The sequence below is a fragment of the Variovorax endophyticus genome, from assembly GCF_025376855.1.
In the GTDB taxonomy this organism is placed as follows: Bacteria; Pseudomonadota; Gammaproteobacteria; order Burkholderiales; family Burkholderiaceae_C; genus Variovorax.
In genome coordinates this window covers 332512-387284 of the sequence record NZ_JAHUTH010000002.1, presented here as the reverse complement: position 1 = coordinate 387284, position 54773 = coordinate 332512, and the positions used below count along the sequence as shown (strand labels likewise).

Here is a 54773-nt window from a genome sequence, read left to right as displayed (position 1 = left end):
CGTCAAAACGTCAAAACGTCAGCGAAGCCTTGCCCGACCGTCCAGAGCCCCGAACCACGATTGCTTCAAGGGTACAGCCGGTACATGCTCCGACAGTCCTCGGTCGCGGCCTCGTTGGAAGATCTCATGTAGTCGCTCCGCCGGTAGACCGGGCCCAGGCACCTTGCGTTCGACGGTGTCCCAGCCGATAAAAGGTACCGCGCAGGCTGTCGATCTTTAAATAGCTCAAGCTCAGCAACTGCAACTGCAACTGCAACTGCAACTGCAACTGCAACTGCAACTGCAACTGCCAACAGCAGGCGGGTTCTTGCTTCTCCCTTTTGAGGCGCCGACATGTGGGTTGGCTAGTTTGCGCCTGCGCTGGGCGTGTGTGTCGCGATGTCGTGTGTGCCATGTTGTGCCGGCGTTCGGCGGACAAAGCGCTCGCGGGTTGCTGGCGCCGGATGCGATCGGTATTGCAGCGAGAACGCCGGCGCCATGGGTGAAGTCATGCAGGGCGCCCCAGCGGCTTCGCTGCTGTCGGGCTGCTCCAGGTTCGCGCCTTTGCGCTCATCCCCTGCGGGGACGGCTTGCAGCCGCCTTGCGCATCCCTGGCGCGGGGCCTGCGGCCCCTGACATCCTCGATCAGACCTGTCTGCGGCAGGTGGGGGCGCTCGCCGCGCGGCGGTTCCGGTGCGCCTCGGCCCGGCGTCTGGGGGCTGCCGTCTTCCTGAGTGCTTCACCTTCTCGGCGACCGTGCACCCGCGCGACCGGGCGACCGGCTGCGCCTGCAAGGGGGTGTTCATAACGCTGCGCGTTACGAATGCTTCCCCCTTGCTCTCCCGTCCGAGCGTGCGCGCTGTGTCACCGGGCGAAGAACTCAGGAAGACGGCGGCCAGGCTCGGCAGCTCGGCCGATGCGATGCGGAACCCTTTCACGAGGGGCTCTGAATCTAGGAATCCGGCAGGGCTTCGTCCATGCACCCATCCATCCATTCATTCACTGATTCGCGCACTGAAGCGATCGAAAGGAAACGCACATGACTGCCAGAGCGACTGCACGGACCCCTGCGGATACCACTGCGAGCACAGCCACCGTCCGGGCCAAGGTGGCGCCCGCCGCTGCCAGCGATGGTGCCGCCACGAAGACGCCGCGGGTCGAAAGGCCCAAGCACGCCGGCGACACGACCCAGGCGCAGCCTTCGAAGGCTGCCCCGCCGCAAAATCCCACCCACGAGAAACCGGTTGCGAACGAGTCCGGTGCCATTGCCGCCGCGCCGGCGCGCGACATCGACGTGCCGCTGCATCAACTCGTGCTCGACGACGCCAATGTCCGCAAGGTCCGCAGCGCGGGTGGCGTGGAGGAACTCGCCGCGCTCATCGATGCGCAGGGCCTGTTGCATCGCCTTGCCGTGGTCGCCCTGGCCGATGGTCGGTTCGGCGTCATCGCCGGGGGGCGGCGTCTGCTGGCACTGCGCAAGCTCGCCAACGACGGGCGATGGTCGGCCGCCCGGCCCGTCGAGTGCCGGCTGTACGACAGCGCGCAAGCGGTGGAGATTTCGCTGGCGGAGAACTCGGGGCGCGAAGCGATGCACCCAGCCGACGAGGCCGAGGCCTTTCTGGCGCGGGTCGAAGCGGGCCAGAGCGTGGCTCAGATCGCTGTGCGCTTCGGCGTGGCACCGCTGACCGTCGAGCGCCGTCTCAAGCTCGCCCGGCTTTCGCCACGCTTCCTCGCGATGTACCGGGAAGGGAGCATCGAGTCGGACATCCTGCATGCGCTGGCACTGACTGACAACCACAAGGCCCAGGAGGCCGTGTGGGACGGCCTGCCCACGTATCGCCGGGACGCCTGGACCATCCGACGCCTCCTGACCGAAGGCGCGGCCACCGCGGAAAGCCATCTCGCGCGCTTCGTGGGTGTCGAGACCTATGAGGCACGCGGTGGCAAGGTCCGGCGCGACCTGTTCGCCGACGACGATGCCGGCCGCTCGGGCATCTATCTGGAGGCACCGGGGCTGCTGCGTCAGCTCGCCATGGAGAAGCTGCAGGCGGCCGCCGAAGAGGTGCGCGCCGAGGGCTGGGCATGGGTCGAAGGCTTGATCGATGCAGATCGGCTGGCTTTGCGCGCCTATGGGCAGCAGGCGCCGTCCGAACGTGCGCCCAGCGACGCGGAGGCTGCCATGTTGGCCGCGCTGGAGACCGAGCGCGAGCGGCTCAGCGCGGCCTACGATCAGAACGAGGCGAAAGCACTGCAGTTCGAGGACGACGGCGATGGGATCGACGCCTACGAGGCCGAGGAAGTGCGGTTGTCGGGCCTGTTGAGCGACCTCGACGACCGGATCGACGCGGCGCGCGCTGCGCTACGGGTCTGGACGTCCGAGCAGATGGGGCGGTGTGGTGCGATGCTGCGCATCGACAGCGACGGAACGCTCGTCGTGCATCGTGGGCTGCTTCGGCGCGAGCCCGCCCATGATGGAGCCTGCGGCGCTGGCACCGAAGACGGCGAAGGGTTGGTCAGCAGGGCAGGGCGGGGCAGCGAGAGCGATGAGGCGGCCGAGGCCGGCAAACGCCGCGCCGTTTTCAGCGAGAAGCTGATGCGCGACCTCACGGCCCATCGCACCGCCGCCTTGCAGGCCGCGCTCACGCAGGACGTCGACGCGGCACTCGCGACGCTGGTGCACCGCATGGTGGAGACGGTGTTCGATCTCTATGACCGGGGCAACGACATCGTGAGGGTGACGGTGCGCCCAACAGGAGATCTCGCACTCGCCGAGCATGCGAGCGACTACATCCATACACCCGCCGCCAGCGCTGCTGGAGCGCGCCGCGAGCGATTGGGGCGAGCGCCTGCCCCGTGATCCGGCCGCGACCTTCCGTTGGCTGCTTGCGCAGGAGCGTCAGACCTTGCTGCAGCTGCTGGCCTATTGCACGGCGCGCAGCATCGACGCGATCCAGGGCCGTGAACGCCGGCGTAACCAGAGCGATGCAATCGCCGAGGCGCTCAGCCTGGACATGGCCGACTGGTGGACGCCAAGTGCCGCGAACTACCTGCACAGCGTGAGCAAGGCCAAGGCGATAGAGGCGGTCCGGGAAGCCAGTGGCATCGATTGCACCAAGGAAGTCTCTGCCATGAAGAAGTCCGAGGTCGTGGCCTATTGCGCAGCCAAGCTCGAAGGCACGCGTTGGCTGCCTGTTCCGTTGCGGCCGCTGGTTGCCGGTATCTCGTGCGCCTGCGAGGACGCCCAAGCCGAGCGGGAGAAGAACGATGGGGCAGAAGAAGCCCTGAACCGGGCTGGGCCGGATGGCGATCCGGTCTCGGACGCTGGTCGTGACCAACCGGACCATGAGGCCTAGCCGGCTGGATTGATACCGAGCATCCAGCCTGCGCAGAGCAGGCCTGAGCCTGTCGCCCGCGAATGTGCGGGCGGCAGGCTATTTTTTGCCTGCGCTCGTGCTTTGATGCATGACGGACCGCGCGGATGCATGACCGCACGAACAACGAGCGATGGCATGTCGCTGCAGCAATCCGCTTCCACTGGCATCGCGCGCAGGGGCGGTGGCTGGTTTTTTTTAGGGGGTGGCCAGCGCGCTGTGCGCGGGTTACTGGTCAGCGCGGGCTCTGGGCCCGCGGGTCTTGTTGTGTGGAGCGCACGGCTCGCTGCGCCTCGTGCTGGCAGGGCACGAAATGGCGTGGGGGAGGGCGTATCGCGGTGGCGCGTTTTTTTTGGGCGGTGGCCAGCGCGCTGTGCGCGGGTTGCTGGTCAGCGCGGGCTTCGGGCCCGCGGGCCGTGTTGTGTGGATCGCACGACTCGCTTCGCCTCGTGCTGGCAGGGGCGGGTGGCGTGGGGGAGGGCGTGTCGCGGTGGCCGGGTCTTTTTTTGGGGGGCGGTGGCCAGCGCGCTGTGCGCGGGTTGCTGGCCAGCGCGGGCTTGGGCCCGCGGGTCGTGTTGTGTGGAGCGCACAACTCGCTTCGCCTCGTGCTGGCAGGGGCGTGGTGACGTGGCGGGGTTGGCTCGCGTGACCGTGAGCGTGCCACGCCGTTCTCGCTGTCAAGGCCTGCGCGCGCTCTGCGCGCTGGCGGCCTGCGGCCGTCTTCGAGCCTTGACCGCTGCGCTTCGGCGTGACCGTGACGGTCCTGGGCAATCCCGCCCTTTTCTTGGAGCGTCACATGACTTTCTCGTACTTCTTTTTGAGCGACGAACAGGTTCAGCGACTTGTCGCGAATGGCCGCGCATCGCGCGAATTTGATGCGCGCGACGAACTCTTCGATCCGTCACCGGTGGTCAAGCTCTTCACGCCGGATGCCGGCGCGACGTGGTTGCTGAGCGAGATCGATCCCGACGATCCGACGATCGCCTTCGGTCTGTGCGATTTGGGGCAGGGCTATCCCGAGTTGGGATGCGTGAGTCTTGACACGCTGGCTTGCCTGAGGGGGCCGTTGCGCTTGCCGATCGAGCAGGACGTGGGATTCCAGGCGACGCGACCGCTCAGTGCCTATGCAGTCGCTGCGCGCCTGGCGGGCCGGATCGAGGCCTGAGCGGTCGGCCTGTGCCGGCAGCTGCGCTGCCGGCATTTGTTTGTGCTTCTTTCCTTCTTTTGTTCTTTTTCCTTCTCTCGTTGTGAGGGGCGCTGCCTCTTGCGTCTTTGGAAGGACGGTCTGGGGTGTGCTCACAGGGGTGTCCGGCGTCGCCTTCGGGTCGCTGCCTTGTGGTCAGGCCGTTCCCGGGACCGCCTCTTTCCGACGCCTGGCTGCGGGCCTTGCGGCCGCCAGGGTGCGGCTGCGCCCCCGGCCTCACCCGGTCCCTGCGCTTTGCTGCGGGCTGCGGCTTGCGGGCGGGCCCTGGCGCCCGCGCGGTCCTCGCCGTCATGGCGTCGAGGCGGCTCCGCGGGAGCCGGCCCGTCACCTCACAGAAAGGCAGACTCCCCATGGACAGCTCCGATCCTCGTACGCCATTCTTCCCACCCCCCGCCGTCGCAGGCGGCGCGCCTGGTGCCTGCGGTCCGCGCGAACCACAGGCTTCGATCGTGTGGCGCTATGCCCTCAGCGTTGATCGTCGCTGGGCCCTGGTTTTCGATGCGCAGGGGCGCAATCTTGGGGAAGTTCACCGTCCCGCCCTGGCCGCGGGGCCTGATGGCCGGCTTCTCACCTTCGAGCAAGTCGTGCGTCTGATGTGTGCGGCGCCGCGCATGCGCACGCTGTTGCAGGAGATCGTCGCATCTGGTGGCGCCGACGTGCCCGCGTCCCGTGCGCAAGATGGGTGCTTGGCGCGTGCCCGCGCGCTCCTGGCGGAGCTGGGGTAGCTGTCTCGCCGACGCGGCCGCCCTTGTCATTGGCTGGCGGCGGCGGCGGGGCCATGCGATCGTATGCGGTCTCTTTTTGCTCAGGGAATCACGATCGATGTGTCGGTCTTCACGCGATCGAGTGCCACGAGCGAGCGAAAACTCTTGACGGCCTCGTTCTGCGCAAACAAGCGCCGCGTGAGACCTTCGTAACTGCGCATGTTGGGCGCGACGATGATGAGCACGCAACTGACGCCACCCGTCACGTAAAAGCATTGTTGGACTTCGGGCGTGTCCCGAAAAAGCGCTTTGGCGCGATCCACCGTCGACGCTCGCTCGTCGACGAGTTGTACCTCGACGATGGAGGTGATGGTGGCCGACACCGCCTCCGGGTCGACGATCGCCACGTTTTTCATGATCACGCCCGCCGCCTCCATGGCCGCGATGCGCCGTTGAACGGCTGCCGCGGACAGATGGACCTCCTCGGCGATCACCCGCTGTGGTGTCTTGTTGTCACGTTGCAGGATGCGAAGGATCTCGCGGTCCTGGCGATCGAGCGCGAATTCGGTGGCCGAGGGCTTGGGTGCCATGTCGAGTGAAAAGTGCGTCCGGGTGGCGATTTTCGGGTGATTTAATCAAGGCGGCGAATATAAAGTGCGCGGATGACCTCAGTTTCCAACACACGGCCTGTCGGCGCGGTCCCCTCCCACCCCCTCCTGGGGGTGGCCTGCGGCGCGGGTGCCGGGGCCCTTTGGGGGCTGGTTTTTCTGGCGCCGGCGCTGGTCAAGGACTTCGACCCGTTGCAACTGAGCATCGGTCGATACCTGTGCTACGGCCTCCTTGCCGCGCTGATGCTTGCGCCGCGCTGGCGGCAGGTGGCGACGAGCTTGTCGCGATCGCACTGGTTCACCTTGTCCTGGCTCGCCCTGACTGGGAACATCGTTTACTACATCTTGTTGTCGAGTGCGGTGCAGTTGGGAGGCATCGCCATGACCTCACTGGTGATCGGGTTCCTTCCGGTGGCTGTGACCGTCATCGGCAGTCGCGACACCGGCGCGGCGCCCTTCAAGGCGCTTGTGCCGTCGCTCCTGCTGAGTGGCGCCGGCGCGCTTTGCATTGGGTGGGAGGCCTTGGCCGCTTCGAATGCGGCGGCGCCGGGGTCGAGCGGGCTCGGGCTTGTGTGTGCCGTTGGCGCGCTGGCGTCCTGGACAGCGTTTGCGGTGGGCAATGCGCGTGCCCTGAAGCGGATGCACGTCGTCTCTGGACACGACTGGAGCCTGTTGACGGGGATCGTCACGGGCGCGCAGAGTCTGCTCTTGCTGCCGCTGGCCCTGCTCCTGGCGACGACGCAGCACGACGCGCATCAGTGGGTGCGATTCGCCTCGGTGTCGCTGGCCCTGGCTCTGGTGGCTTCCATCGCAGGCAATGCGTTGTGGAACCGGATGAGTCGCCTGCTTCCCCTCACGGTGGTCGGACAGATGATTCTTTTTGAGACCGTTTTCGCGCTCGTCTATGGCCTTGCATGGGAGCGCAGGCTGCCGAGCGTGTTCGAGACGCTCGCGCTCGTCTTCGTGGTCTCGAGCGTGCTGGCTTGCCTCGCCGCGCATCGCAGCTTGCCCGAGAAAGGGAAGTTCGCTTGAGCGAACGCTCGGACAGGGCGGGTGCGCGTCGCTGACTGGCGCCTTCACCCCCGATCAACCTGATCGCGGGTGTTCGGCATGCCGAACACCTGTCGAGGAGGGGGCGAGGGATTCGCCGCTGGCGAAGTCGGGCGCTCACATGAGCGTGGAAACCTGGTTTCCAGCGGAGGGCGCCTCGCTTTTACCGGGCCGCGGGCGCGTTCGCCACCGCGGCCACGCCGGGCGCGCGCATGGCCGCCTCGTAGCGCGCATCGGTCAGCGTGCCGAGAAACGCGCTGATCGCGTCGATCTCCTCGTCGCTGAGCCCTGGCGTGCTGCCCGGGCGGCGGTTCATCGGCGTCGAGTTCACGTTGATGTTCGCGCGATGCGCGGCGGGCACGTCGTCGAAGGTGGCGTGGCCGTGGTACCACTTGGCCGGATCGGTCGAACGCGTGGCATAGAAGGCCACCGCCTCGCGCAGCGTGGCGAAGGTGCCGTTGTGCATGAAGCTCTGGCGCACCGCGACGTTGCGCAGGCCCGGGGTGCGGAAGTAGCCGCACCACTGGCCGGGATCGGGCCAGCGCAGCTGCGAGGCCGTGCGGCACAGGCCGTTGTCGAAGTGGCGCGCGTCGCGGTTCGCGGGCAGCGCGAGGTTGCGCGGCACGGCGATCGCGTCGTAGCCGAAATCGGTGAACAGCGAGCGCTCGGGCCGGCTCGCGGTGTCCGAGAGCGTGTGGCAGGACATGCAGTTGCCCTTGTCCGGATTCTTGAACAGCGCCAGGCCGCGCATCTCCTGCGGGCTCAGCGGCGTGCGCTGGCGCAGGTAGTCGTCGAAGCGCGAGCTGAAGGGCGCCATCTCGTCGCTCTGCAGATAGGCCTCCAGCGCCAGGCCGATGCCCTGGACCATGCGCTGCGGATCGCGCAGCACCTCGGGCCCCAGCGCCTGCGACAGCGCCGGTGCGAGTTCGGTGGCGCGTACCTTGCGCAACAGGCTGCGCGGCGAGGCGTTGTTCATCTCGTCGGGATCGAACAGCGGGCCGCGGACCTGTTCGGCCAGCGTGTCGGCGCGACCGTCGGCGAACAGGCCGCCGAACGGCGAGGCATAGGGCGCGTCGTCGTCCTGGTAGAAGTGGCGCCGCGGCACGTAGCGCACGTACAGCAGCGAGGGCGCGGTGCGCGCGCTGAAGCGGCCCGCGCGGCTGCCCTGCGGCGTGCGCGGCCCCGCGAGCGAGGGCGCATTCAGCGTCGAGGTGAAGGCGCGCAGCGGGTCGTGGCAACCGGCGCACGACAGGCCTTGCGGCTGCGACAGCCGGGTGTCGAAGAAGAGGCGCTTGCCCAGCGCCGCCAGCGCGGGATCGGGCCGGAACACGGCCGCCGTGGGATCGACGCGCGCGGCCAGCTTCGGCGTGGCGCCGATGTGCTCGATCACCTGGCTCGCCGGGCCGCCCGGGCCGATGACCTGCATCGATCCCGGGGCGGCGCCCGCGGCACCCACGATCCATCCGAGGCAGGCCGCGCCCAGGGCGAGCGCGGCGCCCGCGAGCGGGGGGAAGCGCGTCGAGCGCCGCGTCACGGCGTCAGGAAGCCGGTCTTGTCGCAGCTCAGCGCCCGGCCGGTCTGCCCGCAGGTGGCGAGCAGCTTGCCGGCCACGGTGTAGGCCTTGAAGGTCCAGCCCACGTCGGGCGACTTCTTGCGCTCCATCAGCATGAAGCCGAAGGTGTTGTGGTGCGTGATGCGGTCGATGGTCACGCCCGGCGCGGGCGTGGTGCCGGCGGGCAGCGGGTCGGGCAGCGCCACGTCGAGGTTGTCGCCGCCGTTGCCCGACACCACGGTGGCCGGATGGTCGGTGGCGAAGTTCAGCGCCTGGAAGTCATGCACGTGGCCATGCAGCGCGATGTGCACGCCGCTCGGGTAGTAGGCCTTCGCATAGAGGTTGTTCATCACCGACTGCAGCGCGAGGTTGCCCGGCGCGGGCGTCGCGCCCGCCACCGGTGCGAAGGCCAGGATCGGGTGATGGTTGGTGAAGATGGTGGTGCTCATGCCCGGCTTCGCCGCCAGCGTCGCCACGGTCTGGAACTGCTTCTGGTAGGCGATGAACTGCGGATCGTCGGTCTTCAGCGCCGCCTTGCCGGCCTTGGCCGAGTCGAACACGATGACCTGCGAGCCGCCACCCAGCGACACGGCATAGGGCTCGGCATAGTTGCCCGTGCTGTCGTTGGCCGGGTCGTTGCACGAGCGCTTGTCGGCATAGGCGCGCGTGTCGAGGAAGCGGTACCAGCCCTGGCCGCCGCGCGCGCACTCCTCGTGGTTGCCGCGCACCAGCACCCAGGGGGCTTTCGCGAGCAGCGGCGCGGCGGGCCTGAAGAAGTCGGCCTGCCAGGTGTCCCAGCCATAGCCCCAGGGGCTGTCCTTGCAACCGGCCACGTCGGCCGGGCAGGCGTTCTCGCGGTAGTGGTAGTCGCCGATGTGCAGCACCAGGTCGGGATCGAAGCCGGCGGCGGTGGCGGCCAGCGGCGCGAACGGCCACACGCTGCTGTCGTTGCAGGGCTGGTAGGCGTTGTCGGCCTTCTTCAGGCGGCAGCCGGTGTCGGCCAGCACCAGGATGCGCTGCGGCTCGGCCTTGGGCAGCGGCAGCGAGCGGCTGCCGACGGCGACCTGCTTCGCGCCCGAGGGAAGGGTGGCCTCGCAGGTCGACACCGGGAACTCGGACGGCTTCGAATCGGCGGGATCGCTGGCCGTGGTGCGCAGCGGCATCGAGCCCGCGCCGATGCGCAGGCTCATGCGGCTGGCCTTGCCGTCGACCGTGATCTGCGGGCAGGTGGCGTTCGCATCGGCCGCCGTGTCGGCGGCCGGCGCGGCGTAGCTGGTGATGACGCGCGCGAAGGCCGCGTTGCCCTCGCCGACCTCGACCCAGGCGGCCTGCAGGTTGGCGTCGGCCGTGGCCGCGTCGGGCGCCGGGGCGGGCGGCGGCGCCGAAGCCGGCGGCGCGGCGGGCGCGCCGGGCACCGGCACGAAGCTGCTCGAGGAGCCGCCGCCGTTGCAGGCTTGCAGGGCGGCGATGGAAGCGAGCGCGGCGAAGGCGGCGAGCCAGCGCAAGCGGCGTGCGTCGAGCCGCGCGCGCGGCGTCGTGGGAGTGGCGTGCATGGGGATCCCTCTGTTGTGGGTTGTTGTCGTGGGCCCCCGGACGATACGAAGCGAACATGCAAGCCGTGTTACAGCGCCGTGTCAGTGGCGCGCGCCAGTTCCTTTCGCACCCGCATTCCGCTCACTTCGCGCCCGGATGCAACCCCAGCACATTCGCCCCGATGGCCGGATCGACGAAGCGCTCGAGCCGCTGCGGGTGCAGGATCACCGTGATCTCGCACGAGCCCGTGCCCACCGTCAGGCCCAGCAGGTGGCCGCCCGCGCCGATGAAGCTGCCGTCGGTCACGATGCCGTGCGCATGGATCGAGGGCTTGCCTTCCTTCCAGGCGATCGAGCCCGTGAGGTTGGCGAGCTCCACGTTCTTGAAGGTCTTCGGGTCGAAGACCTTCCTCGAGAAGTCGTAGAAGCCGAAGGTGGCCTCGCGCATGAAGCCGATGCCCACGATGCTGGCGCTCGGTATCTGCTCGATCACGGCGAGGCGCTCGAGGTGGGCGAGCACGTCGTCGCCGTTGCGCAGCACCATCAGGTAGCCGGTGGGCGTGCGCGTGACCTTGCCGGTCAGGTCCTGCGCGCCGGCCGAGGCGCTGAAGGCGAGCGAGGCACAGGCGGTGGCCAGTGCGAAGAGGGCGGATGCGAGGGTCTTGAACATCGGTTTGTCTCGTTTCTTCTTGAAGATGCAACCAGGTTGCGGGTTCGGCTTGCGCCGCACGGGTGAGGAACGGCCGCACGCCCGCACCGACAGTGCTGGCGCGCCTCTGTCCGGCACGGGGAGCCGCGGGCCGAGGCCCGCGGAAGATCAGGAACTCACGAGGCGCTCGTGCCCTGGGCGACGGCCGCGTGCACCTTGGCGCGCAGCCGCGCGACGTCGACGACGAAGCGGCTGTGGGTGCCGCTCGCGACTTCCTTGTCGCCTTCGTGCACCGTGAACTCGAAGTCCACGCCGCGGCCGTCGACCGCGTGCACGCGTGCCTCGATGCGCACCGGCTGGCCCAGCAACGTGGCGCCCACGTGCTTGAGCGCGATCGCGGTGCCGACCGAGGATTCGCCGGCGCCCACGTGATCGAGCAGGAAGTCGAGGCAGGTCTGCTCGACGTCGCGCACGAGCTCGGGCGTGGCATAGATGCGCAGGTCCTCGCCGAGGAAGTCGACCGTGCGCGGCCGGTCGATCACGAGTTCGCGGCGGGTGAGGGCGCCTGCGCGCAGTTCAGGGTTCATTGGGGTTCGTCCGAAAGCGTTGAGCGTCAATTGACGTTGTCCCGACTGGCTGTGCGTCGGCGCGAAGGGCAGTCTAGGAATCGCGGCGCCGAGCGGCAAACGAGTTTTTCTCGAAGCATTGCGTAGAAAATATTGAAGGCCCCGCGCCCCCGTCCCGTGCCCGCTCCCGAAGGAATACGTCCACCATGTCGCGCCCCATTCCCCCGCTCAATCCGCTGCGTGCCTTCGAGGTCGCGGCGCGGCACCTGAGCTTCACGCGCGCGGCCGACGAGCTCTTCGTCACGCCCTCGGCCGTGAGCCACCAGATCAAGACGCTCGAGGAGAACCTCGGCATCGCGCTGTTCGTGCGCGACACCAAGTCGCTCGCGCTCACCGCCGCCGGCAAGGCCTACCTGCCGGGCATCCAGGAAGCCTTCAAGCAGGTGATGTATGCGACGCAGCAGCTGCGCCAGTCGCAGGGCACGCCCTCGCTCAAGATCAACCTGCCGCCGACCTTCGCGGTCAAGTGGCTGATCCCGCGCATGCGCCGCTTCATGCAGGCCTACCCCGACATCGACCTCGAGATATCGACCTCCAAGCACATGGTCGACTTCACGCGCGAGGACTTCGACATGGCGGTGCGCTACGGCCGCGGCATCTACCCGGGCCTGCACTCCGAGCTGTGCCTGCCGGTCGAGGTATTCCCGGTCTGCAGCCCCGCGCTGATGCAGGGCGAGCATCCGTTGCGCACGCCGGCCGACCTCCGGCACCACGTGCTGCTGCACGACAACAGCACCTACAGCGACGTGAGCAACCCCGACTGGGGCATGTGGCTCGAGCATGCGGGCGTGAGCGACGTGGACGTGACGCGCGGCCCCTCGTTCTGGCCCAGCCACCTGGTGATCGCCGCGGCGATCGACGGGCTCGGCGTGGCGCTGGTGAAGAAGAACTGGGTGATGAAGGACCTGGCCGACGGCCTGCTGGTGCGGCCCTTCGACGTCACGTTGCCGGTGGAGTTCTCCTACTTCATGGTCTATCCGCAGGACCGCGCCGCCGATGCGCGCATCGCGGCCTTCGTGTCATGGGTGCACGAGGAACGCGCGAAGGACGAGGCGGCCGCTCAGAGCCTGTAGAGGCGCACGGCGTTGTCGTGCAGCAGCTGCCGGCGTTCGGCCTCGGAGTGCCCGGCGATGGCCGCGAGGAAGCCGCGCAGGAGGGTCTCGTAGCTGGCCACGAGGCTGTCGACCGGGAAGTTGCTCGCGAACATGCAGCGCGACGTGCCGAAGATCGCGATCGCGTCGCGCATCAGCGGCACGTTGGCGTGCTCGGTCCATGGCAGGCCGCGTTGGCCCAGGCCCGAGATCTTGATCGCGGTATTGGGTGCATCGGCCAGCCGCTCGAGCGCGCGGCGCCAGCCCGCGAGGCCCTCGGCGCCGCGGTCCGCCGGCAGGCCGCTGTGGTTGAGGATCAGCAGCGTGCGCGGAAAGTCGCGCGCGAGCTGCGCGGCCTGGTCGAGGTTCCACCAGGGGGCCTGCAGGTCGAAGGAGAGCCCATGCGTTTCTAGCAGCGCATAACCGGCGCGCCAGCGCGGATCGTCCATCGAGCCCGCCACGCCGCGCGCGGCCTCGGCGGCCATTGGGGCCGTCACCGGCTTGTGGCGGATGCCGCGCACCAGCGCGAACGCGGCCTGCGCCGCGAGCACCTCGGTCACGTCGCCACGATCGAGCGCCGCATGCGCGACGATCGCCGAGGGCCGGCCTTCGGTGGCCGCGAGGCCGGTGAGCCAGCGGGTCTCGGCCACCGGGTCGGCGCGCTCCCATTCGGCCTCGATATGCACCGTGCGCGCCGGCGCGAAGCCGCGCGTGTCGCGCGCGAGATCGGCCGGCAGGTAGTTGCGCTTCAGCGCCGAGTAGTCGCCGTAGCGGAAGTTCGGCACCGTCTCGCCCTGCAGCCAGGGATAGGGATGCGCATCGAGGTGCCAGAAATGCTGGTGCGCGTCGACGAAGGGTTCGCTGAATTCGAAAGCCATCGCGCGATTCTCGGCCGTGCGCCCGGCCTCAGCTCGACAGGTTGATCTTGCCCGCGAGCGCCTTGAAGAACTCGCTCTCCCTGGCCATCACCGCCTCGAGCGCCGCGTCGTCGGCATAGGTGTCGGTGCTGAAGTGCAGCTTGGCCAGCGCCTCGAGCCAGGCGGGCTCCTTCACGGCCTTCGCGACCGCGCCCTTGAGCACCGCGATCACGTCGTCGGGCGTGCCGCGCGGCGCCGACAGGCCGCGCCAGATGCCGATCGACAGGTCGATGTTGCGTTCCTTGAGCGTCGGGATCTTCTCGAAGCCGTCGGCCACGCGCCGGTCGGCCATCACGGCCAGCGCCTTGAGCTTGCCCGCGGCCACGTAGCTCGACACCTCGGCCGTGCTCACCGTCACCGCGTCGATGTGGCCGCCGAGCAGCGCCAGCACCGCGGGCGCGCCACCGGCATAGGGAATGTGGTTGAACTTCGCGCCGGTCTTCTCGGCCAGCGCGGCGGCCGCCATGTGCCAGGTCGAGCCATGGCCCGCGTTGCCCACGCGGATGTTCGCATCGCCCTTGCGCGCGGCCTCGAGGAACTGCTCGAGCGTGGCGTAGGGCGCATCGGCGCGCACCACCACCGCGGCCGGGTCGGCATTGAGCCGCGCGATCGGGCGCAGATCCTTGTACGAGAACTTCGCCAGGCCCAGGTGGTTGAGAAAGGTCAGCTCGGTCGACGACAGCACGATGCGGTAGCCGTCGGGTTTGGCGTTGACCACGTCGCCCAGCCCGAGCACGCCGCTCGCGCCGGGCTTGTTGATGACGACCACCGGCTGCGGCAGGTACTTGGCGACCGCCGCGCCGAAGGCCCGGCCCACCACGTCGGCGCCGCCACCGGCCTGCCAGGGCACGACCAGTTCGATCGGCCTGTGCGGATAGGCGCTGCCCTGCGCCCGTGCGAAGCCGGGTGCGAGCAGCAGCGCACCCGAGAGCGCGGGGATGGCGCCGAGCCAGCGGCGGCGCGAGTGGTCGATGGTCGTTGCTTGCATAGTCTTGTCTCCGTCTCGTTGTGTTTCTTGCGTGTCTCAGTCCGCCGTCGCGTCGGCCGCGGCATGCGCCGTGCCGAAGGCGCCGCTGCGTCGCAGCGCGGCGATGTCCTCGGCCGTCATGCCGATCTCGCCGAGCACCTGCTCGGTGTGCTGGCCCAGCAGCGGCGCCGGGTGCCGCACCTGCTGCGGCGTGCCGCCGAGTTTGACCGGAAAGCCCAGGGCGCGTGTCTCGCCCTCCACCGGATGCTGGATCTTCAGCACCATGTTGCGTGCCACCGCCTGTTCGCTTGCCAGCGCTTCGGCGTAGTCGTAGATCGGCGCGGCCGGCACGCCCGCGGCCAGCAGCGCATCGACCCATTCGGTGGCGGTGCGGCGCGCGAACTCGCGTTCCAGCTCCTCGATCAGCACCACGCGGTTGCGGATGCGCAGCACGTTGTCGGTGAAGCGCGCGTCGCGCACCAGGTCCTCGCGCCCGATCACGCCGCACAGCGCGGTCCAGAGCTTGGGGTTGGCCGCGCCGATGACGAAGGGCCGGTCGGAGGCGCGCACCGCCTGGTAGGGCGCGCTCATGCGGTTGGCGCTGCCGATCGGCGTGGGCACCTGGCCCGTGCCCCAGTATTCGGCCGACTCCCACACCGACAGGCCCAGCGCGGTCTCGAACAGCGAGGCATCGACGAACTGGCCCTCGCCCGTGAGGCCGCGGCCGATCACCGCGCTGAGGATGCCGTAGGCCGCGAACAGGCCCGCGCCCAGGTCGGCCAGCGGTATCGCCGACTTCACCGGCGGCTCGCCCGGATGGCCCATCACGCTCATCACGCCGGTCATGGCCTGCGCGATCAGGTCCAGGCCCGGGCGTTTGGCCCAGGGGCCGGTCTGGCCGAAGCCCGAGATGCTCGCGTACACCAGCTGCGAGTTGAGCTGGCGCAGGGTCTCGTAGTCGATCTTCAGCCGCGCGGCCACGCCGGGGCGGTTGTTCTCGACCAGCACGTCGGCTTCCTTCACGAGCGCGTAGAAGGCCTCGAGGCCGGCCGGGTTCTTGAGGTCGATCTCGATGCTGCGCTTGTTGCGGTTGAGCGCGAGGAAGCCGCCGCTGTCGGCGCCCTTGAGGCGAAAGCCCATCGAGCGGCGGGTCTGGTCGCCGATGCCGGGCGTCTCGACCTTGATGACGTCCGCGCCCATGTCGCCGAGCAGCATGCAGCAGAAGGGGCCGGCCATGATCTGGCTGACGTCGAGGACCTTGATGCGGGAAAGGGGAAGGGTCACGCGGGGCTCCGGATCTGAAAGGAGGGTGGCGGGCTCAGCGGCCCGTGAAGACCGGCTTGCCCTTGGCCAGGAAGGCCTGGAAGCCGATGCGGAAGTCCTCGGTGTCGAAGCAGGCGTAGGCTTCGGCGTTCTCCTCGGCCGACAGCGGCGCGGGCTGCGCGAGCCGGCGCACGAACTTCTTGTGCCAGCGCGCCACCAGCGGCGCGCCGTTGGCGATGCGTCGCGCGGTCGCGTAGCCCTGCTCGAGCACCGCGGCGTCGTCGACCACGCGGTTCACCAGGCGCTTCTCGAAGGCCTCCTTGGCATCGAACACGCGGCCCTCGAGCACGATCTCGAGCGCGGTCGCGCCGCCGACCAGGTCGACCAGCCCGCCGAGCTCGCCGTACGACATCACCAGGCCGAGCTTGTTGACCGGCACGCCGAAGCGGCTCGAGCTGCCGCAGATGCGCATGTCGCAGACGGTGGCGATCTCGAGCCCGCCGCCCACGCAGGCTCCCTCGATCACCGCGAGCGTGGGGTGCTTGCTGGTGGCGATCGCATGCATCGCGCGGTGCGTGACCTCGGCATAGGCGGCCGCCTGCGCCGCGTTGGCGCGGCTGCGCTGGAACTCCTCGATGTCGGCGCCGGCCGAGAAGGCCTTGCCGCCGGCGCCGCGCAGCACCACGCAGCGCAGCTCGTCGTCGGCCGAGAGCTCGGCGAAGGCATCGGCCAGGCCCTGCCACATGACCTGGTCCATGGCGTTCATCTTGTCGGGCTTGTTGAGGGTCACGGTCGCGATGCGGTCGTCGCGCTCGACCAGGATGAGCGAGGTCATGTCGGCTTGTCTCTTTCGTAGGGGGCGGGTTGCGAACGGGCCGAAGTCTAGGGAGCGGTCCGCGCGCGGCCAAACGAAAAAAACTGGGGCGGTCTTCAAGAAAAACTCGCGCCCGGCAGGGCCTCGCGGCTTGTGAATTTTTCTCGCCCGGACTTCAAGTAAATCCACGTTGCCGCCCCCGGCACCCGTTCCTAGACTCGCGGCCCACGACGACCGGCTCCGCTTCGAGCGATACGCCGGCACTCCGGACAACCGCCGAGACAAGGAGCCAGCGCATGGCGCTCATCAACTACATCACCCAGATCCAGATCGACTTCGGCGCCGTGCAACTGCTGGCGCAGGAGTGCGACCGCCTCGGCATCCGCCGCCCGCTGGTCGTGACCGACGCCGGCGTGCGCGCCGCGGGCGTGCTCGAACGCGTGACCGCGCAGCTCGGCGCGGGCCGCGAGTTCGTCGTGTTCGACGGCACGCCCTCCAACCCCACCGAGCGCGCGATGCGCGCGGCCGTGGCGCTCTATGCCGAGCATCGCTGCGACGGCATCGTCGCGGTCGGTGGCGGCTCGCCGATCGACCTCGCCAAGGGCGTGGCCGTCTGCGCCACGCACGAAGGGCCGCTGAAGTCCTTCGCGGCCATCGAGGGCGGCGTGGCGCGCATCACCGCGGCCACCGCGCCGGTGATCGCCGTGCCCACCACGGCCGGCACCGGCAGCGAGGTGGGCCGCGGCGCGGTGCTGATCCTCGACGACGGCCGCAAGGTCGGCGTGCTCTCGCCGCACCTGGTGCCGCGCGTCGCGCTGTGCGATCCCGAACTCACGCTGGGCCTGCCGCCGATGCTGACCGCCGCCACCGGCATGGACGCGATCGCGCACTGCATGGAGACCTTCATGGCGCCGGCCTTCAACCCGCCGGCCGACGGCATCGCGCTCGACGGCCTGCGCCGCGCCTGGCGCCATATCGAGCGCGCCACCGCCACGCCCGGCGACCGCGAGGCGCGCCTGAACATGATGAGCGCCTCGATGCAGGGCGCGCTCGCGTTCCAGAAGGGGCTGGGCTGCGTGCACAGCCTCAGCCATTCGCTCGGCGGCATCGCGCCGCGCCTGCACCACGGCACGCTCAACGCGATCCTGCTGCCGGCCGTGATCCGCTTCAACGCGCAGGCCGAGTCGATGCGCAGGGACGAGCGCCTCGCGCGCATGGCGCAGGCCATGGGCCTGGGCCGCGGCGACGAGGTGGCATCGGCCGTCGCGGCCATGAGCGCGCGCCTCGGCCTGCCCACCGGCCTGGCCGCGCTCGACGTCTCGCCCGACCTGTTCCCGCGCGTGATCGAGGGCGCCCTCAAGGACCACTGCCACAAGACCAATCCGCGCGAAGCCAGCGTGGCCGACTACCAGGCCCTGCTGGCCGAGTCGATGTAGGCCCCGAAAAGAACACAAGGAGACAACGCCATGCAACGCCGCCGCTTCATCGCATCGACACTGGCCGCCAGCGCGGCCCTGCCTTTCGCCACCGTGCGCGCGCAGACCGCGCCGCTGCCCACCGCGCCCGTGCGCATCGTCGTCGGCTTTCCGCCCGGCGGCGGCACCGACGTGATGGCGCGCGTGATGGCGCAGAAGCTCGCCACCCTGTGGGTCGTGCCGGTCACGGTCGAGAACAAGGCCGGCGCGGGCGGCGTGATCGCCGCCGAGTACGTCGCCAAGCAGCCGAACAACGGCACCACGCTCTTGATGACCAACATCAGCAACCATGCGATCGCGCCCGCGCTCTATCCCACGCTGGGCTACGTGGTGGAGCGCGACTTCACGCCGCTGGTGCTGGTGGGCGTCACGCCGAACCTGCTGATCTGCAACCCCTCGAAGCCCGCGCGCACGGTCAAGGACCTGGTGGCGCTGTGCCGCGACAAGCCGGGCACCGTGACCTTCGGCTCCTCGGGCGCGGGCGCCTCGCAGCACCTGGCGATCGAGCTCTTCAAGCTGCGCGCGGGCGTCGATGCGCTGCACGTGCCCTACCGCGGCTCGGGCCCGATGCTTACCGACCTGATCGGCGGCCAGATCGACTACAGCTTCGAGACCATGACCTCGGCCACCCCGCACGTGGCCAGCGGCAAGCTGGTGGCGATCGCGCAGACGCGGCCGCGGCGCTCGAAGGCGCATCCCGAGGTGCCCACCGTGGCCGAGCTCGGCTACCCGGGCTTCGATGCCAGCACCTGGTACGGCCTGGTCGGGCCGGCGCAGATGAATGCCGCGATGGTGCAGCGCATGAACGAGGACTTCAACCGCGTGCTCGCCATGCCCGACGTGGCGGAGAAGCTCGCGAGCTACGGCGCCGAGGACGGCGGCGGCAGCGCCGCGAAGTTCGCCGAGTTCATCGGCACCGAGAAGGACAAGTGGGCCAGGGTGGTCAAGGAAGCCAAGGTCACGGTCTGAGCGGCGGCCCCGGAAGGCACGCGCCTTCCCCGAATTTCAACGACAGGAGACGACAACCATGCACAGGAATTTCAGGTCCCTGGCCGGCGTGCTGCTGGCCGCGCTGCTCGGCCTCGGCGCTGGCGGCGCCGCGGCGCAGGCACCGGTCAAGCTGCGCTTCAGCCACACCGTGCCCGAGAGCGATTCGCAGCACAAGGCCGCGCTCGAGTTCGCGAAGCGCGTGAAGGAGCGCACCGGCGGCGCGGTGGAGATCCAGGTCTTCGCCAACAGCCAGCTCGGCAACGACGTGACGCTGGTGACCGGCGTGCGCAGCGGCACCATCGACATCGGCGCCACCGGCAACCCCTTCGTGACCGGCCTCGCGCCCAAGCTCAATGCGCTCGACCTGCCCTACCAGTTCGCCGATGCGCAGCAGGCCTACCGCACGCTCGACGGCCCGGTCGGCCGCTCGCTGCTCGACGAGCTCGGCACGCACCAGATCAAGGGCCTGGCCTTCTGGGAGATCGGCTTTCGCAGCCTGGGCAACAACAAGCGGCCGATCAACGGCGCGGCCGACATCAAGGGCCTGAAGATCCGCACCACGCCCAATCCCTCGCACCTCAAGGCCTTCCAGCTGCTGGGCGCGAACCCGCAGCCGATGCCCTTCGCCGAGGTGTTCGGCGCGCTCGAGTCGGGCGCGGTCGACGGGCAGGAGAACCCGCCCACGCTGATGCTGTCGTCGAAGATGTACGAGGTGCAGAAGTATCTCTCGCTCACGCGCCATGCCTACACGCCGCTGGTGGTGATCATGAACAAGGCGCGCTTCGATGCGCTCAAGCCCGAGTTCCAGAAGGTGATGCTCGAGGAGGCCGCGGCGGCCGCGAACTTCCAGCGCAAGCTCAACAACGACGGCGAGAAGGACGCGATCGCCCAGCTGCGCGCCAAGGGCATGCAGATCAACGAGACGCCCGACGTCGCGAGCATTCGCCAGGTGGTGCGCGAAGAGACCCGCAGGATGTACGTCGAGAAGAACGGCGACGCGGTGCTCAAGGCGATGGACGCGCAGCCGTGAGCGCCGTGCTTCCCGCCGCCATCGTCGACGCGCACCACCACCTGTGGCACCTGGGCGAGGGCCATTTCCCGTGGCTGCAGGACGGCTACGACGCCGGGGCCTTCTTCCTCGGCGACTACGCGGTGCTGCGGCGCGACTTCGGCGTGGCCGACTACCGCGCCGCCACCGAAGGCCTGCCGGTGGTGGCCACGGTGCATGTGGAGGCCGAGCGCTCGCGCTCCGAGTCGCTGGCCGAGACGCGCTGGCTGCATGCCGTCCATGCGACGCACGGCTTTCCGAATGCCGTGGTGGCCAATGTCGAATTCCTCGCAAGCGATGCCGAAGCGCAGATGCGCGCGCAGGCCGAATGGCCGCTGGTGCGCGGCGTGCGCTGCAAGCCGCGCATCTCGCGCGGCCCCGATCACAGCGTGCGCGGCGAGCCCGGCACCCTGCAGGACGAACGCTGGTGCGCGGGCCTGGGCCTCTTGCGCGACAACGGCCTGCTGTGGGACGTGCGCGTGCCCTACTGGCACCTGGAGGAAGCGGCCGAGGCCGTCGCGCGCTTTCCGGGCCTGCGCGTGGCGATCGAGCATGCGGGCCTGCCCTGGGACCGCAGCGAGGCCGGCCTCGCGCACTGGCGGCGCGGCATGCGCGCGCTCGCGGCGCTGCCCGAGGTGATGGTCAAGCTCTCGGAGTTCGGCCTGCCCGATGCGCCCTGGAGCGCGGACAGCAACGTGCGCGTGGTGCGCGAGACGGTCGAGATCTTCGGCGCCGGGCGTTGCATGTTCGCGAGCAACCTGCCGGTGTCGGGCCTGCGCGCGCCCATGGCCGAGGTGGTGCGCGCGGTGGCCGAGGGGCTGGACGGCCTCGACGACGCGGCGCGCGACGCGGTCTGGCGCGGCAACGCCTTGCGCTTCTACCGCATCGACACGGCCGGCCCGGGGCGCTGAAGCGGCCGGGTGCAAGAACCAACCACAACAGGAGACCCCCCCATGCTTTCCCGCCTCTTCGAGCGCGGCGCCAACGTGTTGATGATCGCGATGATGGCCGTGATGGTCGCGCTCGTGTTCGGCAACGTCGTGCTGCGCTACGCCTTCAACTCCGGCATCGTGTTCTCGGAGGAAGCCTCGCGCTTCGTCTTCATGTGGCTCACGCTGGTCGGCGCGCTGCTGGTGATGAAGGACAACGCGCACCTGGGCATGTCGACCGTCGTCGCGCGGCTCGGCGAGCGCGGCCAGCGCTTCTGTCGAGGCGTGGCCGACCTCGGCGCGCTGGCCTGCTGCCTGCTGCTCGCGCACGGCAGCTGGAAGCTGGTGGTGATCGGCATGGACGACCGCGCACCGGTCACCGGCGTGCCGATCGGCCTGGTCTATGCCTGCCTGCTGGTCAGCAGCGTGGGCATGGCGCTGATGCTGGTCGGCTCGCTGTGGCGCCTCTGCACGGGCCGCATGGCGCGCGAGGAACTGGTCAACGACACCGGCAGCGCGGGCGAGTGAGCGCGAACTAAAAGAACACGGGACATCCATGACCATCTTCGTCTTCATCGCCTCGCTGCTCGGGGCCATGGCCTTCGGCATGCCCATCGCCTTCGCGCTGCTCGTCTGCGGCGTCGCGCTGATGGTGCACCTGGGCAACTTCGACACCCAGATCCTCGCGCAGAACATGCTCGAGGGCGTCAACAACTATCCGCTGATGGCGGTGCCCTTCTTCATGCTCGCGGGCGAGCTGATGAACGCGGGCGGCCTGTCGGCGCGCATCGTCAAGGTGGCCGATGCGCTGGTCGGCCACGTGCGCGGCGGCCTGGGCTACGTGGCCATCATCGCGGCCACCGTGGTCGCGAGCATCTCGGGCTCGGCCGTGGCCGACACCGCCGCCGTCGCGGCGCTGCTGATCCCGATGATGCGCAAGGCCGGCTACGACGTGCCGCGCGCGGCCGGCCTGATCGCCGCCGGCGGCATCATCGCGCCCGTGATCCCGCCCTCGATCGCCATCGTGGTGTTCGGCGTGGTGGCGCAGATCTCGATCACCAAGCTGTTCCTCGCCGGCCTGTTCCCCGGGATCATGATGGCGCTCACGCTCACCGCCACCTGGTGGCTGTGCGCGAAGAAGGAGAAGAACGTCGCGGTGCGCAGCTTCAGCGCGGGCGGCCTGGGCCGCGCGCTGCTCGATGGCGTGTGGGCGCTGGTGCTGCCGCTGGTGATCATCGGCGGCATGAAGTTCGGCGTGTTCACCCCCACCGAGGCCGCCGTGGTGGCGGTGGTCTATGCCTTCGTGGTGGGCCGCTTCGTCTACCGCGAGCTCGAGATGCCGCGCCTGCCCGAGCTGGTGCTCAGCGCCGCCAAGACCTCGAGCACCGTGCTGTTCCTCGTGGCCTCTGCGCTGGTGTCGGCCTGGCTCATCACCATCGCCAACATCCCGGCACAGGTCAGCGAGCTGCTCGAGCCCTTCGTCGACAACAAGATCCTGCTGATGTTCGTGATCATGGTGCTGGTGATCATCGTGGGCACCGCGCTCGACCTGATGCCCACCGTGCTGATCATGACGCCGATCCTGATGCCCGTGATCCACAAGGCCGGCATCGACCCGGTGTATTTCGGCGTGATGTTCATCATGAACAACGCCATCGGCCTGCTCACGCCGCCGGTGGGCACCGTGCTCAACGTGGTGGCCGGCACCTCGCGCGTGAGCCTCGACCAGGTGATCCAGGGCGTGTGGCCCTTCCTGCTGTCGCTCACCGGGCTGATGTTCCTGTTCGTGCTGTTCCCGCAGCTCATCACCGTGCCGGCAAGCTGGCTGCGCTGACAAGGTGTAAGCGGTGGGGCATGGCTCAGGGCTTGGCCAGCGGCGCGATGCCCGCGCCGCTGGCGCGCAGCAGCGCGGCCGTCTCGATCTCGAGCGTCGAATCGTTGCGGCCGGTGCCGCAGTAGAGAGTGCCCAGGCGCGCCACCGCCTCGTCGACGATCACGCGCGCGCCGCCCACCGGCAGCGGCGCCACGCCGCCGGGCACCATCCGCAGGTCGGCCGCGAGCTCCTCGTCGCCCGCGAGCCGCAGGTCGGCGCGGCGCACGCCGAAGGCATCGGCGATGCGCTTGTAGTCGGCCCGGTCCTGTCCGCGCAGCGCGGCCAGCAGGTAGCGGCCGTCGGGCAGGCGGAACGCGAGGCACTTGACCATCGCACCGGCGTCTAAGGGCAGCAGCGTGCGCGCGTCCTCGAAGGAGACGACGGGGGCGTGGGCATGCAGGCGGTAGGGCAGGCCGGCCTGTCGCAGGAAGGCCAGCGCGGTCGGGCTCAGCGAGGGTTCGTGGGGAGCTTGCATCGGCGCATGCTACCTGCGTGCGGTCGAAAGGCCTCATCGCGACATTCACATGATTTTTTTTGCCATGCGGATGCGGCCTTTCGCAATCGCTAGACGCGAAAACGCCCCGTAGCATCCGCGGACTTTTAGCAACTGCCTTGCAAGTGAGAGGCACCGGTTGCGACGAGGTCCAGGGTCGCATCCACAACTTCAACGGAGACAAAGATCCATGCGGGGATTCAAGAAAAGACGCGTCTTGCCATTGCTGGCTGTCCTGCTTCTTCAAGCGTGCGGCGGCGGTGGAGGAGGCGGCGGCGCCATCCAGATCGATCCGTCGGCGCTCGCCACGCCGCAGCCGCCACCGCCGCCTTCGGCAGGCACGGCATGCGCGGCACTGCGGGGTGCCAAGGTGGACAGTGCCGCGATCGGACTGCCGACCCAGGGCGCAACGGTCACCGAAGCGGCCCTCGTGCCGAGCGCGGGGCAGACGGGCGAGCATTGCATGCTCAAGGGCCGCATCGCTTCCGTCTCCGAAGGGGCGCAGGACATCATGTTCGCCCTCGTGCTCCCCACGAACTGGAACGGCAACGCGATGCACTTCGGTGGAGGCGGATTCGACGGCGTGGTCCCGGATCTCGTGGCCACGCCGCTGACATCGGGCGCGAGTCCGCTGCAGCGCGGATACGCCACTTTCGCCGGCGACTCGGGACATCAGGCACCTCCCACCGACCCTTTCTATACGGCCTTTGCATCGAACGACGAAATGCTCCGGAACTACGCCGGCGACGCCTTGAAGAAGACGCGCGACGTGGCGATGAAGCTGATCGGCCTGCGCTACGGGAAGGCACCGGCCAGGACCTATTTCATGGGCGGATCGAAGGGCGGCCACGAAGGCATGCAGGTGATGCAGAAATGGCCTTCCGACTACGACGGCGTGGTCACGTACTTTCCGGCCTATGCCTACATGCCGCAGATGATGACCATCCAGGTTGCCACGCGTGCGTTGTGGGGCGATGGCGGTGTTGGCTTCCTCAACCCGAAGAAGCTGCAGGCGCTGCGCACGGCCGAACTCGCGGCCTGCGATGCGCTCGATGGCGCCGTCGACGGCATTGTCGGCAACGTCGCCGCATGCACGTTCAAGCCGCAGAACCTGCGCTGCAAGGGCGGGGCGGATACGGGAGACGACTGCCTGTCCGATGCCCAGATCAGGACGGTCGACACGCTGCAATCACGCACCGCGTTCTCCTACGCGTTCAAGAACGGCGCGACCAGCAATCCCGGCTTCCTGCCGTCCACGGACTACGCCTCGGTGCTCGGGGCGACCGCGACCTTTCCGGTTCCGCCGAATCCGCTGGTGCTGGGCAGCCTGGGGGCGTTGCCCGACGCCTTCATCCGTAATGCGGTGTTGATGGATCCTCTGGGTCTGTCGATCGGCCTCGATGGCGCGTCACCGGGAAGCTACCTGCCACGCATTCAGGAACTGTCCGAGGTCATGGACGCCACGAGCACGAGCATCGAGCCCTTCGTCGCGCGTGGCGGCAAATGGCTGCTGGTGCACGGCACCTCCGATCCGCTGATCCCCTTCCAGGGCTCGGTCGACTATTACAACGCGCTGCTGCTGAAGCTGGGCCGGCCCCAGGTCGACGCGTTCCTGCGCTTCTATCAGGTGCCGGGATACGGCCACGGCACCGGGCACTTCAATGCGACCGGCGGCGTGCCGGTGCTGGACGCACTGGAGGCCTGGGTGGAGCGCGGCAAGGCGCCGGGAGAGCTCATGGCGACCGATGCGAACCCCGCGACGGCCGGTCGCACCCGGCCGCTTTGCATCTACCCGAGCTGGCCGAAGTACAACGGCTCCGGCGAATTGAACGCCGCGTCCAGCTACCGCTGCGCCACGAGCTAGCCGGTGCTCCTAGCGCGGCTTCGACGACATCTCCCACACGTCCGGCGTGGTCGCGACGAGGCCCTTGAGGTCGGTCCATTGCTGAGCCTGCGGCAGCGCGGTGCGGCCCTGCACCGCCGCCGTCGCGAACGCGACCATCCGCCCGCGCACGCGGTCGAGCTCCTGCCGCGGCCAGGTCTCCATCGAGTGCGGGCCGCGCGAGACGACGATGTCCTTGAGCCCGCGCACGCGGTCGTAGGCCGCGACCGTGCCCTCGAGGCTTTCGGCGCGGTCCCACAGGCCCTTGGCGAAGAACACGGCGGGCCACTTCGGCATGTTCGCGAGCACCGCCGAGTTGGGATAGAAGGCGACGTAGTTGTCGGCCGCCATGCCGCCGAGGAAGAGGTTGCGGTCGGCGAGGTCCGGCGCCTCGGGCAGGTAGCCCGCGCCGCTCACGAACGAGGCGTAGAGGATCGCGCCCTTGATGTTGGCGTAGCCCTTGGGTGCGCTGCACTGCACCGTTGGCATGTCGTAGCTGCAGCCACCGGCGTAGTTCTTGGTCATGGCCCAGCCGGTGGTCATCGAGCCGCGCGAGTAGCCCAGCAGCAGCAGCGGGATCTCGCGCGACTTCATGCCGGCCATCAGCTTGCCGGCCGCCGGCGCGCCCTCGAACTCCTGGCCCGAGGCCATCAGCACGCGCAGGCCGCGGCCGCTGTCCATCTGCTCGAGCACGCGGAAGATGTCCTCGCTCTGCTCGAGCGTGTTGGTGTCGCTGAAGCCGCCCGACAGGCCCTCGCCACGCCGGTCGTAGGCCAGCACGTCGAAGCCCGCGCGGTTCAGCGCATGCAGGTGGTCGCGCCAGAAGCGCATGCCGGGGCCTTCGGTGGTCGCGTTGGGGAAGCGCACGGACGTCGCGCGGCGCGTGGCGGGATCGACCCGCACCGACACCTCGTCGGGATGGTCGATGGCCGTGAGCTGGCCGCCGCCGCCCGGGCTCATGATCACCAGCGCGCGCTTGCGGCCGCCGCGTCCGTCGTCGACGCCCGCGCCCTCCACGTACCAGCCGCGCAGCTTGATGTCGCCCTGCATGTTCAGCTTGAGGCGCTCGAGCGGATCGCGCGGCACGGTGAACTCCACCACGTGCGTGCGGCCGTTCGTCTCGGCCACGGCTTCGTTGTAGGGCGCCTTCGCGAAGAAGCCCGGCTTGCGGATGTCGCGCAGGTTCACCTGCCCGTCCGAATCGATCTTGCCGACCGGATCGACCATGCCGGTGACGCGCGTCGCGCGCTCCTTGTTCGGCGGCAGCCAGCGCTGCATCTGGTCGTTGATGCGCTTGAAGCAGGCCGCGTCGCTCTTGCACGCGGCCCAGCGTTCCTTGAGCTTGGCGTCGGTGAACTCCTGCACGTGGAAGTCGCCCGCGTAGCCGGCGGGCGCGTGGGCGGCCGTGAGCAGCAGGGGCACGCAGCGCGAGCTGCCGTCGGCCTGGCGCAAGGTGTAGCCGGGCAGCTCGGCGTTGCGGTCGGTGCCGACCCAGGCCTTGCAGTCGGTGGGCGGCACGGCGCGCGCGACGGGCGGGGATGAAGTGGAGGAGGTGGGTACGGTGGTGCAGGCGGCCAGGGCGATGCACGCGGCGATGGCGGCGGCGGCCGGCCGGAAGGTCGGGAAGGGCATGTGTCTCCTGTGCGCGGGTGGCTCCCGCGGTCGATCCCGCATGTTCGCGGACGGCGCTGTCAGTCGGCTGTCCATGGGCTGCGGGTATTCCCGCCTTGCATCAGGCCGGGTCGGCGTCCGGCACGCACAGGCGCGGCGTCCAGTCCTCGACCTGTCGCGAGGCCGCGCGGCGCCGGAAGGTGGCGCGCCAACGTTCGGCGAGCGCCGGCAGTTCGGCCGCGCGTTCCCATTCGGGCGCATGGCGTTCGTCTCGCGCGAACAGCAAGGCGATCAGGCGCGACAGCGGCCACTCGGGATGCGGCCGCTCGACCAGCACGATCGCTGCGCCGCGTTGCACCGCGCCGGGCCGCAGCACGCGGTAGTACCAGCCGGTGCGGCCGCTGTCCTGCATTTCGCGCGCCATGCCCCGTTCGCCGAAGCGCACATCGAGCTTCCAGCAGGGCTGGCGGCCCTGCGACACCTGCACCAGCGCCTCGCCGAGTTGCAGCACGTCGCCGATGCAGACGCTGGCTTCGTCCCAGCCCACGGTCGAGAGGTTCTCGCCGAAGGCGCCGGGCGCGGCCAGCAGGTCGTGGCGGCGGCTCCATGCGGACCAGGCGCCGTAGTGCTCGCGCGGATAGTGGTGCACCGCCTTCTCGGGGCCGCCATGGATGCGCAGGTCCGCCTGCGCGTCGCCCGCGAGGCCGGTGGCCGAGAGCCACAGCGCATCGTCGCTCGGCGACTCGACGATGCCGCTGGGTGTGCGGCCATCGGGCAGCGGCGCGATGGGACCGACGAGCAATGCGTCGATGCGCACCGGCGCCAGCGTCATGCGAGCTGGCCCAGCCAGGCGCGCAGCATCGCCGAGGCGCTGGCTTGCGGCGCGTTGCCCTGTGCCGCGCTTTGGGCGCGCAGGGCCGGAACATCGATGCCGGCCTGCGCGAGCTCGCAGGCATGGCCGATGAGCCAGGGTTCGATGCGCGCGGGATCGGCCTCGGGATGGAACTGCAAGGCGAGCGCGTGGCGGCCATGGCTGAAGGCCTGGTGCGGCGTGAGCGGCGTGCTCGCGAGCAACTCGGCCCCCGCGGGCAGCTCGAAGGTATCGCCATGCCAGTGCAGCACCGGCACGCCGGCCAGCGGCGCGAGGCACGACGCCTGGCCGGCCGCGCTCAGGTCGACCGGTGCCCAGCCGATCTCCTTGTGGCCCGATGGGTACACACGCGCGCCGAGCGCGCCGGCCATCAGTTGCGCGCCAAGGCACAGGCCCAGCGTGGGCCGGCGCAGCGCGAGGCGCGAACGCAGGCCCGCGATCTCGTCGTGCAGGAAGGGATAGAGGGCGGTGTCGTAGGCGGCGATGGGGCCGCCGAGCACGACGACGAGGTCGGCGTCCTGCCATTCGTCGGGGCGCAGCGGCGCGACGCCGGCCTGCCGGTGTTCGATCTCCCAGCCGGCCTCCCGCAGGACCGGCGCGAACAGGCCGAGGTCCTCGAAGGCCAGGTGCTGCAGCGCGATGCATCGCATGGCGGGAGGCTCCTGTCAGGCCGCGCGCAGGCAGTCCGCGTTGCGCGGATCCTTGAGCGAACGGCGCGCGTAGTACTCGAAGGCCACCGTGTTGCGGCGCGGCCGCAGGATCCAGTCGTGGGCCTCGGTCGCGAGGCGATGGTCGATCGGCCGGATGGTGCCGGCGGAGGCGGCCAGCAGGTGCATCTTCGCGGCGCGTTCGAAGGCGATCGACAGCACGCAGGCCTCCTCGATGCTCGTGGCCGCCACCAGCAGGCCGTGGTGCGACAGCAGCAGCGCGCGCTTGCTGCCCAGCGCGGCCGAGATGAACTCGCCCTCCTCGTTGCCCACGGGCACGCCGGGCCATTCGCCGACGAAGGCCACGTCGTCGTAGAGCACGCAGTTGTCCATGTGGCTGATCTGCAGCGGCTGCTCGAGCATGCCGAGCGCCGAGGCATGCAGCGCATGGGTGTGGATGATGCAGTTCACGTCGGGCCGCGCGCGGTACACCCACGAGTGGAAGCGGTTCGCGGGATTGGGCATGCCCGTGCCGTCGAGCACGTTGAGGTCTTCGTCGACCGTCAGCAGGTTGTCCTCGGCGATCTCGTCGAAGCCCAGGCCCAGCCGCTGCGTGAGGTACTGGCCCGGCGTGCCGGTGCGCGCGGTGATCTGGCCCGCGAGGCCCGAGTCGTGTCCGTTGTCGAACAGGATACGGCAGGTCAGCGCGAGCTTCTGGCGGTGCGTGTAGCGGCTCTCGCTGAAGTGCTGGTCCATCTGCACGTGGGATTGGGCGATGAGCTCTTCTTTCGCGAGCTCGAAGGTGTCTTGCAATGCCATGGGTCGGTCTCCTAAGGGGTTTCGCTGGTCGAGAAGTTCTTCTCGGGATGTCCGGGAAAAAGAGGCTGGTAGCCGTCGAGGCCTTCGATGCGCGCGAGCCAGGCGCGGATCGCCGCGAAGTCCTGCAGTTCGATGCCGCCCATGGGCGCGAGCCGCGTGTAAGGGTACAGCGCCACGTCGGCGATGCTCGGGTGCGTGTCGGTGGCGACCCAGCCGTCGGGGCCTTGCCGTTCGAGCCGTGCTTCGAGCAGCGCGAGCGCGGCCAGGGCCTCGTGCCGGTGGGCGCGGAATTCGGCGCTCTCGGGATCGCCGTCGCGGTGCAGCGCCAGGTGCAGGCGCAGCTTCGCGAGCGGCTTCATGTGGCGCTCCTGCTCGAAGGACAGCCAGGTCAGCACGCGCGCCTGCGCGAGCCGCTCGGCGGGCCACCACGGCGAGCCCTGCGCGAGGAAATGAAGGATCGCCATCGATTCGGCGATGCAGTGGCCGTCGTCGAGCTCGAGCACCGGCACCTGCGCGAGCGGCGCGATCGCGAGGAAGTCGGGCCGGCGCAGGTCGCCGCGGTCGATCGAGCGCGTGTGCCGCTCGAGCGGCATGCCGAGCAGGCCGGCCATCAGCCGCACCTTCCAGGCATTGCCCGAGCGCAGGGTGTCGTGCAGCTTCATGGGCATCAGTCGACCTTGGTGCCCGCGGCGCGCACCACGCGCGTCCACTTCTCGGTCTCGGCGCGCAGGTGCTTGCCGTAGGCGGCGGCGCCCGTGGGCATCGGCTCGATGCCCATCTCGGCCAGGCGCGCCACCAGGGCAGGGCGCTTGAGCGCGCGCGCCAGTGCCTCGTCGAGCAGCGCGACCTGCGCCGATGGCGTGCCGGGCGGCGCCAGCAGCGCATTCCACGAGCCGATCTGGAATTCGCCCAGGCCCTGTTCCTTGCTGGTGGGCAGGTCGGGCACGGCGGGGTTGCGATGGTCGGCGGCGATCGCGAGCATGCGCAGCTTGCCGGCCCTGGCCTGCGGCTGGATCACGGGAATCGCATCGATCACGATCTGGACCTGGCCGCCGAGCGCGGCGTTCACGGCCTCGGCGCCGCTCTTGAACGGCACGTGGAGGATGTCGCTGCCCGTCGCGAGCTTGAACAGTTCCAGCCCCAGGTGCGGCGAGCTGCCGTTGCCGGCCGAGCCGAAGTTCAGCGTGCCCGGATTCTTCTTCGCATAGGCCGCCAGCGCGGGCAGGTCCTTCACGCCATCGAGGCCCGCGACCGCGAGCACATAGGGCGAGTTGCTCACCAGCGAAACGGGCGTGAGCGCCGCCGGGTCGTAGCCGAGCCGCGCATAGATCATCTTGTTGACCACCTGCGTGCCCACCGTGCCGAGCAGCAGCGTGTAGCCATCGGGCTGCGCCTGCGCCACGGCCTGCGCCGCGATCGAGCCGCCCGCGCCGGGGCGGTTGTCGATCACCACCTGCTGCTTGAGTTCCTCGCCGAGCGCCTGGCCGATGAGCCGGCCGGCCATGTCGGTGATGCCGCCGGCGCCGAACGGGATCACGAGCCGGATCGGCTTGGCGGGGTAGGGCTGGGCCTGGGCCGCCGCGCCGACGCAGGCCAGCGTCAGGGCGAGGACAGGGGCGATCCAGCGGCGGAACGGCGAACGTGCGGACATACCATACTCCTGTGCGGCGCGGGATCGGCCGCGTTGCGTGTGCGATCGGGTTCGAGAAACAAGTCCATTTTAGGACACAAGTGTCCTAAAGAAAAGTCATGTCCATCAAGTTGAAGTTGTTGCGGGTCCAGTCGGGGCTCACGCTGGAGGGGTTGGCGCAGGCCACCGGGTTGACCAAGAGCTACGTGTCCAAGCTCGAGCGCGGCGTGTCCACGCCCTCGGTGGGCGCGGCGCTCAAGCTGTCGAAGGCGCTGGGCGTGCAGGTCGAGGAGCTGTTCGCCGAGTCGTCCGAGGAGGATCCGGTGGTCATCCATCGCCAGCAGCCGGCGGCCGCGGGCGGCGCAGCGCGGCTGGTGTCGGGCTCGCTGCCGGGCCACCGCATGGTGGCCTTCGTGCTGCACCCGACCGACGAGCCGGTGCGCAACCACCCGATGAGCCACCACGAGGGCGAGGAGATCCTCCATGTGCTCAAGGGCCGCATCACGCTGCAGCTCGCGAGCCGCACCGAAACCCTGTCGGCCGGCGACACCGCGCATTTCAACGCGGGCATCCCGCACAAGATCACGTCGGTGGGGAAGACGCCGGCCTCGGTGCTGCTGGTGATCGCGCAGGCGGAATGAGCATGCGGGCGAAGCTTCTCCTGGCGTTCGTCGCGTTGCTGCTCGCCGGCTGCGCGAGCGCGCCGCCGCATGCGTATTCGGTGTGCGCGACGCAGCCGGGGACCGAGGCCTGCCAGGTCGAGCGCTACGACCACGTCGACTGAACGCCGGAGTCGCGCACCCGCTGGATATCCTCCGGTTGGATGAGGCGTGCGTTGGGCGCAACGCCGCGACGAAATTCCGTCGGCATGGGATCGCTGCGTCATCGGCGCGCTTCTTCCCGCACCTAAGATGCGTCCCGCAGGCACACGCGGGACGAGGAGGGCCGTGTGGCTGCGCCCATCACGGCGTGTTCGGCCTGGTCCCCGAAGCTGGTTTCCACCCCGATCGACGCGGCGCGCGCGGCGCGCTTTTTACAGAAAGCATGCGTGATGGATATCTACCGTTTTTGCAAGGCCCTGATGGGCTGCTGCTGCCTGCTTGCCGGATTGGCTGCCTTCGCCCAGCAGCCGTTGCAGGGCGTTCTGGGCCTCAGCTACAAGATCGGAAGGCCCTCCGTTCCGGCCGCGGCCTATCAGAAGATCACCGTCACGGAGTTCCGGTCGATGGTGAGCAAGGCTTTCCAGAAGTCGGGCTTCTCTCTCGTCGCCGTGGACGCGCAGAAGAACAAGTCGACGATCTTCCAATTCAGGTTCGATGCCTATCCGAAGGTCGAGCCGAAGCCGATGATCTTCATTTCGGCCGACGAGCTGTTCGACGAAAGAAAGCGGTGCAATCCCTGCTTCCTGCGGTTCGCCGAGATCAGGAACGCGTCCGAGTTCCAGGCGCTTCCGTGGATGACGCAGTACGAGCTGAGCGCGCTGCTCGTGCCGGCCATCGACAACGCGTACGCGACCATCGAGTCCAGCGGGCGCGAGTACAGGGATCCCGCGTGGGGAGGCTTCAACTACAAGCGGCAGTGGGCCGGCGAGCGGAATCTCTTCGGCAACTCCTTCACCGGCATCGATGAGTCCAGTCTCAAGGAGGCCATCGTTGGGGCCTACAGGAATGCCGGTTTCATCCCCGTTGAAACCACGGCCGGCACCAGGGCGTCCGCACAGCTTCTGACTTTCAATTTTCCCGTGGACCCGGCCAAGGAGGGCGGTGCCCTCTACACGGTGAGGATCGACAGCCAGTACGACGTGGACGGACGCTGCCACCCCTGTGAGATCACCGAACAGTACGACCCCTACCAGCAGCTTCCGCCGGCCGGCTTGTCGGGCATCGCGAGCCGCGCGACCCTCGATTCGAGATTCACGGCAGCCCGGAGCGCGGCCTACGAAATCATGCGGGCGGATCTCGAGCGCCATCTGCGGCCCGGCTCGGTGTTTTCGATCCCTCCCACGCAGGCCGCCCTCGGATCGCCCCGGCCGCGGCCCATGCCGATGCCCGTGACATGACGGCGCATGGGGGGCCCTGGTCGGGGACCGTCGCAGCCGGCTCGATGCGACGCGAGCAGTGGCTGGTCGTCGGCAACCTGCTCGCGGCGCTGGCGGCCGGCGCGCTGGCATCGTGGTCCGCGCCGATGATGCTGGCCATTCTCTACATCGATGTCTGGTTGCTGGCCAATCCCCATATCGTCGCGACCTACGCCCGCCTGGGCGCGATGGCCTCGCGTCCCCGCATGCGCCAGGCGCTGGTCTTCGTCGCGCCGGTCCTGATCCTGGCGGGCCTGACCATCGTCGCCCTCGCCTATGAAGTGGCCGGACTGTTCGCCGTCTATTTCCTCGCGCAGTCCTTCCATGTCTCCCGCCAGTGCTACGGCATCGCGAGGCGCTGCGACCGGCGGCCCCAGGTGCCCTGGCGCAGCCTGCCCTATGGGCTGATCTATCTGTTCCCCGCGTGGGGCTATCTGCATCGCAGTGCACAGGGCGGCGACAGCTTTCTCGGCTACCCGATCTGGCTGCCGCCGGTTCCGCAGGCGTGGGCCGTGGCCGCGGGAATCGCAGCCCTCGCCGGCGCCGCGTGCTGGCTGGCATGCCTGGTGTATTCGAGGCGCACGAGGCAGGCGGCGGGACCGTTCGACAGCCTCGTGCTGTCCCACCTGATCGTTTCGCTGGTCGGCTATGTCTGGATCGACGACATCACCATCGGCTGGCTGGTGGTCAACGTCTGGCACAACATCCAGTACCTGGTGTTCGTCTACCGCCAACGGCAGCGCGACGACACGACGGGCAAGGAGGGCGGCGAGATGGCGAGAAGTTCGGCGGCGCGCGCAACGCCATGGCGCGCCGTCCTGATGCCGCCGATGCGCTTCTTCCTGCCCTGCGCGATCGGCGGTGCCCTCCTGTACCTCGCCGCCAGCCGCATCGGCGAGAGCCTGCTGTGGCTCGGGCTTCCCACCATTCTCATTGCGCACTTCGTCCTGAACTTCCATCACTACCTGGTGGACGGCGTCATATGGAAGCGCCGTCGCACCGCGATCGGGTGAGCGGCCGCCGGCCCGCGACGAGATCGCGGCGCTGAATATCCCCCAGTAGGGGGAGCCGTGCCGTGCATGCAACACCCCCCAAGAAATTCCGCCTGCGGGCGACCGTCCCCACCAGAAGAAGCGTGTCCGCCGCGTAGGATTTGCTTACAAACCCGGATGGGACGAGGAGAGGTCGATGAACGAGCACTTTCCGCGATGGCAAGGGGCCGTATTGCCGCGTCGTTCCGGCATCCGTAGACAGCGAATGCGAAACACCACCGTTCACCGAAACCGCACCTGAAGGTGCAGAGGACCAAGCTACATGCGGAACATCTTTCTTGCGTTGATCGTCGCCGTGCTGACGGGATGCACGGCCCTCCAGCCGCCGATCCAGCCCGAGGTCTCGACCCAGTTCAAGCGCGAGAAGACCGCGGTTGCCTTCTTCGATCCGGTGGGGTCCATTCATTACTCGGAGGACGTATATCTGGTGCTGGCCGTTGCCCAGGTCTCGTCCGACTCCGACTACGCGGGCATCTGGGATAGCGACTCGGCGCTGACCCGGGTGCATGCCGACGAGTTTTCCAAGCTGGGCCTCAATGCCGCGCCGCTGAACGGCGAAGCCGGCATCGATGTGCCCAGGGAAGCCGTCGCACGCCAGAAGTCGCTGATGAAGGCGTTTCATGCGTCGAGGTCGAAGCCGGAAGGCGGGCCAGGCATCGCGCCCGAGTTCAAGGAAAGCCTGCGAGCGCACGGCTATGCCAATCTGATTCTGGTGAGCTGGTCTGGCTACTTCATGCACATCCCCACTTTGGGACTGGCACCTCGTCACTCGATCAACAACTCCTTCTGGGTCTACGACCTGCGTAAGGACCTGCCGCTCTGGTCGGGGGCATTTCCGGTGGCGCAAACCGTGACCTTGCCCAAGAACACTGGCAAGTCGTTCCTGGAAGAAAACGATCTGGCCGGATTGAAGTCCGAAACCGAAAAGCTGGCCCGCCAGCGCTATCGCACGAAAACCTTCGACGGAAAGCCGATGGTCAGCATCGGGCAAGCGATAGGTTTTCAGCGGGGAGACTGAGATGTCGAGCAGCTTTCGGTTGGCGGTATTCCTTCGCTGGTGGATGTACGTCGGCGCGCTTTTTCTCGTGGCATGCACCGGGGCGAACATCGGCCTGAAAACCGATTTCAAGGCAGCGCAGTTCGAGATCGGCAAGACCAGCCGCAAAGAGGTGATCGCACGGCTGGGCTTGCCCCAGAAGTCCATCGAGGATGCCGACGGAAACTCGCGCCTGATGTATGAGGGCGGTGCGAGGCTGACAGGGCTTTGCGTGGGTTGCGGCAATGCGGCTGCTTCGCCTGGCGCCCTCCCGCTTCTGGTCAACGACTCGATCGTTAAGAACGGGGCGGAGTACGTTTTCGACAAGACCGGCATCCTGATACGCAAATCCGAGCCCGAACCCGTGACCGGGCAGGTCAGCCCGATGCCTTAGCCGCCGCGGCGCGGCGGCCGTGGTGGAATACGCGGACATTGCTTCGTGTTCCAGGAAAGGATGTGCCTTGGCTTCCACCTCGAAACTGATACCGGCCGCGACCCTGGCGCTGGCCGTCCTGTCGATCGCCGCCTGCAGCGCGCCGCAGGCGCGTGAAGACAGTGCAACCGGCATCTGCCGGCCGGAGGCGGCGAGCGCCCTCGCGGGCAAGAACCGCATCGGCGATGCCGAGGCCCGGCAGTCGACCGGTGCCTCCCTCGTGCGCCAGCTTCAACCCGGACAGCCCGCGACGATGGACTACCGGCGCGAGCGTGTGACGATCGAGACGGACCCGGCCACCGGCAAGATCGTTCGTGCTGCCTGCGGCTAGGGCAGGGGCTGCGCGCATCGTCCCCGCACGACTGAACGCCGGGCTGCGATTTCAGTCCTGCCGGCTGTAGTCCGTGGCGCTGCCTGTCGGAAGAATCGTCGGGCTCCGAGTTCGCCCGCGCAAAGCCTTCCGATGTCCACCCTCCCCACCTTCACCACCGCATCCGGCCTCGCACCCAAGGCCTCTCCCGCGCCCCAAGCCCAGGCATCGCGCGCCTGGAGCGTGCATGCGCCCTTCGTCGCGCTGCTGCTCGAGCACACGCGGCCCGCCATCGTCGTCGACCTCGGCGCGGAGGGCGGCGTGCCGGCTGCCACCTTCAGGCAGTCCACCGCGCGCGGTACGGCCTGCCATACGGTGGACACGCGGCTCGCGGGCCAGCGCGAGGCGGCCGCGGCCTTCGCGGACGGCAGCATCGACCTGCTGCATGTCGATGCCGGCGATCCGGCGCGGCTGGCCACGCTGGACCTTGCGCCGTGGCGCGCCAAGCTCGGCCCGCGGGCGCTCGTGCTGGTGCACGGAACCCGCGCCGGCCGCAAGCTGCGCCGCCTCTGGGCGCTGCTGCGGCAACGCCATCCGTCCTTCGAATTCGAACAGGGCCTGGGGCTCGGCGTGCTGTGCCTCGGGCCGCGCGTGCCGCCGCTCGATGGCGTGCTCGCGCGCAGGATCGAGGGTCTGGTGCAGGAGCTGGAGCGACTGCGCGGCCATGCCGCGGAAGTCACGGCCAAGCGCGAGCGGGCCGAGGAAATGCTCGAGACCCGGCACTTCGAATCGCTCGAGAAGGACGTGGAGATCGCCGAGCGCGATGCACGCATCCTCGCGCTGAAGGCGCACGCCGCGGCGCAGGCCGCGCGCATCGACGGCTTCGAAGCCAGCCTCGGATTGCAGCTGGTGCTGTTCTACGGAAGGATGCGGCTGCGCGTCTTTCCGGCGGGTACCCGCCACGGCGATTTCTACGAGCGGCGCCGCGCGCAGCTGCTGCGGTGGACCCGGCGCTGGGTCGCGCATCGATCGACCGGGCGCGCCCGCCCGTCGCTCGACACCATCGCCGCGCTGCCGTCGCGCGATCCCGCGCGGCACCGGCCCTGGCTCGCGCCGCTCACGACCTTGTCGCGCCAGAGCCTGGGCGCGCGCATCCTCATCGTCGCCGAGCTGTCGATACCGGCCTGCAAGCGCTATCGCGTCGACCAGAAGGTCGACATGTTCGAGCACCTGGGCCTCGAGACCACGGTGCTCAGCTGGCGCGACGCCGAGGCCTGCCGCGCGGCCTTGCCGTTCCATGGCCTGCTGATCTTCTACCGCGTGCCGGCCGCGCCGCACATGGTGCTGCTGGCGACCGAGGCCCGGCGGCTGGGCGTGCCCAGCTTCTTCGACGTGGACGACCTGATCTTCGATTGGGACGCCTATCGCCGGCAACTGCTCGCCTCGGGCGCTCCGTCCGATCGCATGGCATCGTCGAAGGAGACGACGGCGCAGTACCGGCAGATGCTGAGCCACTGCCAGCACGGCATCGGAAGCACGGCCGCGATCGCGCGCAGCATGGCCGAGATCGTTCCGGGCAAGACGCACGTGGTGCCGAATGCCCTGGACGAGGGCATCCTCGCGCTCGCCGCGGAACTCGAGCGGCGTCCGGTCAGGACCGATCCGCGCTTCGTCACCATCGGCTACGGCAGCGGCTCGCGCACGCACGACGGCGACTTCGGCATCGTGGCATCCGCGCTGCTGGCGGTGATGCAGCGCCACCCGCAGGTGCGGCTCGCCATCCATGGCCCGCTCGAGCTGCCGGCGCCGTTCCGGCGTTTCGCCGACCGGGTGTTCCAGATCCCGTTCCTGCAGGGCGACGACTACCTGCGCGCGCTCGCCTCGTGGCAGATCAGCATCGCGCCGCTCGAGGACAGCCTGTTCAACGAAGCCAAGAGCAATATCAAGTTCATCGAGGCGGCGATCCTCGGCGTGCCGAGCATCTGCTCGGGCACGGGGCCGTTCCGCGAAGGCATCGAGCATGGCCGCACGGGCCTGATCGCCGACACGCCCGAGGAATGGGAGGCGGCCCTGACCCGGCTGGTGCTCGATGCCGGCCTGCGCCACGGCATCGCGGAGGAAGCCCGCCGCAGCGTGCTGTCGCGCTATCACCCGCAGGTGGTGGCCGCGCGGCAGCTGCAGCAGGTGGTCGGGCCGCTGCTGCCGGCGCCCGCCACGCGCCTCAAGGTGCTGGCCGTGAACGTGCTGTTCGCCCCGATGAGCTTCGGCGGCGCGACCGTGGTCGCGGAGCAGCTGTGCCGCCGGCTGCAGGCCGACGGCTGCGACGTCACCGCTTTCACCGCCATCCTGGGCTCGGAGCTCGAGCCGTACAGCGTGATGCGCTACGAGGTCGACGGATTGCCCGTGATCGCCGTGCAGGTGGCCGACGACACGCAGCGCGCGCTCGACTACGACGATCCGCAAGTGGGCGAGATCTTCGCGCGGCTGCTGAAATCGCTGCGGCCCGATGTCGTGCATTTCCATTCGGTGCAGCGGCTCGGCGCGACGATGGCCCATGCCTGCGTGGAGGCCGGCGTGCCCTACGCCATCACGCTGCACGACGCCTGGTGGCTGTGCGAGCGCCAGTTCATGGTGCAGGACAACGGCGTGTACTGCAACCAGAAGGCGATCGACCTGCGCGCCTGTTCCAAGTGCGTGCCGGACAGCGGCTTCACCTTCAAGCGCAGGTTCTTCCTCGGCGACGTGCTCGACCGTGCGAGCCTGCTGCTGGCGCCCAGCGAATTCCAGCGCGATCTCTACGTGGCGAACGGCGTCGCGCCGCAGCAGATCGCGGTGAACCGCAATGGCGTGCCGCTGCCCGCGCGCCCGCGGCCGGCGCGTCGGCCCGGATCGCCGCCGCGCATGGCCTACCTCGGCGGCCGCGCGGTGCACAAGGGCTACTTCTGGCTCCAGCAGGTGCTGGAGGGCATGCGCGTGGGCGGCTACGAACTGGTCATCACCGACATCGCGTTGCGTACCGGGGCGGCGTCCGTCGCCGCCACCGAGTGGCGCGTGTCGGGCCAGGTGCGCGTGGTGGCGCCCTTCGAGCAGGCCGGGATGGACGCGTTCTACGACGACATCGACGTGCTGCTGGTGCCCTCGCTGTGGAAGGAGAGCTTCGGCCTGGTGGTGCGCGAGGCACTGGCCCGCGGCATCTGGGTGATCGCGACCGCGGCGGGTGGGGTGGTCGAGGACATCGTGGACGGTGTCAACGGGCGCGTGGTCGAGATCGGCGACACCGACGCTTTCCGGGGTGCGATCGAAGACGCGCTGGCCAGCCCCGATCGCCTGCCGGCCGGCGGCGTCAACGCGATGCTGCCGCGCATCCGCGGCTACGACGAGCAGGCCGCCGAGCTCAAGGCCTACCTGCAGCGCATCGCCGCCGCGCCGGCCGCGGCCCGCGTCGTGGGCACCACCCGGCGCGCATGGCGCCCATCGGTGATCCCGATCGCCGCCCACGGCCCCGGCGCCTGAGGCGTAGACCGAATGGCCGATCCGAAAACCGGGGCCGTACTCACGGATGGGAGGGGGCCGGCGGCAGGAGAAGGGCTTACAAATCGCGGGTGGGTTCCTCAGGCCCATGCCACCATCCTTTCACCACGAATTCATGCTCTGGATGTCCTTCTCCTGCCGGCGCGGACAGAACCCGTCCTCGCCGTCGCCGCGTGCCGCATCGCGTCGGCCCGAGCGGTCATCGGAGCGCTGGCGGCACGGGGATTCGGCGGCGCTCGCGGCCTTGATGGCCAAGGAGGCGCTTCGTCTCCCGGTGCCCGATGACGCACCCATCGAGCCCGCGCCCGAGTCCCTGGTCCAGAGCATGCGCTTCGAGCCGGCCCTGCATTTCCAGGTCGAGCTCGGTCCCCGCTTCTGCGTTCGCGTCGAGAGCCGGCGGCGCACGCCGCTGTACGTGGTCGGCGGCCGCGATTGCTGGCTGCAGGTCGGCGGGGAGCCGGCGCTGCACCTGCGGCATGGCGACGTCGTCTTCCTGCCGCACGGCGATGCGCACCGTGTCTTCTCGGACCCCGGTCTCCCCGCATCGAGCCTCGATGAACTGCTGACGCATTCCGCCGGCGCCGCCGGTGCCGAGCGGCACGCGCCGGCGGGCGGCGAGCACAGCGTGTGGAGCGGCGGCTTCTACCGATCGGTGGAACTGGCCGCCCATCCGCTGGTGGCATCGCTGCCTCCCGTGCTGCATCTGCGCGCCGCGGACGCCGCGCCCTGGCTGCGCGCCATGTCGGACGCGGTGCGCTGGATGGCCGACCGCAGGGCCGGCGGCAACGGCGTGGGCGTGACCGAGCTGCTGGGGGCGCTGATGCAGCACGCCGTGCTGGCCTGGTTGCGCAGGCCGGAGGTGGCCATGCCCATCGCGGGTGCCTCGGGCCCCGACCTTTCCGATGCGAGGTTGCTCACGGCGCTCGAGGCAATCCACGCCCGGCCCGCGGACCCATGGACGCTGGAATCGCTCGCGGCGCTGTGCCACATGAGCCGCACGGCCTTCGCCACGCGATTCCGCGCGCAGATGAATCTCTCTCCGATGCAGTACCTGGCGCGCTGGCGCATCCACCTGGCGTCGCGGCTGCTGCGCGAACGCCGGCTGACCCTGCAGCAGGCGGCCGACGCGGTGGGCTACTCGACCGGCGCGATCCTCGCGCGTGCCTACAAGCGCGAACTCGGGACCTGGCCGTCGCAGGCGGGCTGAGGGCGCGTGCGCGCCAGCGTCCATCCTTCCGAGGAAGTAGAGCAAGCGGAGTATTGGCGCGGGCCGGGGACGGTGAAAGACTCGGTGCAAAGAACGATGAAGACGGCAGGCGCCGCGCGATCGCGGCGGCATCCGCCGCACGGTGGATCCGATGCCGATTCGATCAACTTCGGGGACCCCGCCATGAGCAACGCACAGCATCCCTACCACCCCATCATCTACGTGCGCGGCTTCGCCGCCACGCAGGGCGAGATCGAGGAGACCGTGGCCGACCCCTACATGGGTTTCAACATCGGCTCGACCAAGACGCGCATGGCCTGGACCGGCGACATGCGCCGCTTCTACTTCGAGTCGCCGCTGGTCCGGCTGATGGGCGACCACCGCTACGAGGACGTGTTCGTCGACGGCGACGACCTGATGGCCGCCTCGCGCGCCGACCAGGCCGTGCCCTACCGCAGCATCGTCATCTACCGCTACTACGACGATGCCTCGAAGGACTTCGGCAACGGCAAGACACCGGCGATCGAGACCTTCGCCCAGGGGCTCGACCAGCTGATCCTGCGCCTGCGCGACCGGGTGTGCGCCAACCCGAACAACGCGATGACGCCGGTCGACTTCAAGGTCTACCTGGTGGCGCATTCGATGGGCGGGCTGGTCTGCCGCGCCTTCCTGCAGAACCCCAGGCTGGGCTCGGCCGCGGCGCGCGCGGCGGTCGACAAGCTCTTCACCTATGCCACGCCGCACAACGGCATCGACATGCGCATCGTGCGCAACGTGCCGGGCTGGCTGTCCTTCGGCGACGTCAACAACTTCAACCGCGAGCGCATGGCCGGCTACATGGCCGTTCCCAAGGGCGACGACGTGTCGCTGGTGACGAACTTCCCGCCCGAGCGGGTGTTCAACCTGGTGGGCACCAACGCGCGCGACTACGCGGTGGCCGGCGGCCTCTCGTCGTGGGCCGCGGGCGATGCCAGCGACGGCCTGGTGCGCATCGAGAACGCCACCACCCACGGGCTGGCGGCCGACGGCACGGACGTCGGTTCCCCGCGCGCCTTCGTCAATCGCAGCCATTCGGGGCACTACGGCATCGTCAACTCGGAAGAGGGCTACCAGAACCTCACGCGCTTCCTGTTCGGTCAGCTGCGCGCCGACGGCATCCTCGACATCGACGACATCACGCTGCCGGAGGAGGTGCAGGCGGCGCTCGACGCCGGCAAGAGCGTGAAGGCCTCCTACCAGTTCGAGGTGGTGGCCAGCGTGCGCGGTGCCCAGTGGCAGATCACGCGGCGCGAGGCGCGCGAGAACTCGGCCATCTTCCGCGGCTACGACGAGCTGTTCCCGGCCGCGGGCGGAGCGCGCACGCCCGACCGCAGCAAGAGCCCGCACCTGTTCTCGCTGTTCCTGGACCCGACCAAGAGCGTGGTGGCCTCGGGCTCGGTGAGCTTCGCCTTCGACATCAAGGTGCTGGTGCCCGACTACGAGATCGACGGGCTGCTGTTCCTCAAGCGCCACTACGAAGGCGGCTTCGTCTATCGCGACCTGATCATCGTCGAGGCCTTTCCGGATGCCGCCGCCAAGTACGGGTGGCGCGTCTTCTATGGCGCGCAGGACGTTCATCCGGGCAAGCCCGGCATCGAGGCCACGCTGTATCCGCTGCAGGGCGCCGACGGCTATGCCTTCGACATGACGATCATCCAGGACGTCCGGCCCGGCCTGACGGGCACCCTGCGCGTGGAGATGCGGCCCTGGCGTTGAGCTGCCTGCGCGCGACTCAGGACTCAGGACGGCGTCCGCGCGCGCCGCAACCAGCCCAGGGTGCCGCCCTCCACATGCCAGTTGCCGTCCCGTGCCTCGAGCGAGAGCCGCGCGCGGCTCTCGCCGAACGGGCCGGGGTTCTGCTGCACGATCTCGATCTCCCGCTCGCCCACGGCCGCCACGATCGCGACATGGCCGTAGCGGTTGAGCAGCGTCGGCGCGAACACGATCAGGTCGTCGACCCGCGGCTTCTCGGCCTGGCCGTTGCGGTACTGCAGCAGCGCGCGCTTCGTGTTCGGCATGCCCTGCGGCGTGGCCGCGTCGTAGAAGTCCCTGGCGTGGCCGTAGGCGTCGGGCATGCGGTGGCCGAAGCGCTCGAAGTAGTAGCGCTTGACGAACTCCACGCACTGGTACTGGATGCCGAGGTTGTAGCCGTCGCGCGACAGCGCGCGGCCCTCGGCGTTGTTCACGCCGCCGTTGTAGTAGACCTTCACGCCGTTGAACTCGTCGACCACCGCGCCGACCTCGCGCGCGGGGTTGAGGTTGAAGTAGGTGGCGCCCCAGTAGCCGGCGACGGCCAGCGCGGCGATGCCGGCGAGGGTGGCGAGCAGAAGGGCGGGGCGGCGAAGAGGCATCGAAGGCGAGGGCAGGAAGGAGCGGGACGCGCGGGCAAGCTTAACGGCAGCGGGGCGGGGCTTCGTCCATCGTCCTCAGCCCTCCGCGCGTGCATTGCGCATGCGGATGCACGAGAAGCCCAGCGAAGACGCGACCACTTCGCGCGCGAGCGGCCAGAGCCGTGGCACCACGCGCAGCGCCACGCCGCGCTCGGCCAGCAGCGACAGCGGCTGCGCGAGGCGGTGCACGGCCTCGGGGCGCACCGTCCGGTCCGACACGTGGTAGCCGGCATTGGCATCGACGCAGCGGAACGACCGGGCCGGCAGCGCGTACAGGAACAGCGGCGTCGATTGCGCGCGCGCATGCCAGTCCTGCTCGATCGCGAGCACGTGCCGGCTGCTGCCATCGCCGAAGAAGTGCGCGAGATCGTGCGGCGTGGTCGCAGGCAGCGCGCGGAACGCGACCCGCGGGCAATCGCGCGGCACGAGGTAGTGCGGCAGGCAGGCGTCGTCCACGGCCCAGACCACGGGCGTGGCCACGGCCGCGTCGCGGTTCGGCGGCAGCCGGGGCTCGAAGACGGCGATGCCGGGCCGTTCGCTGACGTGCCAGAGTTTCAGGGGAGGCGAGGGGAAGGGCGTGGGCATGGGAGGCCGCGATCCTCGCACGAAGCCTGCGGTGGCCAGCGACAAGAGCCACTGAAACCGGTGGTCGTGGCGCGCTCAGCCCGCCGCCCGCTCCTCTTCGCGCAGCAGCACCGCCTTCTGCCGCTCGTACTCGGCCGCGATCTGCGCCAGCCGGCGTCCGCGCGCGGCGTCGCTGGTCCACTGGGCGGCGCGCACGCGCTGCAGCGCCAGGTCGCGCTGCAGCTGCGCCACCGGCAGCAGCGTCGCGTGGGGCGCCGCCTCGTAGCCGGCCGGCGCGTTCAGCGCGCGCAGCACGGCGCGCTCCTGGGCGCTGCGCGGCCCGGCGGCGGCGCCATAGCGCAGCAGGAAGCGGCGGACCTCCTGGCGCGTGGCGCGCGGCCAGTCGGCGCGGATGGCGAAGCGCTCGGCGGGCAGGGGCTCCGATTGCCAGACGATCTTGAGCTGCCGGGCCTCGGGCGGAAAGCGCCGGCAGAACAGGCGGTGGTCGTCGAGCGTGCCGGTCGCGATGTCGACGTCGCCGTTGGCCAGCGCGAGGCTGTTCGCGAAGATGGAGCCGACGGTCTCGGTGCGGAAGGCGGTCTCCATGTCGATGCCGCGCGGCAGGAACAGCCGTGCCTGCGGCAGCACGTAGCCCGCGATGGAGCGCCGCTCGCCGTAGGCGATGCGCCAGTCCTGCGGTTCGGCCAGCAGCCGGTCGAGCGCGTCGGGCGGGGCCGCGCGGCGCACCAGCAGCACCGCGCGGTTGGGGTCTTGCGCCGCCGGGCGCTTCGGTTGGGCGAGAATCCGCATCCGCCCCTCGACCACCGCCTGCAGCGCGGCCTCGGGGGCCAGGAAGCCGGCGTCGACCTCGGCGTGCGCGACGGCCCGTGCCAGCGATTCGAGGCTGGACAGCGTGGCCGTCTCGAGCGCGCAGCCGACGGCGGCGCACAGCGGGTGCAGCAGCGGTTCCCACGCGGCGCGCGAGGCCAGGGCCTCGTCGAGCAGCGGCAGGGCGAAGCGCAACCGGGCGGAAGACACAGGGGAGAAGGCCTCGCTCGAGGCCGCCGAGGCTGGCGCGAGACGCGGGCCCGACAACAGGAGCACGCCGGCGCCGCCGCGCGCGACACGCAGCAATGCGTCGCGGCGAGTGGCACCCGGGGGTGCATTCGAAGGGTCGAGGAAAGACGGTGCCATGCGGATTCACGAAAACGCTGGCAGGGCTCCGACGTGCCGCGGCGCGCCGAGGCGCGACCGCCGTCCAACCAATGACAGCAGGGTTTGGAGTCTGCGCATCCGCGCCCGCGCGCGCTACTCCCGAACAGGAGGGAACATGGGTCTGGAATCCACGGCGCTGGCCGACGCGGTCCGGCGGCTGTATGCCGAGGTGGCGGCGCCGGGTGCCGGCGGCATCGACCTCAACGTGCTGCGCGAGTGCATCGGCGCCGAGCACGTGGTGATGACGAGCATGCACGACGGCGACACCGAGTGGCGCGCCTGCACGCAGTTCGGCCAGGTCGAGGAACGCGAGCTCGGCCAGTGGCTCACGATGGCCGACCACGAGTCGCTGGTCCGGCTCACGGCCTCGGGCCTGCCGGTGCGCACCTCCACCTTCCTGAGCCGGCGGGCGATGGCCAGCACCGAGCTCTACCAGGAGGTGCTGCGGCCGCTCAACGGTGGCCTGGCCGCGGTGTCGTACTGGCGCGAGCACGACGGCTGGCGCGGCCTCAGCTATTGCCGCTCGCTCGAGTCGGGCCACGATTTCCGCGAGGACGAGCTGGCCTCGATCCAGGCGCTGGTGCCGCACCTGCGAACCATCGAGCAGCTGCATGCGCAACTGCGGCAGCGCACGCGCGCCAGCGTCGATGCGGCGCACGACATGCTGAACCTGGCGCCGCAGGCGGTGGTGCTGCTCGATGCCGCGGGCCGCGTGGTGTTCCTCAACCGCAGCGCGAGCGCGCTGCTGGCGCAGCCCGGTTGCGGTTTGCGCGCCGACCGCGAAGGCCTGCGCGCGCGCGACGGCGCGGAGGACCGCCGGCTGCAGCAGGCGGTGCGGCTCGCGGCCGAACTCGCGCCCGAGTCGCGCCGCGCGGCGCTCAGCGATGGCGCGGTGGCGGCGCAGGGCCTGCCGGTCACCATCCGGCGCGCGCTGCCGCTGCGGCCGCTGATCCTGTCGATCGTGCCGGCGGCCAGCCTCTCGGCGCAGGCCGAGTTCGGCAGCGCGCGCGTCGCGGTGATGGTGCACAACGCCGGCACCGACGGCACCATCGCCGCGGCCCGGCTGGTCGAGGCCTACGGGCTCACCGCGCGCGAGGCCGAACTGGCCGTGCTGCTCGGCAAGGGCGAGGACCTGGCCGGCGCGGCCGTGCAGATGGCATTGTCGGCGGGCACCGCGCGGCAGTACCTCAAGCAGATCTTCGCCAAGCTGGGCGTGCAGCGGCAGGCCGAGCTGGTGCGATTGCTGGTGGCGAGCTTTCCGCAGGAGTGAGGCCGAAAGGCCTCGCGCGCATCGCGCTCAGGCGGCCGGCATGCCCGGCGGCATCGCGCGCGCGGCCGCGTTCACGAGCTGCACGCGGTTGCGCACCTTGAAGCGCGCGCGCAGCTGCCGCAGGTGGTAGTCGACCGCATGGCCCGACATCTGCAGCCGGTGCGCGATCTCCTTGTCGCCGCGGCCCTGCCGCAGTTCCTCGAGGATGCGCAGCTGCATCGCGCTGAGCATCCTCGAAGCGCTGCCGATGTCGCCGGGCCGGTCCACGGCCGGCGCCGACGCAAGGCCGCAGGACTGCACGCGCCGGTGGAAGTCCTCGGCCAGCATGCGGGCCAGCGCGACGATGCCCGCGCCGATCCATGCGCTGTCCGTGCGCTCCGACTGCAGGCTCACCAGCGTGTGTTCGCCGAGCGGCACCGACAGCGGCGGCGCCGGCAGGCGGAACAGCACGCCGCTGCCGATGCCGCTGGCGCGCAGGTCGTCGAGAAAGCGTTCGTGCAGCGCGAAGCGGGTGTCCTCGGGCGGCCACTGGCGCGCCAGGCTGTCGCGGTCCCACACCCAGGGGCCGGCACTGCGCTGCGCGGCCTCGACGCGCGGATCCACCTCCTGGTATTGCTGCGAGAAATAGCGTTCGGTCCAGCGGGGATTGGCATGGCCGGTGAAGAAGCTCGAGGGCCGCCACCGGCCCTGCGCCAGCGCCACGGTGCCGTAGGCGAACCACTGGAAGCCCAGCGCCTGCAGCATCGGGCGCATGCGCCGCAGCGGATCGTCGTCGCCGCCATCGATGGCCTGCGGCATCGGACCATCCGTCACGAAGCGCACCGGCGGGCCTCCCGATGGCATGGCGGACAGTGGCGCTTCGGCGCTCGGCTGCGGCAGCTCGGACGAGCGCGCGCTGCGTCGGTACGGCAGGAAGACATGGGCGGCGGGCAAGGGTTCGATGCGGTGGACGAGGAGGCTGGAGGCCGCGCATGTCGCGCGGCGAGCGTGCGGCCCGGGGAACGCCGGACCGGCGCTGCGACCCGTGCGCGAGAGTCCTCTGGCACCGGTGCGAAGGGCATGTTGCCGCCGTGGCTGGAGGGCGTCGATAACCTTCCAGATAATGGCCGTGCACGATGTGCAAGGGCGCTACCGCCTGTTACCCGGATTACGCATGTTTGTTGCGTTCGCGACGAAGCGTTTCGCCCCTCGTTCAGGTCCAATGGCGGGCTTTTCGATCCCTGGATTCCGATCCCATGAGCCTGCCTCTGCTGCTGCGCCATACGAGGGCGAGCAAGAACATCTCCCAACTCGACCTGTCGCTGCGCCTGGGCGTCTCCCAGCGGCACGTCAGCTTCCTCGAGACCGGCCGCGCCGCGCCGAGCCGCGACCTGCTGCTGGCCTGGATGAACGAGGTCGAGGCGCCGACCTCGCTGCGCAACGCGGCGCTGTCGCTCGGCGGCTTCACCACCGTCGCCAGCGAGGAGGGCGCGTCGTGGATCGGCATGACCGACGCCAACGAGGCCGCGCTGCAACGCATGGTGCAGCTGCACAACCCGCTGCCGGGCCTGGTGTTCGATCCCGACTGGAAGATGCTCGCGACCAACTGCGCGGGCCAATGGCTCTGCACGGTCGTGATGCCGGCCTACTGCGAGGCCATCGGCCACAGGTTCGAGGGCCTGGACATGATCGACTGCGTGGCGCACGACGACGGCCTGCTGAGCCATTCGCGCAACGCGGCGCAGGTCGGTGCCAGCCTGCTCGCGCAGTTGCAGACCGAGAGCTGGCTGCGCCCGTCGCTGCGCCCGCGTGTCGATAGGCTGGCCGAGTCGCTGCACCGGCGCTACGGCCGGCTGCCCGAGGTGCCCTCGCTGGGGCTCGCCACGCCGAGCCTCAACCTCAGCTTCGACACGCCGCTGGGCGTGCTGAGCTTCTCCACCTTCCAGAGTGCCTTCGGCATTCCGCAGGACATCAACTCCTCGTCGCTGCGCATCGAGCTGTGGTTCGCGGCCGATGCGCACACGCGCGAGGTGATGAGCGACGCCGATGCCGAAGCGGAGGCCTGTTGCTGAGGGCGTGACGCCGGCGCGGCCTCAGGGCAGCTTCGCCGCCACGCGCGCGGCCAGCGCGTGGACGCGTTCGCGCGCCACCGCGTGCAGCGCCGCGTCGCGTTCGCCGCCGCCCACGCGCACCTCCACGCTCAGCAGGCCCTTGCGGATCTGGAGGCGGTTGAGGATGTCGATGAAGGCCTCGTCGCCGAGGCCCGCCACCGGCGTCTTGGGTTCGCCCACCTTGCGCGAGACCTCGAAGTAGCGCTGCGAGAACGCGGGCGTCGACGCGAGGTTGCGCACGCTCATCTGCACCTGGTGCGAGACGGTCACGCGCTTGCCGTCGACGATGTCGGTGCGGCGCAGGTTGTAGAGGCAGCCGATCGGCCTGGGAATCTCCTCGATGCGGTTCTCGCGCGACTCGTGCGTGATCTTTCCCTTGAACTGCACCGGCGCCGCGATCGTCATGTCGGGGAACACGGCCTTCACGTCCTCGGTCGTCATCAGCGCGCAGGCATCGGGCCACTGGTCGGCGGGCGCGGTCTGCGACACGCGCGTGTCGGCCGGTACCGCCACCGCCGCCTGGGTGGCGATCGGCGCCGCGGCCGCCACCATGCCGGTGCCCGGTTGCCAGCGCGACAACGCCTGGCGCGCGAGCGCGCCCGCGTTGCCGGGCGTCTGGCTCGAGTAGGGATCGAGGCTGGCCGAAACGATCAGGTCGCCCTTGCGCGCATAGACCGCGACCCGGTGCGTGCTGGTCTCGATGAAGGCCTCCTCGCCCACATCGGCCAGCGACTCGATGCGCAGGCTGACCTTGGGATCGGCGGCCACGCGTTCGCGCGTGGTGCGGATCGAGGCGAAGCTGTCCCGGGCCGTGCCGCGGCCGACCACGGGCGAGTCGCCCCAGCGGATCACGGTCAGGTTCGCGAAACGCGCGACATCGGTCTTCGAGGTCGGGCTCGGCAGGCGCACCACGTAGGTGCAGCCCTCGGCGTACTGCGGGCCGCGGCTCAGGGGGCTCAAGGTCGGGCCCTTGTCGGTGACCGGGCGCCCGGGGAACAGCGCCTCGATGTCGGCGCGCGGCATCAGCCGGCAGGCATCGGGCGCGCTCGCGGCCAGGGGAGAGGGCGGTGCAGTCACGGTCGCGGTCTGCGCGAGAGCGGCAACGTGGACCGCGCCGGCCAGCAGCAGCCAGGCGGGGCGGATCGGGGCGGTGGTTCGGGTTGGATTCAAGCGGACTCCGGTATTCGGGTAAACGCGTAGAAGAAGCGCAAGGCGCGCATCCTCGCCGCGTCGGCGCGGGCCGTCGATTACCTGCGGCGTAGTCGGCCGTACGTAGTTCCCGAGGCCTGCGTGTCAGTTTTCGGTCAGCCGCCGACGCCGAGCATCCCTGCCTCCATCACAACAGGCCGCAAGCGCGCTGCGCAGGCACGCCCACAGAGACAGACATGAACGACCGCAACCTAGGCAGAGGGCTCTTCCTCATCGCCATTTCCCTCCTGTTCGGCATCACCGCCGCGCGCAACTACCCCATCGGCGACTTCTCGCGCGCGGGCCCGGGCATGTTCCCGTTCATCGTCAGCATCCTGCTCGGCCTGATCGGCGTGGCCACCGTGATCCGCTCGCGCTTCGTCGCGCGCCAGCCGATGGAGCTCAACCTGCGCAACATCGGCATCGTGATCGGCAGCCTCTGCGGCTTCGCGCTGATCTCGGAGCACATCAACATGGTCGCGGGCATCGTGTTCATGGTGTTCGCCTCGACGGCTGCCGGCCTCTCGTACTCGTGGGTGCGCAACGTCAAGATCTCCCTCGGCCTGGTCGCGATGGCTTTCGCGCTCCAGAAGCTGCTGGGCCTGAACCTGCCCCTGCTCTGAGGACGAAGCCATGGAAGTCTTGAACAATCTCGCGTTCGGTTTCTCGCACGCGCTCACGATGCAGAACCTGCTGTTCTGCGCCATCGGCTGTACCGTGGGCACCCTGGTGGGCCTGCTGCCGGGCCTGGGCCCGCTGGCCACCATCAGCCTGCTGCTGCCGCTGACCTACTCGATCCCCACCGGCGGCGCGCTGATCATGCTGGCCGGCATCTACTACGGCGCCCAGTACGGCGACAGCGTGAGCGCGATCACGATGAAGATCCCGCATGCCAGCAGCATCGTGGCCTGTATCGACGGGTACGCGATGACGCTCAAGGGCCAGACCGGCCTGGCGCTGTTCACGGCGGGCTTCTCGAGCTTCGTGGGCGGCACGATCGCGATCGTGGTGCTGGCCTGGATGGCCCCGATGCTCGGCGAGGTGGCCTTCCTGTTCGGCCCGGCCGACTACTGCTCGATGATGCTCGTGGGCTTCGTCTGCGTGAGCTTCGTGACCACCGGCAGCCTGCTCAACGGCCTCGCGATGTGCTTCATCGGCGTGCTGCTCGGCCAGATCGGCACGGACGTCAACAGCGGCATGCAGCGCTACACCATGGACCTGCCCTTCCTCGCCGACGGCGTGGGCCTGGTGAGCATCGCGCTGGGCTGCTTCGGCATCGCCGAGATCACCAAGAACCTCGACGCGCGCGAGGAGCGCTCGCCCTTCAACGGCAAGATCAACCTGATCCCGACCTGGGCCGAGTTCAAGCGGATCATCCCGAGCGCGCTGCGCGGCGGTGCCATCGGTTCGTTCCTGGGCATCCTGCCCGGCGGCGGTCCCTCGATCGCCCAGTTCGCGGCCTATGCCATCGACAAGAAGGTCAGCAAGTACAAGCACGAGATCGGTACCGGCTGCATCGAGGGCGTGGCCGGCCAGGCCGCGGCCGACGAAGCCGCCGCGCGCACCAGCTTCATCCCGCTGATGAGCATCGGCATCCCCGAGAACCCGGTGATGGCGCTGATGCTGGCCGCGTTCGTGATCAAGGGCATCCAGCCCGGTCCGAACATGATCGCCAGCCACCCCGACCTGTTCTGGGGCCTGGTGGCCAGCATGTGGGTGGGCAACTGCTTCCTGCTCGCGCTCAACGTGCCGCTGGTGCGCTACTGGCTGTCGGTGTTCAAGATCCCGTATGCCGTGCTGTTCCCGTCGATCCTGTTCTTCTGCTGCATCGGCACCTACAGCGTCAACAACAGCCTCGACGACATCTTCATCACCGCCGTGTTCGGCTGCCTCGGCTATGCCTTCATGCGATTGGAGCTGGATGCCGCGCCGCTGATGCTGGGCTTCATCCTCGGGCCGATGCTGGAGGAGAACTTCCGGCGCGCCATGCTGATCAGCCGCGGCAGCTTCGGCGTGTTCGTGAACCGCCCGATCAGCGCCACGCTGCTGGGCCTGATCGGCGTGTTCGTGGTGTGGCAGCTCGTGGCCTTCGTGCGCTCGATCCAGAAGGCGCGGCGCGCGGGGGCGGCGGTGGTGCCGGCGAGCGAGGCGCATGGGGCTTGAGGGGCGGTTGCGCCTGGCAAGCTCGCGCTGAGCCGTCGTTCACGGGCTGAGGCCTGGGAAGGACACGGAGCCGGTCCGTTGAAGCCGGCGATGGACGCCCGATGAATTTCATCGGGCGTTTTCATTTTCGCGGGAGGGGACCGAGGAGCTTCGCCGGCTCGATGAACTGGGAGATGTGCAGGCGAAGACGGGATCGGCCGGGAACCGTCTCGGCGAGCGCCGATCGTGCAGTACGGCGCTCAGTCCAGCGTGATGTTGCGTGCCTTGAAGACCGCTTGCCAGCGGGTGCTCTCGGCCTTCACGAAGCTGGCGAACTCCTCGGGCGTGTTGCCCACCGGTTCCAGGCCGGCCTTCAGCAGCCTTTCGCGCACGACCGGATCGGCGACGGCCTCGCGCGTGGCCTTGGCGAGCTTGGCCACGATGTCGGCGGGCGTGTTCTTCGGCAGGAAGACGCCATTCCATTCCAGCACCTCGTAGTCGGGCATGCCGCTCTCGCGCAGCGTGGGCACCGCGTCCAGGCCTTGTACGCGCTTGCGCGAGGTGACGGCCAGCGCGCGCAGCTTGCCGCCGGTGAGGGACGGCAAGGTCGATGCCGCGTTGCCGAAGTACAGGTCGACCTGCCCGCCCATCACATCGGTCAGTGCCGGCGCACCGCCCTTGTAGGGCACGTGCACGGTCTCGATCCTTGCCTGGTCGTTGAACATCTCCGCGGCCAGGTGCGACCCCGTGCCGGCGCCGGCCGAAGCGTAGGTCAACTTGCGCGGTGCCTTCTTCGCGGCGGCGATCAGTTCGGCGAGGTTCTGGTACGGCGCGCCCGCACCCACCACCAGGATCTGCGGCGCCGTGGCCACCAGCGACACCGGAATGAAGTCCTTCGCCGGGTCGTAGGGCAGCTTGCGCAACGCGCCGTTCACGCCGAAAGCCGAGGCGTCGTAGAGCACGGTGTATCCGTCGGCCGGTGCCTTGGCCACGTTGTCCGCGCCGATCGCGCCGCCAGCGCCCGGCTTGTTGTCGATCAGGATGGGCTGGCCCAGCAATGCGCTCAGGCGCTGGCCGACGATGCGGGCCGTGTTGTCCGCACCGCCGCCCGCGGCGTACGGTACGACCATGCGTACCGGCCGCGCCGGCCAGTCCGATGCCCCCGCCAGCAACGGCAGGCACGTGGAGATGGCGGCGATGCCGCGCAGAAGGGTCTTGTTCACGGTGTTGTCTCGTCGGAGTCGGTTGTTGGAAAGTCGTAGAGGGCCGCCGGGTTGGCGACCAGCACGCGATGGCGCGCGGCCTCGTCCGGGACCCAGCGCGCCAGCAAGTCGAACAGGTCGGCGTCGTCGGGCTTGGCCGGCGCCTCGGTGGGATGGGGCCAGTCGCTGCCCCAGACCAGGCGGTCGGGTCGTTCGGCCAGCCAGGCCTGCGCGACGGCATCGGTGTCGCGGTAGCCGCCTGCTGCACCCACGGTGGAGTCGAGGTAGGCCCCCGACAACTTGATCCAGGCCCTGCCGCCGGCGCACAGCCCTCGCAGGACCGCGAAGGCCGGGTGCGCCGTGCCGGCGGGCAAGGGCAGCCGGCCCAGATGATCGAACACCAGCGTGCACGGCAGCCGCCGCAGCAGATCCGCATGCGCGACCACCTGCTCGGCGGTCCAGTGCAGTTGCAGATGCCAGCCCAACCCGACCACGCGATGCGCCAGCGTCTCGACCGCATCGAAGCGCGTGGCGGCGTGGGTCGCCGTGTGAAGGCTGAAGCGGATGCCGCGGATGCCGCCCGCGTGCAGGCGTTCGAGTTCCGCATCCGTGGCTTCCGGCGCGAGAACGGCCACGCCGCGTGTCCGGTCCGGCCCCAGCGCGCGGATCGCCGCGAGCGTGGTGGCGTTGTCGGTGCCGTGCGCGCGCGGCTGCACGACGACCGTGCGCTGCGTGCCCGTGCGGGCCCGCAGCAGCCGGTAGTCATCGGCCGTGGCGTCGTCCACCATGGCCCGTGGCACGGCCACGGCAGCGAAGCGTCCGTCGTAGACGTGCATGTGCGCGTCGCAGGCCAGAGCCGGCGCCGATGTCCGGGGCCGCCGTGTTCCGGCGCTGTTGGGAACGATCGATCCGGCGTGCATCAGCGGGGCCGCGCGCGCACCCGGTCGTTGTGCTGGCCCAGCGTGGGCGCGGCGAACGGTTCGGGGCCGGGCGTGCGGCCGTAGGCGACGGGCCGCGTGAAGCCGCGGTAGCTGCCCAGGGTCGGGTGCTCGAAGCGGGTCACCATGTCCTCGGCCAGCACCTGGGGGTGATCGAACATGTCCTCCACCGTGCGGGCCGCCGCGCAGGGCACTTCCTCGCCGAACAGCTCTTCCCATTCGAGCGCGCTGCGCGCTGCCAGTGCGGCATGCAGCCTGGGCACGATGTCGGCATGGTGCCGGGCGCGCTTGCGCACGCTGTCGTAGCGCTCGTCGCGGGCCAGTTCGGGCAAGCCGATCTTCTCGCACAGCGCCTGCCAGAAGTGCGGGGTGTTGGCCGAGATGTAGATGTGGCCCTCGCGCGTGGGATGGATTCCGGTGATGCCGCCCGAGCGCATGTCGCGCCCCACGTCCCTGGGTTCGCCCTCGGCCCAGACCAGCCGCGCCGACTGCATGGCCATGGCCGCGCGCAGCAAGGAGACGCCCACGAACTGGCCCTGGCCGCTTTTCTCGCGCTCGTACAGCGCCGAAGCGACACCGGCCGCGACCAGCGAGGCCGCGTAGTAGTCCACCACCGAGCCATACAGGATCTCGGGCGGCTCGCCGCGCTTGCCCTGCAAGGCGCACATGCCGGTCATGGTCTGGAGCACCTGGTCGTAGCCAGCCTTCTGCTTGAGCGGCCCGGTCTCGCCATACCCGGTCACATTGCAATAGATCAGGCGCGGATTGACGGCCTGCAGCTGCGCATGGCCGATGCCCAGGCGCTCGGGCACGCCGGGCCGGAAGTTGTGCACCAGCACGTCGGCCTCGCGAACCAAGTCCAGCAGCGCCGCCTGGTCGGCCGGATCCTTCAGGTCCAGCACCACGCCGAGCTTGCTGCGGTTGACGCCGACGAAGGCGCGGCTCTCGGCCTCCAGCGTCGAAGGATACTTGCGCAGGTTGTCGCCCGCGGGCGGTTCGATCTTGATGACTTCGGCGCCCTGGTCGGCCAGCAGCGCGCAGCCGTAGGGGCCCGCGATGTAGGCACTGAGATCGAGCACGCGCACGCCGCTCAAGGGGCCTCGCGGGCCGTGCCGCTCCACGAAGGATTGGGTTGCCATGGCGGATCTCACTCGGCGGTGATGTTCTGCTGCTGGGCCAGCTTCTTCCAGCGCTCCACATCGGTGGCGATGAGCGCGGTGAACTGCGGCACCGACAGCGGGGTGGCGATGGCGCCTTCCTTGAGGAAATTGCCCGCCAGGGCCGGCTTGGCCAGGATCTTGTTGACCGTCGCATTGAGCTTGTCCACGATCTCGGGCGGCGTACCGGCTGGCGCCAGCAAGCCCCACCAGAGTTCGAAGTCGTAGCCGGGCACGGCCGTGGCGATCGGCGTGAGGTCGGGTGCGATCGGGCTGGGCTTCGCACTCGTGATACCGATGGCGCGCAGCTTGCCGCTTCGCACCATGGGCAGCAGCG

The 54773-nt window shown here is 69.5% G+C and carries 53 protein-coding genes (1 of these 53 running past the window's edge); 27 read left to right on the top strand and 26 right to left on the bottom strand.

The genetic code is table 11. The features are described 5' to 3' along the window. Positions 1-1018: 1018 nt before the first annotated feature. From KV106_RS04535 to KV106_RS04520, 4 genes are all read left to right on the top strand, one after another. Positions 1019-2836 carry a ParB/RepB/Spo0J family partition protein gene (locus KV106_RS04535; RefSeq protein WP_261206488.1) on the top strand — a complete coding sequence of 606 codons (1818 nt, stop codon included), beginning with the start codon at positions 1019-1021 and terminating at the stop codon, positions 2834-2836. A 46-nt stretch (positions 2837-2882) separates the two neighbouring features. Further along, positions 2883-3332 (top strand): hypothetical protein, encoded by a 450-nt coding sequence (locus tag KV106_RS04530; protein WP_261206486.1) that lies wholly within the window; start codon positions 2883-2885, stop codon positions 3330-3332. An 814-nt stretch (positions 3333-4146) separates the two neighbouring features. Beyond that, the gene (locus KV106_RS04525; RefSeq protein ID WP_261206484.1) at positions 4147-4515 is read left to right on the top strand and encodes a DUF2958 domain-containing protein; all 369 of its coding nucleotides are present in this window, start codon (positions 4147-4149) and stop codon (positions 4513-4515) included. A 389-nt stretch (positions 4516-4904) separates the two neighbouring features. Then, entirely contained in the window at positions 4905-5279 is a 375-nt protein-coding gene (locus KV106_RS04520; RefSeq protein ID WP_261206483.1) for a hypothetical protein, read from the top strand. Between the two features lie 80 nt (positions 5280-5359). Here the strand turns inward: KV106_RS04520 and KV106_RS04515 are convergent, their stop codons facing one another. Further along, positions 5360-5848 (bottom strand): Lrp/AsnC family transcriptional regulator, encoded by a 489-nt coding sequence (locus tag KV106_RS04515; RefSeq protein ID WP_209542266.1) that lies wholly within the window; start codon positions 5846-5848, stop codon positions 5360-5362. Positions 5849-5920: 72 nt separating this feature from the next. Between KV106_RS04515 and KV106_RS04510 the strand changes: the two genes are divergently transcribed. Further along, positions 5921-6898, top strand: a complete 978-nt coding sequence (locus tag KV106_RS04510) for a DMT family transporter (protein ID WP_261206477.1) — start codon at positions 5921-5923, stop codon at positions 6896-6898. A gap of 181 nt (positions 6899-7079) precedes the next feature. On the opposite strand, the gene KV106_RS04505 is transcribed toward KV106_RS04510, so the two are convergent. The 4 genes from KV106_RS04505 to KV106_RS04490 all read right to left on the bottom strand — a co-directional run bounded on the left by KV106_RS04505 (position 7080) and on the right by KV106_RS04490 (position 11236). Continuing rightward, positions 7080-8450 (bottom strand): cytochrome-c peroxidase, encoded by a 1371-nt coding sequence (locus tag KV106_RS04505; protein WP_409976478.1) that lies wholly within the window; start codon positions 8448-8450, stop codon positions 7080-7082. Beyond that, positions 8447-10021 (bottom strand): metallophosphoesterase family protein, encoded by a 1575-nt coding sequence (locus KV106_RS04500; protein WP_057598079.1) that lies wholly within the window; start codon positions 10019-10021, stop codon positions 8447-8449. Before KV106_RS04500 ends, KV106_RS04505 begins: the two co-directional genes overlap by 4 nt. A gap of 121 nt (positions 10022-10142) precedes the next feature. After that, positions 10143-10670, bottom strand: a complete 528-nt coding sequence (locus KV106_RS04495; RefSeq protein WP_082322223.1) for a PPC domain-containing DNA-binding protein — start codon at positions 10668-10670, stop codon at positions 10143-10145. Between the two features lie 155 nt (positions 10671-10825). Then, entirely contained in the window at positions 10826-11236 is a 411-nt protein-coding gene (locus tag KV106_RS04490; RefSeq protein WP_261206471.1) for a thioesterase family protein, read from the bottom strand. A 185-nt stretch (positions 11237-11421) separates the two neighbouring features. Here KV106_RS04490 and KV106_RS04485 point away from each other — a divergent pair, with 185 nt between their 5' ends. Beyond that, on the top strand, positions 11422-12348 hold the full coding sequence (locus tag KV106_RS04485; protein WP_261206469.1) for a transcriptional regulator GcvA: 927 nt from the start codon (positions 11422-11424) through the stop codon (positions 12346-12348). Here KV106_RS04485 and KV106_RS04480 read toward each other — a convergent pair. From KV106_RS04480 to KV106_RS04465, 4 genes are read right to left on the bottom strand one after another with little or no spacing between them, the layout of a single operon-like run. Next, positions 12336-13244, bottom strand: a complete 909-nt coding sequence (locus KV106_RS04480; RefSeq protein WP_261206467.1) for an amidohydrolase family protein — start codon at positions 13242-13244, stop codon at positions 12336-12338. The genes KV106_RS04485 and KV106_RS04480 overlap by 13 nt on opposite strands. A 28-nt stretch (positions 13245-13272) precedes the next feature. After that, positions 13273-14271, bottom strand: a complete 999-nt coding sequence (locus tag KV106_RS04475) for a Bug family tripartite tricarboxylate transporter substrate binding protein (protein WP_261206465.1) — start codon at positions 14269-14271, stop codon at positions 13273-13275. Between the two features lie 36 nt (positions 14272-14307). Then, positions 14308-15534: a CaiB/BaiF CoA transferase family protein gene (locus KV106_RS04470; RefSeq protein ID WP_261206463.1), complete on the bottom strand. Its 1227-nt coding sequence runs from the start codon at positions 15532-15534 to the stop codon at positions 14308-14310. A 34-nt stretch (positions 15535-15568) separates the two neighbouring features. Then, positions 15569-16348: an enoyl-CoA hydratase/isomerase family protein gene (locus KV106_RS04465; protein ID WP_261206461.1), complete on the bottom strand. Its 780-nt coding sequence runs from the start codon at positions 16346-16348 to the stop codon at positions 15569-15571. A 275-nt stretch (positions 16349-16623) separates the two neighbouring features. Between KV106_RS04465 and KV106_RS04460 the strand changes: the two genes are divergently transcribed. Genes KV106_RS04460 through KV106_RS04435 form a run of 6 tightly spaced genes read left to right on the top strand, consistent with a single transcriptional unit; the run spans position 16624 to position 22603 of the window. Then, positions 16624-17763 (top strand): iron-containing alcohol dehydrogenase, encoded by a 1140-nt coding sequence (locus KV106_RS04460; RefSeq protein WP_261206459.1) that lies wholly within the window; start codon positions 16624-16626, stop codon positions 17761-17763. A gap of 30 nt (positions 17764-17793) precedes the next feature. After that, positions 17794-18771, top strand: coding sequence for a Bug family tripartite tricarboxylate transporter substrate binding protein (locus tag KV106_RS04455; RefSeq protein WP_261206457.1), 978 nt, complete (start codon positions 17794-17796; stop codon positions 18769-18771). A 58-nt stretch (positions 18772-18829) separates the two neighbouring features. Continuing rightward, complete coding sequence (locus tag KV106_RS04450) at positions 18830-19822, top strand: TRAP transporter substrate-binding protein (protein ID WP_261206455.1); 993 nt, start codon at positions 18830-18832, stop codon at positions 19820-19822. Then, positions 19819-20751 carry an amidohydrolase family protein gene (locus KV106_RS04445; RefSeq protein WP_261206453.1) on the top strand — a complete coding sequence of 311 codons (933 nt, stop codon included), beginning with the start codon at positions 19819-19821 and terminating at the stop codon, positions 20749-20751. The genes KV106_RS04450 and KV106_RS04445 overlap by 4 nt, the downstream gene beginning before the upstream one ends. A gap of 42 nt (positions 20752-20793) precedes the next feature. Further along, complete coding sequence (locus tag KV106_RS04440) at positions 20794-21297, top strand: TRAP transporter small permease (protein ID WP_057597085.1); 504 nt, start codon at positions 20794-20796, stop codon at positions 21295-21297. A 28-nt stretch (positions 21298-21325) separates the two neighbouring features. Then, positions 21326-22603, top strand: a complete 1278-nt coding sequence (locus KV106_RS04435) for a TRAP transporter large permease subunit (RefSeq protein ID WP_261206450.1) — start codon at positions 21326-21328, stop codon at positions 22601-22603. Positions 22604-22628: 25 nt separating this feature from the next. Here the strand turns inward: KV106_RS04435 and KV106_RS04430 are convergent, their stop codons facing one another. After that, complete coding sequence (locus KV106_RS04430; protein ID WP_261206448.1) at positions 22629-23117, bottom strand: YbaK/EbsC family protein; 489 nt, start codon at positions 23115-23117, stop codon at positions 22629-22631. A gap of 208 nt (positions 23118-23325) precedes the next feature. Between KV106_RS04430 and KV106_RS04425 the strand changes: the two genes are divergently transcribed. Beyond that, positions 23326-24999: a tannase/feruloyl esterase family alpha/beta hydrolase gene (locus KV106_RS04425; RefSeq protein WP_261206446.1), complete on the top strand. Its 1674-nt coding sequence runs from the start codon at positions 23326-23328 to the stop codon at positions 24997-24999. Between the two features lie 9 nt (positions 25000-25008). Here the strand turns inward: KV106_RS04425 and KV106_RS04420 are convergent, their stop codons facing one another. From KV106_RS04420 to KV106_RS04395, 6 genes are all read right to left on the bottom strand, one after another. Further along, positions 25009-26649 (bottom strand): lysophospholipase, encoded by a 1641-nt coding sequence (locus KV106_RS04420; protein ID WP_261206444.1) that lies wholly within the window; start codon positions 26647-26649, stop codon positions 25009-25011. A gap of 100 nt (positions 26650-26749) precedes the next feature. After that, a complete protein-coding gene (locus KV106_RS04415; protein WP_261206442.1) occupies positions 26750-27460 on the bottom strand; it encodes an MOSC domain-containing protein in 711 nt (236 codons plus the stop codon). Continuing rightward, entirely contained in the window at positions 27457-28149 is a 693-nt protein-coding gene (locus tag KV106_RS04410) for a glutamine amidotransferase (protein WP_057591055.1), read from the bottom strand. Before KV106_RS04410 ends, KV106_RS04415 begins: the two co-directional genes overlap by 4 nt. A 15-nt stretch (positions 28150-28164) precedes the next feature. Continuing rightward, complete coding sequence (locus KV106_RS04405) at positions 28165-28959, bottom strand: aldolase (RefSeq protein WP_261206577.1); 795 nt, start codon at positions 28957-28959, stop codon at positions 28165-28167. A 17-nt stretch (positions 28960-28976) separates the two neighbouring features. Then, on the bottom strand, positions 28977-29627 hold the full coding sequence (locus KV106_RS04400) for a glutathione S-transferase family protein (RefSeq protein ID WP_261206438.1): 651 nt from the start codon (positions 29625-29627) through the stop codon (positions 28977-28979). Positions 29628-29632: 5 nt separating this feature from the next. Further along, positions 29633-30616 carry a Bug family tripartite tricarboxylate transporter substrate binding protein gene (locus KV106_RS04395; RefSeq protein WP_261206436.1) on the bottom strand — a complete coding sequence of 328 codons (984 nt, stop codon included), beginning with the start codon at positions 30614-30616 and terminating at the stop codon, positions 29633-29635. 98 nt (positions 30617-30714) lie between these two features. Here KV106_RS04395 and KV106_RS04390 point away from each other — a divergent pair, with 98 nt between their 5' ends. From KV106_RS04390 to KV106_RS04355, 8 genes are all read left to right on the top strand, one after another. Next, on the top strand, positions 30715-31236 hold the full coding sequence (locus KV106_RS04390; RefSeq protein WP_261206434.1) for a helix-turn-helix domain-containing protein: 522 nt from the start codon (positions 30715-30717) through the stop codon (positions 31234-31236). A 2-nt stretch (positions 31237-31238) separates the two neighbouring features. Next, the gene (locus KV106_RS04385) at positions 31239-31379 is read left to right on the top strand and encodes a hypothetical protein (RefSeq protein WP_261206432.1); all 141 of its coding nucleotides are present in this window, start codon (positions 31239-31241) and stop codon (positions 31377-31379) included. Positions 31380-31544: 165 nt separating this feature from the next. Next, positions 31545-32654, top strand: coding sequence for a hypothetical protein (locus KV106_RS04380; RefSeq protein ID WP_261206430.1), 1110 nt, complete (start codon positions 31545-31547; stop codon positions 32652-32654). Between the two features lie 44 nt (positions 32655-32698). Next, positions 32699-33685 (top strand): hypothetical protein, encoded by a 987-nt coding sequence (locus tag KV106_RS04375; RefSeq protein ID WP_261206428.1) that lies wholly within the window; start codon positions 32699-32701, stop codon positions 33683-33685. A 301-nt stretch (positions 33686-33986) separates the two neighbouring features. After that, complete coding sequence (locus KV106_RS04370; protein ID WP_261206426.1) at positions 33987-34742, top strand: hypothetical protein; 756 nt, start codon at positions 33987-33989, stop codon at positions 34740-34742. A gap of 1 nt (position 34743) precedes the next feature. Beyond that, positions 34744-35154 (top strand): hypothetical protein, encoded by a 411-nt coding sequence (locus KV106_RS04365; protein WP_261206424.1) that lies wholly within the window; start codon positions 34744-34746, stop codon positions 35152-35154. A 67-nt stretch (positions 35155-35221) separates the two neighbouring features. Beyond that, the gene (locus tag KV106_RS04360; protein WP_261206422.1) at positions 35222-35524 is read left to right on the top strand and encodes an I78 family peptidase inhibitor; all 303 of its coding nucleotides are present in this window, start codon (positions 35222-35224) and stop codon (positions 35522-35524) included. 132 nt (positions 35525-35656) lie between these two features. Continuing rightward, a complete protein-coding gene (locus KV106_RS04355; protein ID WP_261206421.1) occupies positions 35657-39016 on the top strand; it encodes a glycosyltransferase in 3360 nt (1119 codons plus the stop codon). A gap of 120 nt (positions 39017-39136) precedes the next feature. On the opposite strand, the gene KV106_RS04350 is transcribed toward KV106_RS04355, so the two are convergent. After that, on the bottom strand, positions 39137-39289 hold the full coding sequence (locus KV106_RS04350; protein WP_261206418.1) for a hypothetical protein: 153 nt from the start codon (positions 39287-39289) through the stop codon (positions 39137-39139). A gap of 19 nt (positions 39290-39308) precedes the next feature. Between KV106_RS04350 and KV106_RS04345 the strand changes: the two genes are divergently transcribed. Next, entirely contained in the window at positions 39309-40241 is a 933-nt protein-coding gene (locus tag KV106_RS04345; RefSeq protein ID WP_261206416.1) for an AraC family transcriptional regulator, read from the top strand. 183 nt (positions 40242-40424) lie between these two features. Then, the gene (locus KV106_RS04340; RefSeq protein ID WP_261206414.1) at positions 40425-41996 is read left to right on the top strand and encodes a PGAP1-like alpha/beta domain-containing protein; all 1572 of its coding nucleotides are present in this window, start codon (positions 40425-40427) and stop codon (positions 41994-41996) included. Between the two features lie 23 nt (positions 41997-42019). Here the strand turns inward: KV106_RS04340 and KV106_RS04335 are convergent, their stop codons facing one another. The 3 genes from KV106_RS04335 to KV106_RS04325 form a co-directional block, all read right to left on the bottom strand. After that, positions 42020-42631: a CHAP domain-containing protein gene (locus tag KV106_RS04335; RefSeq protein WP_261206412.1), complete on the bottom strand. Its 612-nt coding sequence runs from the start codon at positions 42629-42631 to the stop codon at positions 42020-42022. 75 nt (positions 42632-42706) lie between these two features. Further along, on the bottom strand, positions 42707-43255 hold the full coding sequence (locus tag KV106_RS04330; RefSeq protein WP_261206411.1) for a DUF6886 family protein: 549 nt from the start codon (positions 43253-43255) through the stop codon (positions 42707-42709). A gap of 75 nt (positions 43256-43330) precedes the next feature. Continuing rightward, the gene (locus tag KV106_RS04325) at positions 43331-44368 is read right to left on the bottom strand and encodes a phosphate/phosphite/phosphonate ABC transporter substrate-binding protein (protein WP_261206409.1); all 1038 of its coding nucleotides are present in this window, start codon (positions 44366-44368) and stop codon (positions 43331-43333) included. A gap of 196 nt (positions 44369-44564) precedes the next feature. Here KV106_RS04325 and KV106_RS04320 point away from each other — a divergent pair, with 196 nt between their 5' ends. Continuing rightward, positions 44565-45719, top strand: coding sequence for a helix-turn-helix transcriptional regulator (locus KV106_RS04320; RefSeq protein WP_261206407.1), 1155 nt, complete (start codon positions 44565-44567; stop codon positions 45717-45719). 27 nt (positions 45720-45746) lie between these two features. Here the strand turns inward: KV106_RS04320 and KV106_RS04315 are convergent, their stop codons facing one another. Then, positions 45747-46652, bottom strand: coding sequence for a helix-turn-helix transcriptional regulator (locus KV106_RS04315; protein ID WP_261206405.1), 906 nt, complete (start codon positions 46650-46652; stop codon positions 45747-45749). 302 nt (positions 46653-46954) lie between these two features. Between KV106_RS04315 and KV106_RS04310 the strand changes: the two genes are divergently transcribed. Further along, on the top strand, positions 46955-47770 hold the full coding sequence (locus tag KV106_RS04310) for an MmyB family transcriptional regulator (protein WP_057591039.1): 816 nt from the start codon (positions 46955-46957) through the stop codon (positions 47768-47770). Between the two features lie 21 nt (positions 47771-47791). Here the strand turns inward: KV106_RS04310 and KV106_RS04305 are convergent, their stop codons facing one another. Then, positions 47792-48979 carry a hypothetical protein gene (locus KV106_RS04305; RefSeq protein WP_261206401.1) on the bottom strand — a complete coding sequence of 396 codons (1188 nt, stop codon included), beginning with the start codon at positions 48977-48979 and terminating at the stop codon, positions 47792-47794. A gap of 215 nt (positions 48980-49194) precedes the next feature. On the opposite strand from KV106_RS04305, the gene KV106_RS04300 reads away from it, so the two are divergent. Together KV106_RS04300 and KV106_RS04295 are read left to right on the top strand one after the other, a co-directional pair. Further along, positions 49195-49620: a tripartite tricarboxylate transporter TctB family protein gene (locus tag KV106_RS04300; protein WP_057591037.1), complete on the top strand. Its 426-nt coding sequence runs from the start codon at positions 49195-49197 to the stop codon at positions 49618-49620. A 10-nt stretch (positions 49621-49630) separates the two neighbouring features. After that, the gene (locus KV106_RS04295; protein ID WP_057591036.1) at positions 49631-51160 is read left to right on the top strand and encodes a tripartite tricarboxylate transporter permease; all 1530 of its coding nucleotides are present in this window, start codon (positions 49631-49633) and stop codon (positions 51158-51160) included. A 239-nt stretch (positions 51161-51399) separates the two neighbouring features. Here KV106_RS04295 and KV106_RS04290 read toward each other — a convergent pair whose 3' ends face one another. The 4 genes in view from KV106_RS04290 to KV106_RS04275 are tightly spaced (at most 8 nt apart) and all read right to left on the bottom strand, a layout consistent with a single transcriptional unit that may run on beyond the window. After that, positions 51400-52362: a Bug family tripartite tricarboxylate transporter substrate binding protein gene (locus KV106_RS04290; protein ID WP_261206397.1), complete on the bottom strand. Its 963-nt coding sequence runs from the start codon at positions 52360-52362 to the stop codon at positions 51400-51402. Continuing rightward, on the bottom strand, positions 52359-53261 hold the full coding sequence (locus tag KV106_RS04285) for an amidohydrolase family protein (RefSeq protein ID WP_261206395.1): 903 nt from the start codon (positions 53259-53261) through the stop codon (positions 52359-52361). The genes KV106_RS04290 and KV106_RS04285 overlap by 4 nt, the downstream gene beginning before the upstream one ends. Beyond that, positions 53261-54418: a CaiB/BaiF CoA transferase family protein gene (locus KV106_RS04280; protein WP_261206393.1), complete on the bottom strand. Its 1158-nt coding sequence runs from the start codon at positions 54416-54418 to the stop codon at positions 53261-53263. Before KV106_RS04280 ends, KV106_RS04285 begins: the two co-directional genes overlap by 1 nt. Positions 54419-54426: 8 nt before the next feature. Further along, positions 54427-54773: the final stretch of a tripartite tricarboxylate transporter substrate binding protein gene (locus tag KV106_RS04275; protein ID WP_261206391.1), read on the bottom strand. Its footprint extends 628 nt past the window's final position; only the last 347 of its 975 coding nucleotides appear in the window; its start codon lies off the right edge, out of view; the stop codon is at positions 54427-54429.

What these genes read in the sequence shown, in the direction of transcription:
- KV106_RS04430 (WP_261206448.1), bottom strand. Translation starts at nt 23,117, where the DNA reads ATGCAAGCTCCCCACGAACCCTCGCTGAGCCCGACCGCGCTGGCCTTC.
- KV106_RS04495 (WP_082322223.1), bottom strand. Translation starts at nt 10,670, where the DNA reads ATGTTCAAGACCCTCGCATCCGCCCTCTTCGCACTGGCCACCGCCTGT.
- KV106_RS04280 (WP_261206393.1), bottom strand. Translation starts at nt 54,418, where the DNA reads ATGGCAACCCAATCCTTCGTGGAGCGGCACGGCCCGCGAGGCCCCTTG.
- KV106_RS04385 (WP_261206432.1), top strand. Translation starts at nt 31,239, where the DNA reads ATGCGGGCGAAGCTTCTCCTGGCGTTCGTCGCGTTGCTGCTCGCCGGC.
- KV106_RS04435 (WP_261206450.1), top strand. Translation starts at nt 21,326, where the DNA reads ATGACCATCTTCGTCTTCATCGCCTCGCTGCTCGGGGCCATGGCCTTC.
- KV106_RS04485 (WP_261206469.1), top strand. Translation starts at nt 11,422, where the DNA reads ATGTCGCGCCCCATTCCCCCGCTCAATCCGCTGCGTGCCTTCGAGGTC.
- KV106_RS04520 (WP_261206483.1), top strand. Translation starts at nt 4,905, where the DNA reads ATGGACAGCTCCGATCCTCGTACGCCATTCTTCCCACCCCCCGCCGTC.
- KV106_RS04425 (WP_261206446.1), top strand. Translation starts at nt 23,326, where the DNA reads ATGCGGGGATTCAAGAAAAGACGCGTCTTGCCATTGCTGGCTGTCCTG.
- KV106_RS04420 (WP_261206444.1), bottom strand. Translation starts at nt 26,649, where the DNA reads ATGCCCTTCCCGACCTTCCGGCCGGCCGCCGCCGCCATCGCCGCGTGC.
- KV106_RS04390 (WP_261206434.1), top strand. Translation starts at nt 30,715, where the DNA reads ATGTCCATCAAGTTGAAGTTGTTGCGGGTCCAGTCGGGGCTCACGCTG.
- KV106_RS04340 (WP_261206414.1), top strand. Translation starts at nt 40,425, where the DNA reads ATGAGCAACGCACAGCATCCCTACCACCCCATCATCTACGTGCGCGGC.
- KV106_RS04285 (WP_261206395.1), bottom strand. Translation starts at nt 53,261, where the DNA reads ATGCACGCCGGATCGATCGTTCCCAACAGCGCCGGAACACGGCGGCCC.
- KV106_RS04355 (WP_261206421.1), top strand. Translation starts at nt 35,657, where the DNA reads ATGTCCACCCTCCCCACCTTCACCACCGCATCCGGCCTCGCACCCAAG.
- KV106_RS04510 (WP_261206477.1), top strand. Translation starts at nt 5,921, where the DNA reads ATGACCTCAGTTTCCAACACACGGCCTGTCGGCGCGGTCCCCTCCCAC.
- KV106_RS04490 (WP_261206471.1), bottom strand. Translation starts at nt 11,236, where the DNA reads ATGAACCCTGAACTGCGCGCAGGCGCCCTCACCCGCCGCGAACTCGTG.
- KV106_RS04310 (WP_057591039.1), top strand. Translation starts at nt 46,955, where the DNA reads ATGAGCCTGCCTCTGCTGCTGCGCCATACGAGGGCGAGCAAGAACATC.
- KV106_RS04410 (WP_057591055.1), bottom strand. Translation starts at nt 28,149, where the DNA reads ATGCGATGCATCGCGCTGCAGCACCTGGCCTTCGAGGACCTCGGCCTG.
- KV106_RS04365 (WP_261206424.1), top strand. Translation starts at nt 34,744, where the DNA reads ATGTCGAGCAGCTTTCGGTTGGCGGTATTCCTTCGCTGGTGGATGTAC.
- KV106_RS04465 (WP_261206461.1), bottom strand. Translation starts at nt 16,348, where the DNA reads ATGACCTCGCTCATCCTGGTCGAGCGCGACGACCGCATCGCGACCGTG.
- KV106_RS04475 (WP_261206465.1), bottom strand. Translation starts at nt 14,271, where the DNA reads ATGCAAGCAACGACCATCGACCACTCGCGCCGCCGCTGGCTCGGCGCC.
- KV106_RS04500 (WP_057598079.1), bottom strand. Translation starts at nt 10,021, where the DNA reads ATGCACGCCACTCCCACGACGCCGCGCGCGCGGCTCGACGCACGCCGC.
- KV106_RS04535 (WP_261206488.1), top strand. Translation starts at nt 1,019, where the DNA reads ATGACTGCCAGAGCGACTGCACGGACCCCTGCGGATACCACTGCGAGC.
- KV106_RS04370 (WP_261206426.1), top strand. Translation starts at nt 33,987, where the DNA reads ATGCGGAACATCTTTCTTGCGTTGATCGTCGCCGTGCTGACGGGATGC.
- KV106_RS04450 (WP_261206455.1), top strand. Translation starts at nt 18,830, where the DNA reads ATGCACAGGAATTTCAGGTCCCTGGCCGGCGTGCTGCTGGCCGCGCTG.
- KV106_RS04320 (WP_261206407.1), top strand. Translation starts at nt 44,565, where the DNA reads ATGGGTCTGGAATCCACGGCGCTGGCCGACGCGGTCCGGCGGCTGTAT.
- KV106_RS04440 (WP_057597085.1), top strand. Translation starts at nt 20,794, where the DNA reads ATGCTTTCCCGCCTCTTCGAGCGCGGCGCCAACGTGTTGATGATCGCG.
- KV106_RS04330 (WP_261206411.1), bottom strand. Translation starts at nt 43,255, where the DNA reads ATGCCCACGCCCTTCCCCTCGCCTCCCCTGAAACTCTGGCACGTCAGC.
- KV106_RS04525 (WP_261206484.1), top strand. Translation starts at nt 4,147, where the DNA reads ATGACTTTCTCGTACTTCTTTTTGAGCGACGAACAGGTTCAGCGACTT.
- KV106_RS04460 (WP_261206459.1), top strand. Translation starts at nt 16,624, where the DNA reads ATGGCGCTCATCAACTACATCACCCAGATCCAGATCGACTTCGGCGCC.
- KV106_RS04400 (WP_261206438.1), bottom strand. Translation starts at nt 29,627, where the DNA reads ATGAAGCTGCACGACACCCTGCGCTCGGGCAATGCCTGGAAGGTGCGG.
- KV106_RS04300 (WP_057591037.1), top strand. Translation starts at nt 49,195, where the DNA reads ATGAACGACCGCAACCTAGGCAGAGGGCTCTTCCTCATCGCCATTTCC.
- KV106_RS04295 (WP_057591036.1), top strand. Translation starts at nt 49,631, where the DNA reads ATGGAAGTCTTGAACAATCTCGCGTTCGGTTTCTCGCACGCGCTCACG.
- KV106_RS04375 (WP_261206428.1), top strand. Translation starts at nt 32,699, where the DNA reads ATGCGACGCGAGCAGTGGCTGGTCGTCGGCAACCTGCTCGCGGCGCTG.
- KV106_RS04335 (WP_261206412.1), bottom strand. Translation starts at nt 42,631, where the DNA reads ATGCCTCTTCGCCGCCCCGCCCTTCTGCTCGCCACCCTCGCCGGCATC.
- KV106_RS04480 (WP_261206467.1), bottom strand. Translation starts at nt 13,244, where the DNA reads ATGGCTTTCGAATTCAGCGAACCCTTCGTCGACGCGCACCAGCATTTC.
- KV106_RS04455 (WP_261206457.1), top strand. Translation starts at nt 17,794, where the DNA reads ATGCAACGCCGCCGCTTCATCGCATCGACACTGGCCGCCAGCGCGGCC.
- KV106_RS04395 (WP_261206436.1), bottom strand. Translation starts at nt 30,616, where the DNA reads ATGTCCGCACGTTCGCCGTTCCGCCGCTGGATCGCCCCTGTCCTCGCC.
- KV106_RS04515 (WP_209542266.1), bottom strand. Translation starts at nt 5,848, where the DNA reads ATGGCACCCAAGCCCTCGGCCACCGAATTCGCGCTCGATCGCCAGGAC.
- KV106_RS04415 (WP_261206442.1), bottom strand. Translation starts at nt 27,460, where the DNA reads ATGACGCTGGCGCCGGTGCGCATCGACGCATTGCTCGTCGGTCCCATC.